Below are 57,671 nucleotides of genomic sequence, written 5' to 3' on the forward strand. Positions count from 1 at the left end.
TGGTGGCTTCATATTAACGGTTGCAGTATTACATATTGGTAACAGTATGGTCATCCCTGTTTCTATGATGAAGTCTTATTCAATATATTCAGGTGCTATCGATGCCATGATGCAATGGTGGTATGGCCATAATGCCGTTGGATTCTTATTAACAGCTGGTTTCTTGGGGATGATGTACTACTTTGTTCCTAAACAAGCCGAGCGCCCTGTTTATTCGTATCGTTTATCTATTGTGCATTTTTGGGCATTAGTTTCATTATATATATGGGCTGGACCTCATCACCTTCATTACACAGCGTTACCAGATTGGGCTCAATCAGTTGGTATGGTAATGTCTATTGTATTATTCCTTCCATCTTGGGGTGGTATGATCAACGGTATTATGACGTTGTCAGGTGCATGGCATAAGCTTCGTCACGACCCTATTCTTCGCTTTTTAATCGTTTCATTATCCTTCTATGGCATGTCTACTTTTGAAGGGCCAATGATGGCAATAAAATCTGTAAATGCCCTGTCACACTACACTGACTGGACTATCGGCCATGTACATTCGGGTGCTTTAGGTTGGGTTGCTATGGTTTCAATTGGTGCGATGTACCATTTAATTCCAGTTCTCTTTAACCAAGGTCGTATGTACAGTATTCGTTTGATCAATACTCATTTCTGGTTACATACTACCGGTGTTGTACTTTATATCGTCGCTATGTGGATTTCAGGCGTTATGCAAGGGTTAATGTGGCGCGCGGTCAATACCGATGGCACATTGACTTATTCTTTTGTTGAAAGTTTAACGGCTTCATATCCATTCTACTTTATCCGCTTCGTAGGTGGTGTATTTGTTGTTGCTGGCTTTGTTTTAATGGCCTACAACATGTTTAAAACAATTCAAGCGAAAGACAATAGTCTTAAGCCTTTAGAAGTAGCCTAAGGAGACGAAACATGACCAATAAACATGAAAAAGTCGAAAAAAATGTAGGCTTATTTTTTATATTCACTATTTTAGCGATCAGTGTTGGTGGTTTAGTAGAAATTACCCCATTATTTTTCCAAAAAGCGACAACCACACCGGTTGATAATTTGCGCCCATATACCGCGTTAGAAATGGAAGGACGTGACATATATATTCGTGAAGGTTGTAATGTTTGTCATAGCCAAATGATCCGTCCATTTCGTGCAGAAACAGAGCGCTATGGTCACTATTCTGTTGCGGGTGAAACGGTATGGGAACATCCATTTTTATGGGGTTCTAAAAGAACAGGGCCTGATTTAGCTCGTGTAGGCGGTCGTTACAGTGATGACTGGCATAGAGCACATCTTATCGACCCTCGTTCTGTTGTGCCTGAATCAAATATGCCTTCATTTAAGTGGTTAGACGAAAATAAACTTGATGGGAAATTAACGGCTAAGAAATTAGAAACGTTTAATTTTTTAACGCGGAATAAAACCCATAAAGACGAACAAGGTAAAGCTATTCCATTATATTCGGCAAAAGATATTGCCAAGGCGCAGTCTGATGTCAATGGAAAAACTGAGATGGAAGCGTTGATTGCTTATTTACAGTCACTTGGTCACGCGTTGAAATAATATGGATTACGGCACGCTTAGAGGCGTAATTACAGTAATCATTTTGGCACTTTTTATCATCATTGTGGTCTGGTCGTACAGCAAAAAACGTAAATCTTCGTTTGATAAAGCGGCCAACTCGATTTTTGAAGAAGATCACAAAGAAGAAACTAACAAGCAGGAAAATAACAATGTCTAGCTTCTGGAGTATTTGGATAACCGTTCTTTCACTCGGTACTTTAATAGGTTGTTACTTATTATTGCGGATGTGTTTAAAGAATTTTGCTGATGTGGAAGAAGGTGAGTCAACAGGACATAACTTCGACGGTATAGAAGAATTAAACAATCCATTACCAAAATGGTGGAGCACATTCTTTTTAGTCACCATCATTTGGGGGTTCGGTTACTTACTTGTATACCCTGGTTTAGGTAACTGGCAAGGACTATTTGGTTGGACAAGTTCAAACCAAGGGATATTAAACCTTGAAGAGTCGAGAGCTAAAGCTGAATACGCCAAAGAAAATAACTTAATCGTTCAGTATGATATGGAAGTTAAAGCTGCAGATGCTAAATTCGGGCCTATTTTCGAAGCGTTTGCTGCTCGCGATATTCAAGAGTTAGCAACCGATGAAGAAGCATTGAAAGTGGGACAACGTTTGTTTTTACAAAACTGTTCACAATGTCATGGTTCTGATGCACATGGAACAACCGGCTTTCCTAACCTTGCCGATAATGATTGGCTATATGGTGGCTCACCTGATGCTATTAAAGCAAGTATTATGCATGGCCGCAAAGCTCAAGGGATGATCGGTTGGGAAACTATGCTCGGTGGTGCCCAAGGCGTTAAAGATGTTGCAGCTTACGTAATGAGTTTGAGTGGTCGAGAAGTTGATCCGGACTCTGCTAAGGCTGGACAAGAAAAGTTCGCGATGTGTGCGGGTTGTCATGGCGTCGACGGTACAGGCAGTACAGCGATGGGCTTACCGCTTGGTGCACCAAATTTAACAGATAATATTTGGTTATATGGCGGTTCACCGCGCGTTATTGAACAATCAATTCGTCATGGTCGTTCAGGTGTTATGCCAGCATGGAAAGATATTTTAGGAGAGCAAAAAGTGCATGTGATCAGTGCTTATATTTATAGCCTCTCACAGAATTAACTCTTTCTTTTAAGAACAGAGAGCCTTAGTGAATTCACTAAGGCTTTTTTATTGGTCACGCTAGAACAAAGTTAGTATAATATCCTCTCTTTAATTGGTAATAAGTAAATACATGAAAACGTCGTGGTACAAAGAGCCTTGGGCTTGGTTAGTTTTTTTTCTTCCTTTATCAGCTGTTGTTGCCGGTATTGCGACATTAATTATTGCAAACACAGATCCTGATACCTTAGTCGTCGGTGATTACTACAAAAAAGGTAAAGCAATCAATTTAGAGTTAACGAAAATTAAACATGCCCAAAAGTTAGGAATGGCATTTGCGTTGAAATTTGATAATCAAGAATTAGTGATCAAACCTACCGGTATCGATAAAGAATTCCCCTTACTTAATGTCAATTTTTATCACCCCACTCAACAAGAAAAAGATTTCTATTTTGCTATGACAGCTGACGCTTCTGGTGTTTTTAGGCAAATTATTGAAAAAGACATCTCAGGTAAGTGGCGGATCACCATCAGTCCATTTGAGAACCACTGGAAAATTCAAAATACTATTTCACTTCCTCAAGCAAATTTTATTGATATTTTACCTAAGCCATTCGAAGCTAATTAACGAAAAACATGTCCATAAATTGTTTTCACTGTGATGAAACTATCCCGAAAGGTATTTCACTGTTTGTAAATATCGACGGTATTGAACAACCTATGTGTTGTATTGGCTGTCAAGCCGTTGCCCGTACTATTGTTGATAATGCCCTGACGGATTATTATCGCTTTCGTACAGAGCCAGCAACGAAGAGTGATAACTTAGTACCCGAGCAATTAAAACGAACGGCTTTATTAGACGATAAAAGCTTGCAGGATGAGTTTGCCTATAATGATGGAGAATATCGAGAAACAATTTTAACCATTGAAGGAATAAGCTGTGCAGCATGTGCTTGGTTAATTGAAATGCAGTTGAGCAAACTGAACGGATTGATCAGCATAAATGTGAATGCTACGACACAACGCGCCACCATTAAATGGCAAGACAGCCAAGTCAAACTCAGTGAAATATTGAACGCCATTGATAACATCGGCTATAAAGCTCAACCTTTCAAAGCAAGTAATGTTGAGAAAACGAATCAAAAAACCAGTAAAGCATTTATCAAACGGTTAGGAATTTCGGGTATCTTGATGATGCAAGTAATGATGATAGCGGTTGGTTTATATTTTGGTGCATTCTCAGATATGGCTAAACATAACTTGGTGTATTTACGATATATTAGCCTGTTTCTCACCTTACCTATTATCAGTTATGGTGCTTTTCCTTTTTATAAAGGCGCGGTTAATGCATTAAAAGTTAAACGCTTATCCATGGATGTTCCCGTTTCTATTGCTATTATCTTAGCTTTCACAGCAAGTGCTTGGGCAACCATTAATCAAAGTGGCGAAGTGTATTTTGAGTCCGTTTCCATGTTCACTTTTTTACTATTAATCGGCAAGTTCTTAGAGTTTAGAGCACGAAATAGAGCAGCAGAAGTATCTTCTAACCTACTGAAATTAATGCCTATGACAGCATTACGTATTCACGATGGAAAAGAAGAGTTTATTATTGCGCGTAAATTAGTACCCGGCGATACCGTTATCATCAAACCAGGCGAAACAATTCCAGCTGATGGCATTATTACCTCAGGTTTAAGTCAAATTAACGAAGCGATGTTATCTGGGGAGCAAAAGCCGATCACCAAAAAACGTGGCGAGAAAGTTTTTGCTGGTACCATTAACGGCGATGGTAACTTGCTTATTGAAGTTATCCAAGCAGGTCAGCATTCATTTCTCAGTCAACTAATACGCATTAGTGAGGCCTCTCAAGCACATAAACCTAAATTAGCTAAACTTTCAGATAAAATCGCGCAATACTTTGTCGCCGTAATTTTACTAACAGCGATAGCAACCGCATGGTATTGGCAGCAACATTTACCGGAAGAAGCTTTCTGGATCACACTTTCGGTACTAGTCGCAACTTGTCCCTGCGCACTTTCATTAGCAACACCTACGGCTCTTACCTGTGCAACGACTCGCTTGAACCGTTCTGGGATCATGATCAAATCGTCTCACGTTATGGAAACTATTCCGGCGATTGACCTGATAGCTTTTGATAAAACAGGCACTCTTACCTCAGGTGATTTTGTCATTAATAAGCATATTATTATTGATGAAACTTATTCAAAAGACTCGCTTTTAGCGTATGCTGCCGTTCTCGAAGCACAATCAGAGCATCCTATAGCCAAAGCTTTTAGTCCTTATAGAGATTATTCTTATATCGCTAACAATATCGAAATATTAGCCGGTATAGGAGTCGTTGGTACCGTTAATGGCTTGAATATCTCAATAGGAAAACCAACATGGTTCCTGCATTCAACTGAGCACATCCAAGAAAGTGAAAAACAAATTTGTCAGCAATATAACGATGCACAATGCTTACTTGCTATTAATGGTAAATTAGCCGCGGCATTTTACTTAAAAGACAAGGTTAGAAAACAAGCTCCACCATTGATAAAGCAATTACGCCAAGCGAACATCAACACATGTATGTTATCGGGTGATCATCAAGCTGGTTGTGAAAAGACACAATCTATCGTTCAACTCGATAGCATTTATAGTCAATTAACGGCCACTGAGAAAATGGATAAAATTAAGCAATTACAACAAAGTCATACTGTTGCTATGGTGGGAGATGGTATTAACGATACACCTGTGTTTGGGGCTGCTCATGTTTCAATTGCAATGGGAAGTGGCACAGATATAGCTAAAAGTGGCGCCGATGTCATTTTACTTAACAATAATTTATCATCCGTTTATACGCTAAAAACAATTGCTAATAAAACCAAGCGGATAATTTGGCAAAACTATGGTTGGGCGTTTGGTTATAATGCGATTGTATTACCACTTGCCGTTTCAGGACATATCACACCCTATATGGCTGTTATTGGTATGTCATTAAGCTCGATTCTAGTGATAAGCAACTCATTACGCTTATTAACAATAAAGGATTAACAATTCATGAGTATTATTTATGTCTTGATCCCTATTGCTATTTTATTAACGGCAATCGGCATATATTTGTTTTTTTGGGCGGTGAAAACGGATCAATTTGAAGATCTAGAAAAACAAGGGTTCAGTATTTTATTTGATGATGAAAAAGTTGACCCACAGAAAAAAAGTCAACATTTAGAGAAGAATAAGCAAGCTAACAAAGAGGAGTTGCCTTAACTTGCTTATTAATAAACATCTCGATAATGATTTAGCTTTGGCTTGCTTTTAATTTCTCTTTCGCCTGCTCCACTTTTGAAAAATCTAAGCCTAGCTCATCAACCGCTTCTTTGATCAAATCAGGGTTTGTCATGAGCATCATCATTAACCCTTGTAATTTATCGGTTGGAATACCTAACGATTGTATCGTTCCCATCGCTGTAATGGGGTTTTCGGTTAACGCTTGAAAGACTTCGGCAATTTTTTCATCGCTGATATTCAATTCTTTCAATGTTTCAATAATCGGGTTCATACAACTTATTCCTTACTTTTTAATAATATAGCCAAAATCTTTCGTTTTGACTGATTAATTCGTTATTTGACAGAGAAATTATAATGCTCTCACGATATCTTTAATAAGTTCAGGGCCTTGATATATAAATCCAGTATATATTTGAACTAACGCGGCACCTGCAGCTACTTTTTCTTGTGCATCTTGCCCACTAGCAATACCACCAACACCGATAATGGGTAATTTATTATCAAGTGCTTGCGCTAAAAACTTAATCACTTGCGTGCTTTTATCTTTAACCGGTTGTCCACTTAAACCGCCCTGTTCGTTGCCATGTTCTAATTCCTCAACGCCTTCACGGGATAAAGTCGTATTAGTTGCAATCACGCCATCAATATCATTTTCTATCAAACATTCGGCAATTGATAAAATTTCAGGCTCAGTTAAATCAGGAGCAATCTTAACAGCAATGGGCACATACTTGTCATACTGTTTCGCTAATGCCGTTTGTTCTTCTTTCAACGCGGACAATAATTCATTCAATGCTTCACCATATTGTAAAGAACGAAGTCCTGGCGTGTTTGGCGAAGAGATATTGACGGTAATATAACTCGCAAAGTTATATACCTTGCGCATACAGTAAATGTAATCATCTTTAGCATTCTCATCGGGAGTGTCTTTATTTTTGCCAATATTAATGCCTAGTATGCCTTTAAATTTAGCTTTACGAACTTGGTTAACAAGATAATCGACACCTTTATTATTAAAGCCCATACGATTAATGACAGCATCAGCTTCAGGTAATCGAAATATTCTTGGTTTGTCGTTTCCCGGTTGTGGCCGTGGCGTAACTGTGCCTACTTCAACAAAACCAAAGCCCATATCATCAAATGCGCGAATACATTCACCATTTTTATCTAAGCCAGCCGCTAAGCCGCAAGGGTTAGGAAAATGAATACCCATCACTTGTTTTGGCTTATCTACAACCGTTTGTTTATAAGGAAAGTTTAAAGGTGTACCACCGGTTGACTTCAGACTTTTAATGGTTAATTCATGAATGGTTTCTGGGTCAAACTTGAAAAAAACTTTACGAATAGCAGAATACAACATATCACCTCTAAATTATAAATTAAAAAAATCCCCGCAAGTGCGGGGATTCTATCATTTATTTGCTCGGATCACAGTTTAAACTTAATAACATCAATTCTCTAAGTGCCACTGAAAACTTAGCAAACTCATGTGTTTGCCCTACTCTGAAATCATCCAATATATGATTCCAACGTTCTAACGGTTGTTGGTTAGACTCAATCCAATCATCTAACATGGCTTCCACATTTTTGCCTTTTAAATCTGTACGAAGAATAACTGCGGTGATTGAACGTTGCTGCCAATCTAACTCTTCTCTAAAGGATGCTCTAGCAAGTGCTTGCCAATGATTAGAAACAGGTTGTTTGGTAATTTGATCTAAGAACCAGTGTAAGTTCAATCGAGCTCCAAGCTTAAAGTAAACATCAGCCACTAACTCAACAGAGCGGCCATCGTGCTCAGTTAATTCGGCGATATCCATGACTGAGAATAAGGTGCTCAGTTGAGAGATACGTTTAGCCACTTTCTTAGGCGCGCCGGCATTGGTTAAATCAGTTTCAACACGTTTTAATTGTTCAACTTCTTTTTCAATCATAAATTTATGAAGGTTATCTGCGAGCACTTTAAATGTTGAACTGTAGTACTTTATAGATTGTTCAATATCTAATGATTTATCTCTATGACGCAAGAACCAGCGAGTGGCACGTCGTACCGTCCTTCTTAACTGAAATAACATTTCAGTTTGTACCATAGTGGAAATCTTGTTATCTAAGTCACTGATAGATTTCCAGACTTGAGACATTTCAAAAATCGCACTAGCCATTGCATAGCAATTAGCAATTTCCGCAACGGGTGCCCCCGTTTCTTCATTCATTCGATTAACAAAATTAAAGCCCATATCATTACCGATATTATTGGCAAGTTGCGTAGCAATAATTTCAGCACGAAGTGGATGGTCTTGCATTTCTGCACTGTATTTATTTTGTAATTGCTTAGGAAATGCTTCAATTAATAATCTATCGTGATAAGGGTTATCCGTAATTTCAGGACAGACTAAATCTTCTTTAAGTACCATTTTGCTATAAGCAAGTAACACGGATAACTCAGGACGAGTTAGCCCTTTACCTTGTGCTAATCGATCCGCTAACTCTTCGTCATTAGGAATAAACTCTAATGCTCTGTCTAGCTTGCCACTGCGTTCTAAATCGTGAATAAAGCGAGTTTGCTCTTTTAACTGATTAACACCGCGTTGGTTAGTAATAGAAAGTGAATGCGTTTGACGGTAACAATCATCTAACACGATTTCTGACACTTCGTCAGTCATATCGTAGAGTATTTTATTTCGTTGTTTGACCGTTAAGTCGCCACTTTGTACTAAGCCATTTAATAAAATTTTAATATTAACTTCGTTATCTGAGCAATCTACACCACCAGCATTATCTACCGCGTCAGTATTGATCCGACCGCCTTTAATCGCGTATTCAATTCTCCCAAGCTGGGTTAAACCAAGGTTGCCACCTTCACCCACAATTTTAGCTTGCAGTTGTGAGCCATTAATACGTAATGAATCATTGGCTCGATCACCCACTTCAAGATGACTTTCTTTACTTGATTTAACGTAAGTTCCGATACCACCATTCCATAGCAAATCAACTTTCATCATCAAAATGGCTTGGATCAGCTCATTAGGTGACATAGATTGCTTTTGCGTACCTAACATTTTCTTGATTTGAGGCGTTAATTTCAGTGATTTAGCCGAGCGTTTAAATAAAGCTCCACCTTCAGAAATCAAGCTTTGATCATAATCTTCCCAGCTACAACCAGGTAAATTAAATAACCTTTCACGCTCAACATATGAGCTTGCTGCATCAGGAGTTGGATCAATAAAAATATGTAAATGGTTAAAAGCAGCCTGTAAACGGATATGTTTAGATAACAGCATGCCATTACCAAAAACATCGCCAGCCATATCTCCTATACCAATACAGGTAAAATCAGTTGTTTGACAGTCAATATCCATCTCACGGAAATGACGTTTCACCGATTCCCACGCACCTTTTGCAGTAATACCCATGCCTTTATGGTCATAACCTACACTACCACCAGAAGCAAAGGCATCTCCCATCCAAAAGTTATATTCGTCTGAGATACCATTCGCGATATCTGAAAAGGTTGCTGTACCTTTATCTGCTGCAACAACTAAATACGGATCATCTTCATCTAAACGAACAACATTTTCAGGAGGCACGATTTCACCCGCGACGATATTATCTGTGATATCTAACAAACCTCGAATAAAGGTTCGATAACACTCTTTACCGGCCTCAAATATCTCGTTTCTATCACCTTCAGGCAATTGTTTACAAACAAAACCACCTTTGGCACCTACAGGCACGATCACCGTATTTTTAACTTGTTGTGCCTTCACTAAACCAAGGACTTCTGTACGGAAATCTTCTCGTCTATCAGACCAACGTAAACCACCACGTGCAACTTTTCCGCCACGTAAATGAACCCCTTCAACTTGTGGAGAATAGACAAAAATCTCAAATGCGGGGATTGGTTGAGGAACATCAGTTATTAACGAAGGTGTAATTTTAAATGAAATATAAGATTTTTCGCCCGTTTGTGGATGCGGTTGGAAATAGTTGGTTCGAATAGTCGCATTGATCATTTCGACAAATCGACGAATAATTCTATCATCATCTAAATTGGCAACATTATCTAATGAGCTTTCAATTTCAGCTAAAACTTTATTGATCGCTTTTTCACTGGTTTTTGCATGAGGATCAAAACGTAAATTAAATAAATTAATTAACAGCTCTGCAATATTAGGATAGCGGGCAAAAGTATCTTCGATATAGTTTTGACTAAAAGTACCACCAATTTGACGCTCGTATTTTGCAAATGCACGTAATATTGATACTTCTCGACCGGCTAACTCAGCACCCAGTATTAAACGGTTAAATCCGTCATCTTCAAGTTTACCCGCCCACACTTTAGCGAATGCATCTTGAAATAAATTTTGCACTTTTTCTAAGTTAAATTTCCCGTTACCGGTAAGCAACATAGAAAAATCTAAAATCCAACACATTTCACCATCTAAGGTACGGACTAAATGTGGACTTTCACCAATGACACGTAAACCAAAATTTTCTAACATAGGTAATACGTCAGATAAGTGTAATGGCTCACCTTTATGAAATAATTTTAACTTAACAAAACGACTATCTGCTTTTTCTTCTTGTGGTTGATAAAAAAGCATTTCGAGTTCGTTGTTATTTGAAATTGATTCTAATTTTTCAATATCTACGATCGCTGAGCCTGGCAATACTTCATCTTTATACGCTTGTGGGAAACTCACGTATTTACGGCTTAACTCTTTACCTTGGGCTTCACCTTTATGCGAATTTAATGATTCGGCTAATTTATCATCCCAGCTTCGCGCGGCTTCGTTTAAATTCTTTTCAATTTCTTTCACGTTAATATCTGCTTTAGTTGTTTTAACACGAACAATATAATGTGTTCTTGCTTGCGCTGATTCTGAAAAATAGGTCGTAAACTCAACTTCTTGATCACTCCCAAACGCTTCTTTCAATAATGCTTGAGTTTTTATGCGTAAGGCGGTGTTGTATCGCTCTCTTGGTACATAAACCATACAAGAATAAAATCGATTGAACGCATCTCGTCGAATAAACAATCCAGAGTAATCGCGTTCTTGCATTTGATAAATGCCTAACACGTTATTTAATAATTCTTCTGTATCAGATTGTAAAATTTCATCGCGCGGATACGTTTCAAGAATATTGATTAACGTCTTATAAGCATGTGTACCTGCAGCAAAACCGGAAGCTTGGCATACACTTACAACTTTAGATTTTATTAACGGTAAATCTAACGCGCTATTGGTATAATAGGCTGAGCCAAATAGACCAACAAACCTTTCTTCACCAGTAACATTACCTTTGTTATCGAAACGCTTAATACCGATATAATCGAGATGCGCTGGACGATGTACACGTGAACGTGAATTGGTTTTGGTTAAAATCAGTAAATTATTGCCCAAGGCTAATTCACGGGCAGATTCACTTAACTTAGACAGTAAACGCTCTTTTGTACCGCTTGAACGCTTCATCAAGCCAAGACTTGAATCCACATTGGCCGATAATGCCATATCACCACTTAAGGTTTGAACATCATAAGAACGGTAACCTAATAAGGTAAAGTTATTATCAAGTAACCATTCTAAAAACTCTAAGCTATCTGTTTGTTCTTTTTTGCTACAAGGCACTTTCGCTTTTTTGGTTTCGCTTATCACTTCACTTAAGCGATTTTGCATGCTTTGCCAGTCATTCACCGTAATATCAATATCACTGACAACAGAATGAAGTTCACTGGCAATATTATCTAATACTTCTTGTTCAGACTGTCTATCTATCTCAATAAAGAAAACCGTTTCTATTGAAGTAGATTTCATTTTTTTATCAGAAGCAGCAGATAACTGAGTAATATTATGATCTTTGTCTCTGATTAACTTAATCGGACTATTGAGCATCAAATGAGGAGTGACACCTAATCGACTCAAGGCAATACGAATTGAGTCAACTAAAAATGGCATATCACGAATGATAACTTCAATGATGGTATGGCTTGATTTCCAGCCATGCTTTGACACTTGAGGGTTGAACACTTTAATGATCGGAGTGCTGTCTTGATGATCATTAAGAGAGTTCCATAAACTTAAAGTCGCACCGTACATATCGCTGTCGTTACGATGGGCTAAGTCTAACGTGGAAATATTTTTGTAAAGTAAATTTGAAAATTGCTCAACTAATGGAGCCGTTTCAGAAGGTACTTTCTTTTGAATTAACTGTACTACATTAGATAGTATCACTGAGGGTAAACCGTCTACTAACGCCATGCCGTTTTCCTTTTTGGATAACACGCTTCAATAATTTGTGTATTAAGTTCTTTAATAATTTTTATGGTTATATCTATCAAATTAAACCTATGTTTAACAGGATAGACTATATATTGAATTTTATTAGTAATTTTAGGGTATTGCGAGCATTATTTTTCTGCTCAGACCATTCATAAAGCGAGTTTAGCGGGGTGTTTTAAAGCAACAATAATTGTTTATTCACTAGTTATAAATAGAAAATGACCTTTCGGCCATTTTCTTGTTTATTTATGCAAAAATTAAAAAAAAGATTAATTGAAATTATTTTTCAGTTTTCCATAGAAAACTTGCTATTGCCGGTAAAACCGTAACCGCGGCAAGCATATTCACTAAAAACATAAAGGTAAGCAAAATGCCCATATCTACTTGAAATTTCAAATCAGAGAAAAACCAGGTCGACACGCCTATTGCTAACGTGATCCCGGTAATTAATACCGCGCTCCCTCTTTCGTATAAAGCTTCTAAGTAGGCGTCATTTAATGATAAACCATCTCTTAGTTTTACACTCATCGTCGACAAAATATAAATACCATAGTCAACACCTATCCCCACCCCTAAGGCAATAACAGGCAGTGTAGAAACCGTTAAACCTATATCAAGTGCAGTCATAAGCCATTGTGCTAACGTAGAAACCACAAATAATGGCACGACGACAGAAATAGTTGCTCTGACACTTCTAAAGCTAATTAAACATAAAATAATCACCGCAGCGTATACATAAATCATCATAGGTAACTGAGCTTCAGCAACGGCTTCATTGGTAGCTCCCATGACACCAATGGGGCCAGAAGCCAATTTAAAGGTAAGCAAATCATTATTTAATTGACTGATATTCAATTTTGCCTGTTCAACGACACGATCTATAGTTTCAGCCTTATGATCTTTTAAAAATAAAATGATCGGCATAACGCTACATTCATTATTTAACAAACCTGTTGAACTTGGAACATTCGATAAAGCTTGAGCAAGAGCAAATTGATTGGGTGAAATAATGCGCCATTTTAAGTTGCCTTCATAATAGCCAGCATTTATGACTTTCATTACCGATGGCAAACTGACCGCTGATTGAACCCCTTGAACATTCTCCATACGCCATTGGAAATCATCCATGGTTTTTAATACGTTAGTGTCAGTACAAGCATTTGCCGTTGTTTCGACAATTACAGACATATAATCCACACTAATGGCATAACGATTGGTGATCAAAAACGTATCTTGGTTATATCGAGACTCTTCGTGTAACGCTGGTGCACCAGCATGTAACTCACCTATTTTTAATTGCTGAGAATAATGATAACCAAGTAAAAATAACAGCGTGGTAATTGCCAGAATAATTGTTGCAACCCCTCTTTGGGTAAAACTAGCCATAAATCGCCATAAACTGGAATTTTTATCCGATTGAGTCGCGGTTTTCTCTTGTGCAGTTTGACCATTTTTATGTAAATTCAAATAGGAGATTAATACCGGTAACAAGAGTAAATTGGTAAAGATAATGACCGCGACACCTAAAGACGCGGTGATAGCAAGTTCACGAATAATTCCAATATCTATAGATAATAAAGTGATAAAACCAACCGTATCTGATAGTAATGCCGCGCCACCTGGAATGATTAAAGAACGGAAACTAAACTGAGCAGCATCTTTGGTAGGCAAGCCTTGAGCCACTTTTTTACCTATGGCGTTTATCATCTGCACACCATGACTGACACCAATGGCAAAAACCAAAAATGGCACAAGAATCGACATTGGATCTAAGCCAAAACCTAAACTAGATAATAGGCCCATTTGCCAGATCACAGCAATTAATGAACAAGCAATAGGTAGAATGGTTAATGAAATAGAACGCGAGAATAAAAATACCATGATTGAGGTAATTGCGATGGCGACAGCAAAGAAAGTAACGACCCCTTTTGCTCCTTCAGCCACGTCACCCACCATTTTGGTAAAGCCAATGATATGTACGGTGATATTACCTTTTTCAAAAGGTTTTCTAACATCGTTCTCTAAAACAGACGCTAACGCAATAGAGTCAAGCTTTTCACCAGTGTTTGGGTTTTTCTCCATCAATATAGCTTTTACCATGGCGCAGCTATAATCATCGGCAACGATACGTCCAACGATCCCTGCTTTTTCAATATTATTTTTTACAATGTTTAAGCCATGTTCATCGGCTTTAAAGTCAGCGGGAACTACGGGGCCACCAGCAAAACCATCTTCTACAACCTCAACAAAACGCGTACTTGGAGAAAATAACGATTTAACTTGTGTTCTATTCACCCCTGGAATAAAAAATAATTGATCATGCACACCTTTTAAAGCCGTAAAGAACTCAGGGTTAAAAATGTCACCTTTTTGATGACAAACAGAAATAAGGACATTATTAGCCCCACCAAAGTTTTCTCGATGCTTTAAATAAGTTTTCATATACTCATGATTTAACGGTATATTTTTTGTAAATGACGCATCTAATTTAATTTGAGATGCTTGAAAACCTAAAAATAGACTTAATAAAATAAACGAGACTAAAACGAAAAGTCGATGTCTGAAAATGGTTATTTCTAACCGATTAATAAAAGCATTGATTGTCATTTAATTTATTACCTGTAAAACTTTAATACCGACTTCTGAAGCGACGACTAACTGTTGATTAAAAACGGTGCCCGCTAACAAGGCTTTGCCATCATTTTGTATATCTTTGGTGTAAGTACTACCATCGTCATTACTCTCTAACAACACACCATTATTACCAAGTAAAAACAATTGAGAATCACTGGCTAAAACAATGCTATTTAATAATGTGGTTACAGACGTTTCACTTTTTTGCCAAGGACTACCATTTGTCAGACTTCTAAAGCTATTACCCCGTAGACCTACGGTTAATAAATTCCCCTGTTGTGTTCGAGCGACATCAAAAAAAGACCCATGATAAATATCATCAAAACGCTGCCAATTTTTGCCAAAGTCGTTACTTTTCGCGATCAAGCCTACTTCACCGACTAAGTAAGTTGTACGTCCATCCAAGAAGATTCGATTAAAATGAGGAAGAATACTAGCACGCTCATCTAAATACGTTTGCTCATCTTCTTGTTTCAACTCTTCAAGGTAATCTAAGTCATCTTGTGACAGTAATGATGTGTGATATTCTTGTTGCCAAGTCAGGCCGCCATCAAGGGTACGAAAGAATAAACCGTAGGCACCTATCGCCACCCCTTCTTGCTCATTAATAAAGGCGACATCGAGTAATGGTTTTTGCTGGTGGGGAATAAATTGTTGTATTTGCCATGTAAATCCGCCATCAGAGGTATGTAAAATAAGCCCATCATGACCAACAGCCCAGCCTAAAAGGCTATTTACAAAAGTCACCGCTGTTAAGGTAGTTTGAGTAGGAACAGGCATTTGCTGCCAATCTTCAAGATTTTCAGCCCGCAGAATATGGCCGCGTTCACCGACAGCAATCATAAACTTATCTTCAACATTGGTTACATCAAATAACATCGATTTGACAGCTAATGGAGACATCATTGCAGGCGTTACTTGTTGTTCAGCTTTACTTACCAAGCTAAGAAACAAACAAAAAATCAAGCCAGTCATTACTCTCATTGAACGATTCACCTCAAATATAAAAATTAACAATATAAAAAAGGCTGACACTTAGCCAGCCCTTATTCATCGACTAATCAAAGGTGATTAGCGATTATCACGCTGTAAAGCTCTTGATGTAAACTGTATATCTTTTAGTTTAGCTGAAAAATCATACATTTTGTTTTCATTATCTAAACCAATCGCAATATAACGTTTTGATTGGAAATCATGAAACACATCAAGTGTTGACCACTGAGTAGGAACTTCATAGTAATTTAAACCATGAGCAACCCCTACGCGGTATAATTCATCGCGATCATCATAAATATCGGTAACCGCAATTTGCCAGCTATCTTCATCAATATAGAACACACGTTTTTTATACGTATGACGTGTATCTGATTTCAAATTAGCTTCAACCACCCAAACACGATGTTTCTCATAACGAACAAGGTCAGGATTAATATGACCTGCTTGAATAATTTCGTCATAAGTCACTTTATCACTGTGTAAACGGTAATCATTATAAGGAATATATAATTCTTGTTTACCTTTTAGGGTCCAATTATAACGATTTGGCGCACCATTAAACATATCAAAATCATCGGTTGTTCTTAAACCATCAGCTGCGGTACCCGGGGCATCATAAGCAACAGTCGGTGCTTTTTGCGCTCTTCGAATACCTTTATTGTAGATCCAAGCTTGGCGAGGTGTTTTAATTTGGTCCATCGTTTCATGTACCAATAATGCCGTACCAACTAATTTTGAAGGCTCTGTAACTTTTTGCTTAAATTTAAACAAAATATTAGTTTCTTCTAGGGTTTCTGGCGAAGCACCTTTAACTCCATAAGGCAGCATAAGCTCTTCATCAAAACCTATGTATGTAAAGTCACCAGAAGCCGTAGGTGTTGCTTGTCCTGCTTGACGTGTTAACGCTTCACCACGATAACGTAAAATATGATTCCAAATGGCTTCTAAACCATTTTGAGGAATAGGAAATGGCACACCAACCGCTGATTGAGTAATACCATTTCCATCTTGAATCAATTCAGCGCGACCAGCGTTATCAATAGATGCTTGATAAACATGCTCAGGAAATGATGCTGAGCGTCTTGTTTGATAAACATTCATTTTGTAAGTATCAGGATAGGTTTCAAATAACTTCACTTGTCCTGGCGTAAGTACACTCTTATATTGTTCAACATTGGCTGATGTGATGGTAAATTCAATTTTATCGTTCGGAAACGGATCTATATGATGCGTACCAGCGACATAACCAGCCGGTAATTCTGTGATACCACCTGTCCAGGCAGGTATTGAGCCATCTGCATTTGCACTGCGAGTCGCCCCCATTGCCGTTAGTTCGCCTGATAATCTTTTTACTTGTTGTTCATCAACTTTAGCGTTGGTAACTCCTGAAAGAGTAAAGCCAATCGCTAATGATAATAAGGTAATTTTTTTCATTTTTACAGCCTTATAAAGAATATTTTACATTGAAAGATACATAGTCACGATCTGACATTTGGTTCGTGGTACCAACACCACCCCAAAAGCCGTTATAGCTGATATCTGCTGACCAGCGACTTTGATAATCAAATGCGATACCTGCAGATATAGATTTTCTATCTTCTACAAATAAAAATAATGGATCCGGTGTAATACCACTCACATCGTGAGATAAAACAATACGAGGTGACATATTCACACCAGCAAATACATTGGTGTAATCCAGTTTAGTTACAAAGCGATAGCCCCAGGCAAAATCATCAGGGAATGGGTTTGTTTCAACACCATTTTGCAACGCTAAGGCTAAACCTTCTTTATTACCTGAAATGCCACCACTTCTTGCCGTTCCTGGGCCGTTAAGTCTTAAAACATCTTCATCAGGCATATCTTTTATACTGATACCACCAACTTCAAGTAACGTCGTTAATTGACTAGCTCCTAAAGAAGGCCCCCAAAAACGCGTCATTGTCATTTGTGCTTGCACCGTATCAGATAATATAAATCCATCGGCTTTTTGGCCTAAACCAAACACTGGCATTTGCGAAATACCATCTAAATCGGGACGTAACCCGGCATTTGCAAGCTGTTGAGGCATTGCAGCGAATAACAACTCCACATCATCAATTTGTAATGGCTCATCTTGTCTAAACGTTACTTCACCCGCAAATGCGGTACCTGCCATGGTCGTATTAAAACTTAACGCATAAAGTTTAATATCTTCAACGTAGTCTAATTCTACACGTGAGAAAGACGCTAAATCTGTGTAATTTTCTTCTGTTATTGGTGCAGCAAGGATAGTCCCTAAATCTTGACTCACTTTACTGTAATCAGCTGTAACACCTGAGAAAACAGGACGACGACTATGATAATTTATATGATATAAACTAATTTCAGTTTCATTTAACTCAGGTAAATACCAAGATAAACGTAAACCATATTGACCGCCATCTTCTGGATCATTTTCCGCATCTTGACGTCTAAGCGTTAGTTTGGTTGGAAATGCGCCAACATAATCAGCTCCTGCTTGCGCTAATACAGCACCAGACAGAGCAGGATCACCACCAGCAGCACCTAGTTTACCTAAAGTATCATTTCTAAAATCGTTTAAACTATCAATTAAAAAGTCTAAGTCCATATCTGGGTTACCAGTAAACCCTAACTGAACATTATTATAATGGCCGCCATCACCGGCAAAATCATTGGTAGAAAAATAACTTCCTGGTGCAGGTAGAATGGTTTTTTCCCATTCGTACTGATAGAACAATTCAACGTTAAAGTTTTCCGTCACTCCCAAAGAAGCCCAAACAGCACCAAATGGAATAAAAGCTTCGGTAAGTTCAGAGCCTGGTGCCTTTAAACGAGAAATATCAACAGGATTGATTTCACTAATACCATGTGAAATTAAGGTACTTTCCCCCCAACCAATCACTTGTTGCCCTACTCGGACTGAAAACGGCATTTCACCGATATCAAAGTCACCATAAAAATAAGCATCTAATAAGCGAACATCACTACATAATTGCTCAGATGCTGTATCATCACGGCAAGGGTCATTTACTTTACCAGTAAGCGGACTAGACCAAGCACGATCAGAGTCTGACATTTCCATATCATAGAAATACATTCCTCGAAGAAAGAGGCCCATATTATCGTTACGGATATCTAGTTCATGAGTCCCTTTAAATAAACGAGAAAAAGTTTCTCCCGCATCATAATTTAGATTACCTGAATCACCGTTATTAGAGTAAGAGCCTTCACCTTGCCATATCACAGCATTATTTGGATTAGGATTTAACGAAGGATGGTAATTAGAAAAATCAAAACCATTATTGGGGTTATTTGATTTACCAACGGTGTCACCCCAGTTTCTATCTTCAACTCGCCAACTTGCACCTACAGAAAACGTTGAATCAAAACGAATATCAAAATCCCCTAATTCAAAATTTGAAGCAAACACTTGCGAAGTTGTTGAGCACATTAATGCCGCAGCAACACCAATAACCAATGGTTTTTTTGAAAACCTTTTGATTGAGCTTTGTTTCATTACTCTCTCCCCAGACCCGAAACAGTTATTATTGTTATATTTATAATCTTTCTATATTACGTTAATCAGAAAGGATAAATCCTACTCATCAACCTGACATTAGATTTAATATAGTAGTATAAAACAATAATTGCATCATTTTTGAGGCTAATCAAGCGATAAAAACGAATGTTAAGAGACTGTATTTTAATGACTTGCGCACAATTTTAGCACAAATAAAAAAAGCCGTTTAAAACAAGCGTTTTAAACGACTGTATTTTTGGAATAGTTTTATTAAAACCTTTATACACACTAATGATTCAGAGCAGTTTTCTACAAGCTTATCAAAATGCCCAAGATGGTCTGACCACTGTTTAAAGCATTAACTCTAATCATGCAAGTTTTTCCAAAGAAAGAAACTTATTATTTTCAGTTTTCAAGCAAAAATAACCTTTAATCCCTGTCGGTAATAAAAACTTTCTTAAATGCATCGCTGGAAATTGTACGGTTTTTCCTTCATTGGTCGTCACAACGATGTCTTGTATTTTACCTTGGTAATAAGGGTAAAAATCAAGGGTAGAGATATTAATGGAAAAAAAATAACGCTTCATACTAATGGTTCAAAGTGGCATCTAATTTTTCTTGTAAATCTTTCGATAAATTCGGTAACGCAGCTAACTCAAGCAACTGCTCTTTTATTATTTTTTGTCTTTGACTATCAAAGCGCTCAAACTGAATTAATGGTGTGATTAACCGAGAAGCCACTTGAGGATTGATATCATTTAACTGTTTTATTTGTTGGGCTAAAAACTGATAGCCCTTACCACTTTCACAATGGAAATAACGTGGGTTCTGTTGAGCAAAGGCACCAATTAAAGAACGAGCACGATTGGGGTTTTTCAAAGTAAATAAAGGATGCGTGAGCAAGCTTTCTAAATGACTAAATACTTTTTCACTATCCAGGCCTGCTTGAATAGAAAACCACTTATCCATCACTAATGGTGTTTCATACCATTGTTGTTCAAAATCTGCCATTAACTGGTCCGTGACATTATTTGCAATTTTAGCCGCGCCAACAAGTGCAGCCAGAGTATCAGTCATATTATCGGAACTTTCATATTGCTTAGAAATCAGTTCATGATATTCAGGTAATGAGGTTAAATAAGAAAGACAGACATTTTTTAATGCCCTTTCAGCAATGGATTGACCATCATTTTTATAATCTTTACCTTGAAATTTTTGATAACTCAGTGATAATTCTTTTGTTAATCCTTTCGCTAAGAATAATCTCACTTTTTGAATCGCATCAAGCAAAGCAATAGGATCGGCTTGATCTAGCTTATCAATCAACTCATCAAAACTAGGTAGAGTCAATTGCTCGGCTTTTAGCGCTGGATCAATATCTGATGCTAAAATTTTGGCGAACGCGGCGATCAACGTCTCTGGTAAGTCGAATTCACTTTCTTTCACTAATGTTAAAATATAACCCGTAAGTAAGCTCTGCCCCGCATCCCAGCGATTAAACGCATCGCTCGCGTCGACCATTAATGTCGCTAACTCGTGGTTGCTTTGCTGAAAATTCACTTTTACTGGGGCACTAAATCCAGATAAAAATGCCACGATAGGTTTTGCATTGTAGCCCTTAAATTGCCAGGTTTGCTCACTTTCAGTTAATGCTAAACAATGCTGTGCTTTGCCATTGTCTGTGATTAATTCAATCTTAATCGGAAGATGTAAATTCCCTTTGACCGGCTGTACTTTACTTGGCGCATTCACTTGTTTGACCGTCAAACTAAAGACTTGCTTGATTTCATCATAAGCTTCAATGACTGTTAATTCCGGCGTACCTGATTGACTATACCAACGTTTAAATTGTTGCAAGTTAATACCTGAAGCATCTGCCATGGCATCAACAAAGTCATCACAAGTCACGGCCATACCATCAAAACGTTCAAAATATAAATCCATGCCTTTTCGAAAGTTATCTTTGCCTAAAAGCGTATGGATCATCCGAATAACTTCCGCACCCTTTTCATAAACAGTTAAGGTATAAAAGTTATTCATTTCGACAACTTTTTCAGGACGAATAGGATGTGCCATTGGCCCCGCATCTTCTGCAAATTGATGAGCACGTAATACCCGAACATTTTGAATGCGAGTCACCGCCGCTGAATGCATATCGGCACTAAATTGTTGATCCCTGAAAACGGTTAATCCTTCTTTTAGGCTTAACTGAAACCAGTCTCGACACGTGACACGGTTACCCGTCCAATTATGGAAATATTCATGGGCAATAACGGCTTCAACATTAAAATAATCGGTATCTGTCGCGGTTTTCTGATCGGCCAAAACAAATTTACTATTAAAAACATTGAGACCTTTATTTTCCATCGCCCCCATATTAAAAAAGTCGACAGCCACGATCATATAAATATCTAAGTCATATTCTAAGCCAAAAGTTTCTTCATCCCATTGCATCGATTTTTTTAATGATGCCATTGCATGGTGAGCTTTAAATAAATTGCCTCTATCAACAAATATTTCTAAGGCAACGTCTCTTCCCGAAACGGTTTTGTATGAATCACTTAATACGTCAAAATCACCAGCCACTAAGGCAAATAAATAGCAAGGTTTTAAAAACGGATCTTGCCAAGTTACAAAATGCATACCATTAGGTAAGTCACCTTGAGCAATTTTATTGCCATTTGAGAGTAAATAAGGGTATTTAACTTTGTCAGCGATAATCTTAGTTGTAAATTTAGCCATGACATCAGGACGGTCTAAATAATAACTGATACGTCTAAACCCTTCAGCTTCACATTGTGTACAAAAAGCACCACCCGATTTAAATAACCCTTCAAGCGCTGTATTTTCTACAGGGTTTATTTCAGTAACGATTGTTAAACTAAAGTCAGATTTTGACACAGGAATTGTCAATAACGTTTCAGTTAATTCGTAATGCTCTTTGTTAAGCGCTACACCATCAATCGAAACAGATACTAACGTCAAATGTTCACCATTTAATACTAAATCGGCATGGTTATTATTCGTGCTTGAAACCGACATCTCATTGGTAACAATAGTGGCAGTATCAGAAAGTTCAAACGTGAGATTGATGGTGGAAATGGAAAAGTCGCTAGCTTGATAATCCGCTAAAATTCTTGCTGCGTTATCGGTCATAAAAGAGGTCCTACAATAAATATTCGATATATTTTGCCATGGTTTACCAGATAAGCAAAATCATGAAAAAGAAAAAGCCTGTAATGAACAGGCTTAAAAGTGAATGTTTATTTAATAAATATTTTAAAAAAAACAGTTTTGGTTATTAACGTTTCATTTCGAATCAAACGTGAACGTTAAATTATACTAATCTACATCAGTAATTTTTTTAATGTTATAGCCTAAATAGCCATAAATTATCGCCATAATAGGGTTTATAAGATTGAAAAAACAATAAAGAATATAGTCATATGAGGTTAACGCTAATGCCGCAAACATAAATGCACCACAAGTATTCCATGGTATTAACGGTGAAGTAATCGTACCAGAGTCTTCTAACGTTCTACTGAGAACGGTGGGATGTAAACCTCTTCGTTCATATTCTTCTTTGTACATTCTTCCTGGCATGACAATCGACATATATTGATCGGCTGTGATCAAGTTAGTACCTATACATGTTGCCACGGTGCTGGCAATTAAGCTACCCGTTGATTTTGCTGCTGATAAAATTGATTCCACAAACTTTTTCAGCATGCCTAAGTGCTCTAAAACAGCGCCAAAACTTAAAGCACACATCACTAGCCAAATCGTGTTAAGCATACTAGACATACCACCACGACTCAGTAATTCATCTATTTCATCATTACCAGTATTAACAACAACACCATCAAAAAATGCCGTCCAAATAACAGTAATAAAAGCTTTTGTTTGGCTCAGCCCTGCCGTTGCCATAGTTAAAATTAATTCTTGCTGAAAAACAGCAGCCCAAATGCCACCAATAATGGCGCCAATAGCAACCGCTGGAAACGCAGGGACTTTTTTATACGCTAAGAAAAGCAAGATAGCCAACGGAATTAGATTCAATACAGAAATATTAAAAGTTGAAATTAAAGTATTACTTAACGTTTCAATAGCCTCGGTATTTGCAGAGTCACCAGCAGAATGATTGAAACCAATAATTAGAAATAAAACAAGGGCAATACTTATCGAAGGTATCGTTGTCCAAAGCATATAACGAATGTGGGCAAATAATTCACTACCGGCCACTGCAGGTGCTAAGTTAGTAGTTTCAGACAGGGGTGACAATTTATCGCCAAAATAGGCACCTGAAATCACCGCGCCAGCAGTTATTGACGTCGACATTTCAAAGCCATTGGCAATACCAATAAAAGCGACACCTACAGTTGCAGCGGTTGTCCATGAACTGCCAATACTCATGGCAACAATACCACAGACCACACAAGCCGCTGCATAAAACCAACTGGGATCTATAATTTGTAAACCGAAATAAATCATCGTCGGAACGGTACCAGATAATAACCAAGTACCTATTAAAGCACCTACCGTTAATAAAATTAATATCGCGCCTAATGAAATAGAAATACCATGAATAATGGCTTTCTCAATTGATAACCAAGTATAACCATTTTTTAGCCCTATGATTATGGCGATACCCATAGCAAATAACAGAGCAATTTGATTCGGCCCATAGGATGAGTTGTCAGCAAAATAAGTAACGGAGGCTGATAACATGATCACTAGAGAAACAAGAGGAATTAAAGCATCAAAAAAACTAGGTGCTTTGCTTTGATTTTCAACTGACATAAATGCGTTTGACCTTAATACAAGTAGTTTTATTATAATAGTTTTTAGTGTAACGGGCCATAACATGCCCTGACTTGTCTAGTGTTGCAAGAACTTTATTGTAAACGAGCATTTATTGCACAATAAATTTATTCTAGAAAATAATAACTATTCACCAATAGTGATTAAAAATATTTATTTAAAAAAAAACCGCCTTTACAGGCGGTTTCAAAATTGGTTTATTAGTTATTTTTTCGCAACTTTACCCAATGAAACTAAATCAAAGGTAATTTTAGCCGTTTCTGCTAAAAAAGGATCCAACTCGTCGAGTTCATCCGGTAAGTCATCTAACGAATTAACCGGCTCTTTGCCCAAAGCTTTTAAACGTTCATTTGCTCGAACTAGCTGTTTTGCTTTTCTAGCATCAGCTTTAGCTTTTCGTTTTGCTAAATTAAGCGATATCGTTTTATTATCTTTTTCAGCTTTATATTCTTTAATATCATCCAATAAATAATTAAATTCAGTATTAGATTTTATTCTTTCTTGGTGTAATGAGGCTAAATATTCAACATCAGTAGCAATATTATTCACTTGAGAATAACGAGCTTTCGGAACTTGATCCCAAGGTAAAGCATTTTCTTCCTTGCTTTCCCCCCACTCTTCTGGGTCTATCGCTGATGGAAAAGCAATATCAGGTAGCACGCCTCGATGCTGAGTACTGCCACCATTAATACGATAAAATTTTGCAATCGTGTACTGTATACTTCCTAACGGTTTTTCGTATAAATCGTAAACACGACCTAGTGGACGATGTTGCTGGACAGTACCTTTACCAAAGGTATGTTCACCAACGATTACGCCACGACCATAGTCTTGAATCGCTGCTGAAAAGATTTCCGAAGCAGAAGCACTATATCGATCAACCATCACGGTTAAGGGACCATCGTAATAGCTTACACCATCTTTATCATGATTGACTGATATACGATTAGCACCGTCTCGTACTTGTGAAACAGGACCTTTATCAATAAATAACCCAGTCAACAAGGTTGACTCAGTTAGAGAACCGCCACCGTTTCCACGAAGGTCGATAATAATTCCTTCAATATCTTGTGCCTTTAGTTTATCTATTTCTTTTTTAACATCTTGAGACAAATTATTGTAAAAACTTGGAATATTAATAACACCTAACTTTTTACTATTTTCATCGCCTTGTTTTTCATGAAAAACTTCAGATTTTGCGGCTCTATCCTCTAAAATAATTTTATCGCGAATAATCGATACCACTTTGATACTTGATTCATCAATTTCTTCACCTGAAAGGACTTGTAAACGAACTTTACTTCCTTTCGGCCCTTTGATTAAATCAACCACATCATCCAAGCGCCAACCGATAACATCTTCAAACTTTTCTTCACCTTGAGAGACGCCAACAATACGGTCTTTTGGTTTTAAGGCGTTAGATTTATCCGCAGGCCCACCGGTGACAATACTTTGGATAACGGTATAATCTTCTTCGGCTCGAAGAACAGCACCAATGCCTTCAAGAGATAAGTTCATATCCATTTGAAAGCGTTCGGCATTTCTGGGTGATAAATAAGACGTGTGAGGTTCAACAACTCGAGCAAAACTATTCATCACGATTTGAAAAACATCTTCACTTTCACTTTGTTTTAAACGACGAATAGCATATCGATAACGCTTTCCTAACACCTCTTGCACTTTGTCCCATTCTTTACCAGCAAGGGTCAAATTTAGCGCATCATATTTAACTTTTAATCGCCATAATTCATTTAATTCAGTTTCAGAGACAGGCCATTCAGCATTTTCGCGATCATAGTGATAAGTTTCGTCTATGGTAAAATCAAATGGTTTTTCTAATAACGTTAAGGCATATTCATAACGTTGTAATCGACGTTGTAAATTTAAATTATAAATATCGTAAGCAATATCGAGTTTGCCCCGAGCGATAACACTATCAAAATCTAAACGATATTTTTCAAAACCTTTAATATCATCGGCTAAAAAAACATTTCGATTGTAATCAAGTTGTTTAATATAACGATCAAATATCTGTTCAGATAATACATCATTCATCTGAACAGTTTTATAATGAGCACGAGTAAATTGTGCTGTGATACGTTTACTAGAAGCAGCATGCTGACCTTCAGGTGCTAAAATAGGTAAAGGCGTTGATTTGTCAGCAGTTGATAAAGCAAATAGGCTAACAGAGGTTAGCGATAACGATACGGCAAGTGCGATACGACAAATTTTTTGCATGCTTGCTACTCCATAAATTATTCAGTGAAAATATTTTTGACTTGAGTTTTGACAACCATTCCAGAATTAAGTTGCACACTCACTTCATTGCCAGAAACTTCGGTGATCACAGCGTCAATTGGCGAGTTACCTAATTGAACTTTTACCGCTTTACCGACTGTAACGGCATTTGACTCAACAGGTTTAAGTTTAACGGCTACTTTAGATTGTGCACGATTATTTGACTTAACGGCTTTAAATTTAGCTTTATCTTTAACTTTGTTTTTATCGTTAGACTTTTGCTGAGCACCAGTAATTTCGGGCTTTTTACCTTTATAAGGTTTTTTCCCACCATTGTCTTTATAATTTTTGTTACCAAATTTTTCTTGGCTTTCTTTTAGGGTTTTAGCAGCATAATCGGCTTGTTCTTGATCAATTTCTGCAGCTTGCTCACCGTTAATATCTACACGAAATGCACCTAACCTAATCGCTTTTAGATAGCGCCAGCTACTCGTATAATGACGGAGTGCTTGACGCAAACGTGTTTTACTTACAGTCTCATCATCGGTTAACTGTTCAGCAAGATCTTGGAAGATACCTATCTTTAATGGTTTAGCAGCACCCTCGATTGAAAAACATGCTGGAAATTTTTCCGCCAAATAAGCGATAATTTCTTTAGTGCTGGTGCGTTTAGTATTTGCCTCAACCTGAGTTCCTGTTTCTTTTGCAGTTTCTACAGGTGTTTCGCTTTCTGTTTTAGTTTCCATAATACAACTTTCTATTTATTTACTCTGTTAAATACTGATCACGATTAGCAAGCAGGTTTTGACACCAATCACTAATATCTGAACTTTCAATTTCGGCTAGCGCATCTTGCCCTATCCAATTTTCCCAAACCAAAGCTAATAATTGATTTAATACCTCTGGTTCAATGTCTTCTTCTGCATAATCATACAAAGTATGATAAATCTCATTGAGATTTTCTGCGACTAACTCTTCTTGACCGTCCCAATCACCAACTACGGCTTCTGAAACAAGAAAATCATGAATAACGACAAACTCTTTCATAATTTTTAACCTTGTGCTTTATCAATAGCTTGGCTAAAAATTTCAACAATAGTTTCGAGACCTTTTTGATCATCTTCATCAAAACGATCAAACACTACGCTATCTATGTCTAACACCGCTATAATTTGATTTTTCACTACCACTGGAATTACGATTTCAGAATTACTTGCCGCATCACACGCTATATGTCCAGAAAATTGATGAACATCGGCAATCCGTTGAGTTTTGTTTTCTGAAACGGCAGTCCCACAAACCCCTTTACCAACGGGGATCCTAATACAGGCAATTTTACCTTGAAATGGGCCTAAAACAAGCTCTTGATCAACAACTCGATAAAAGCCTACCCAATTCACTTTATCTAAAGCGTCAAACAGTAATGCACTAATATTAGCCATATTAGCGATGATATCTTTTTCATCACCAATTATAGCGCTAGTTTGCTGTGCTAACTGAGCATAGAAATCAGTTTTAAGCATAGAAATATTTCACTATTTTCAAAATGGCCATAACATACCGCGATAATACGCTAAATTAAAGCTTTATAGCAGATATATTCCTAAATAAGCAGATTATCTAATCTTCTATGGCATAAATGGCGATAACTTGAGCAGAAACTGCCTTTTGGCTGACGTTCGAACTAAATCCTGCTTTTGCCTCATTGGCCATCGCAAATCGCATCGGAGAATAATATCCTGACTCTTTTAATGATAAAAGACTACCTAATTTCACGCCTGCTTGTTGAGCGATACTGTTTGCCTTTTGCTTCGCTTTGTCAATGGCTTGAGATAAAGCTTCTTGATACAATTTTTCAGCATTTTCTATCGACATTTCAACGGGTGAAATATGGCTAACACCTAACTTAACAAGATCATCGAGTATTTGGTCGTACAGAGATAATTGTTTGAATGAAATAGTCATAGTTCTACTAACTTCAAAACGTGTTAGGCGACTGGTGTTTTCTTGCTCCGAATGTTTACCGGATAATAGTATTTTTTCTTGAGCGTTGAGCCGTTTTTGAAGCTCTTGTTGTTCAAATGTTATTGCTGGTTTTTCATAAATAGGAAAGAGTCTTACTTGTGATGAATCGATATTGTCTTCATTGACGCCACGCTTTAAAAACATTTTTACGATTCTAGTACTTTTATCGTCCACAATCATTTTCGTTTTGTTAGCACTTTTTCCTCGCTCTTTAATACTGATGGTTAAAGAAAACACATCAGGAACCGCCATCACTGAGGCTTTACCAGTAACTTCAATCCCTGTAAAAGCATGGACGTTAGGTATGACACTTAACAAACATATAACGACTAATCGTTTAAACATTTTAACTCCTAGACAAAAATCTAATTAAATGAATGAATATTTAATTCACGTTGGAACATCGGACAATGATTATTATTAATAAGTTCAGCTTAACAACTTACCTATTTCATGCAAATAAAAGCCCCATATTTATAGAAATATGGGGCTTTTATAAAGTTTAGTACTTTTAGGCTTGGCTAATTGATTTGTTATTTATGTTTTTCTTTTAAGTTAAGAATAAGTATTTAAAACGAATCTTCGGGAATGCGCACCCAGCCTTCCATTAAAATACGGGCACTACGACTCATCATAGCCTTATCAACAAGCCAGCATCCATCCTTTTTACTTGCTTTGGCTCCAACTTTTAACACGCCTGAAGGGTGACCGAAAGTGACAGACTCAGCTGCCTTTTGCTTTTCGTCCTTACTTGCAGCAAGCGCAACTATTGTGCCAGGGATTGCGGCTGCAGCGCCAATAGCAACGGCTGCCGTGCCCATCATCGCATGATGAAGTTTCCCCATCGACAGTGCTCGTACATTTAAATCTATTTCATCTATTTGAATATTTTTACCACTCGAGGTGGTATATTCCTTTGCCGATGAAACAAACGCGATTTTCGGGGTGTGTTGGCGATCAGCCGCTTCTGAAATATCCGATATTAACCCCATTTTCATTGCACCATGTGACCGGATCACTTCAAATCGTTCTAATGCAGCTTCATCATTGTTGATTGCATCTTGTAGTTCTGTACCTTGATAACCAATATCTTTGGCGTTGATAAAAATAGTAGGAATGCCAGCACTTATCATCGTCACTTCAAGCTCAATGCTGTCGAATGTACCTGAGGCTGGTACTTGTAGCACATCTTTAACATTCCCTGTTGGAAACATAGCTTCGGATGGATCAACTGGCGAGACAAATTCAACGGGGACTTCTGCAGCAGGAAATGTAACACCATCTAGCTCAAAGTCACCCGTTTCTTGTACTTCGCCATTAACTATGGGTACATTCGCAATAATGGTTTTTGCAATATTTTTTTGCCAAATACGCACTGTACACACGCCATTTTCAGGAATACGTGCACTTTCAACCAACCCAGCATTTATAGCAAAAGAGCCTACGGCAGCGGTAAGATTGCCACAATTTCCTGACCAATCGACAAACGCTTTATCAATGGCCACTTGGCCAAATAAATAATCCACGTCGTGTTCAGGCATTTCACTTTTCGATAAAATTACCGTTTTAGAAGTGCTTGATGTTGCGCCCCCCATCCCGTCAGTTTGTTTTCCGTAAGGATCGGGGGATCCTATAACGCGAAGAAGCATATTATCGCGTGCACTTCCAGCAACCTGACAACGCTTTGGTAAATCCGTTAAATTAAAAAACACCCCTTTGGATGTACCGCCACGCATATAAGTTGCCGGTATTTTTATTTGAGGAACATGAGCCATTGCTCTCACCTTTGTAAATTTATAACAATGGCACCTTGAGATCATTCAAGGTGCCGCATAAAAAACATTAGTATATAAAACGCTAATCTTTGCTCTTAGCGTCACGAAAATGATGCGCTTGATTTGTCAAGAAAACACCATTGACATAACGATTAAATCAAAAAGGCGTTATACGTTTGATTGAAGAAAATCACTGGCAAACTTTTGTAAAACCCCACCAGCGGCATGAACAATGACTTCCTCAGCTGTATCTAATCGACATTTAGTGGTTATTTCTATCACTTCACCTGCATGTTCACCTTTTTGACGTGTCATTACCACTGTCATGTTACCGCCTGGCGACGTGTTACCTTTAACGTCAAATGTTTCACTGCCATCAATATTGTAGGTATGACGCGTTTCACCGTGAATAAATTCAAGCGGTAAAACCCCCATCCCAATGAGATTAGTTCTGTGAATACGTTCAAAACCTTCTGCAACAATAACTTCTACGCCGGCTAAACGAACACCTTTAGCCGCCCAATCACGTGAAGAGCCTTGACCATAATCAGCACCAGCGATAATGATCAACGGCTGTTTACGTGCCATATAGGTTTCTATTGCTTCCCACATGCGGCTTTGTGTACCTTCTGGTTCAATACGCGCTAACGAACCTTGAATAATATTGCCTTGTTCATCCTGACACATTTCATTAAATAACTTAGGGTTAGCAAAAGTTGCGCGTTGCGCCGTTAAGTGATCACCTCGATGCGTTGCGTACGAATTAAAATCAGCTTCTGGTAAGCCCATTTTATCTAAATATGCCCCTGCCGCACTATTAAGCTGAATCGCATTCGAAGGAGATAAATGGTCCGTCGTAATGTTGTCGCCTAACACAGCTAAAGGCCGCATACCTGTCATGGTTCTTTCACCAGCAAGCGCACCTTCCCAATATGGAGGTCTACGAATATATGTGCTTTTCTCATCCCAATGATAAAGCGGACTTTTCGCTGGCTCAAATGCGCCTAAATCAAACATCGGTGTATAAACTTTCTTAAATTGTTCAGGTTTCACACAGGATGTAACAATCGCATCAATGTCTTCATCAGATGGCCAAATATCTTTTAAGGTGACATCATTACCTTGATTATCTTGCCCTAAAACATCTTTTTCAATATCAAAACGCATCGTACCGGCAATTGCATATGCGACAACTAGTGGCGGAGATGCTAAAAATGCTTGTTTTGCGTAGGGATGAATACGACCGTCAAAATTGCGGTTGCCCGATAATACAGCCGTGGCGTATAAATCACGTTCAATAACTTCTTGTTGGATCTTCGGATCTAATGCGCCAGACATACCATTACAAGTAGTACAGGCATAACCAACAATACCAAAACCTAATTTTTCCATTTCCTCTAACAGGCCTGCTTCTTCCAAATATAGTTTGGCCACTTTAGAGCCAGGAGCAAAGGATGTTTTAACCCAGGGTTTTCTCAGTAAGCCCAACTCGTTTGCTTTTTTAGCAATAAGTCCAGCCGCAACGACATTACGTGGATTAGACGTATTAGTACATGAAGTGATAGCCGCGATGATCACTGCGCCGTCAGGCATTTCACCTGCGGCTTCTTGTTGTTTACAACCTGCTAAATTTTTAGCAATTTCCTTTGAGGCTAAATCACTGGTAGCTAAACGTCGGTGAGGGTTTGACGGCCCGGCCATATTACGACCTACCGTTGATAAATCAAATGTTAACACCCGTTTATATTGAGCATCTTTTAAATCATCCGCCCATAGCCCTGTATGTTTAGCGTATGTTTCTACTAAGGCTACTTGCTCTGGCTCTCGTCCAGTCAAAGTTAAGTAATCGATAGTTTGCTGATCAATATAAAACATTCCAGCTGACGCACCGTATTCTGGCGTCATATTTGAAATGGTGGCACGATCACCAATCGTTAAATCAATGGTGCCTTCACCGAAGAATTCTAAATAACTAGAAACCACTTTTTCATTTCGTAAAAACTCGGTGATCGCTAAAACGATATCGGTCGCTGTGATACCCGCTTGTCGTTTACCGATTAATTTTACACCAACAATATCAGGTAAACGCATCATTGATGGCCGACCTAACATAACGGTTTCAGCCTCAAGACCGCCCACACCAATAGCGATAACGCCTAAAGCGTCAACATGTGGCGTATGAGAATCCGTACCAACACAAGTATCAGGGAAAGCCACACCATCTCTGACTTGAATGACAGGTGACATTTTCTCTAAATTTATTTGATGCATGATACCGTTACCCGCGGGGATAACATCAACATTTTTAAACGCGGTTTTTGTCCATTCAATAAAATGGAAGCGATCAGTATTTCGTCGATCTTCAATGGCGCGGTTTTTCGCAAACGCATCGCTGTCAAAACCGCCATGCTCGACAGCTAATGAATGATCAACAATCAATTGGGTTGGCACAACGGGATTCACCTTTGCAGGATCACCACCTTGATCAGCAATAGCATCACGTAATCCGGCTAAATCAACCAATGCTGTTTGACCAAGAATATCATGACATACTACTCGCGCTGGGTACCAAGGAAAATCTAAATCTTGTTTATTATCAATGATTTGTAGTAATGCAGCTTTTAAATCGTTAGGCGCGCATTTGCGAACTAACTGTTCCGCTAATACTCTTGATGTATAAGGCAATCTTTTATAGGAACCCGGCTTAATGTTTTCGATGGCTTCTCGGGTATCAAAAAAATCTATCGTTGCACCATTTGGCTTATAACCGGGTAAAGGTTTTCGATAATCGTAATTCATAATGTATCCAATTTTATCTATGGAAAAAGGAGCAATTAATACTCCTTTGAAATTGACTGCTAACAATTAAGAGGCCGTTATTTAAGTAACAACCTTTTTAAATAGCGGTTAGTTTACCGTTGAAAATAACGACAAATTCACCTTAAATTATCTTTCAGTAATAGGGATGACTTTACGTGGCTCTGAGCCAGTATAGTCAGCTGACGGTCGAATGATGCGATTATTTGCTCGTTGCTCCATCACATGTGCCGCCCAACCGGTTAATCGTGACATCACAAAAATAGGAGTAAATAACTTGGTTGGAATGCCCATATAGTTATAGGTTGAGGCATGGAAGAAATCAGCATTACAAAATAACTTTTTGGTATCCCACATAAATTCTTCACAGGCCACTGAAATGTCATATAAAGACGTGTCGCCATTTTCAGCAGCTAACTTTTCAGACCATTGTTTGATAATAACGTTACGTGGATCTGACGTACGATAGATAGCATGACCAAACCCCATAATTTTTTCTTTACGTGCCAACATACCAGCCATTTGCTCTTTTGCGTCAGCTGGAGATTTAAATTTTTGAATCATATCCATGGCCGCTTCATTCGCGCCGCCATGAAGTGGACCACGTAGTGAACCAATAGCGCCAGTGACACAAGAAAACATATCAGATAAAGTTGATGCACAAACACGTGCGGTAAACGTAGACGCATTAAATTCATGTTCAGCATATAAAATTAAAGACACGTCCATAACACGACGATGTTGCTCAGAAGGCTCTGTTTGATTTAACAAACGTAAAAAGTGCCCTCCTAATGAGTCTTCATCCGTAACACAATCAATTTCAACATTGTCATGACTAAATTTATACCAGTAACACATAATGGCAGGGAAAGCGGCTAGCAATCGATTAGCGGCTTTATTTTGCTCTGAAAAATCTTTTTCTGGTTCGATATTCCCTAAGAATGAACAACCCGTTCGCATGACATCCATTGGGTGAGCATTTGCTGGTATACGCTGTAACACTTCTTTTAGTGCTTGTGGTAAATCACGCATTGCAGCAAGCTCAGCTTTATAAGTTGCCAATTCTTGAGCATTAGGCAATTCACCATTAAAAAGTAAAAAGGCCACTTCTTCAAAGGTGGCATTGTCAGCCAAATCGGCGACATCATATCCACAATAAGTTAATCCTGAACCAGACTTACCTACCGTGCAAAGTTTAGTTTCGCCTGCACTTTGACCACGTAAGCCTGCACCGGTTAATTTTTTAGCATTCGAATTTTCTTTAGACATTGTAACTTCCTCATATTTCTAATTTTTTATGCGTTATCGCAAGCATTTTATTTGGTTACATGTAACCGAGCATTGCTTTTATTTATTTTTCTCTTCGGAAAATAACGCATCTAATTTTTGTTCATAATCGTGATAACCAAGGTAGTCATACAAATCCATACGGGTTTGCATATTGGTAATTTCTGCCTTTTGGTCACCATCAGTTAATAAGGTTTTATAAACAGACTCGGCTGCTTTGTTCATTGCACGAAATGCCGATAATGGATAAAGCACCATAGCGCAGCCCCACTCACCTAATTGAGTTTTATTCCATAATTCTGTTTGGCCAAATTCTGTAATATTTGCTAAAACAGGAACATTTAAGTTTTCAGTAAACGCGCGATAATGCTCTTCCGTTTTAACGGCTTCAGCAAAAATACCATCAGCACCAGCTTCAACATAAGCTTTAGCACGCTCAAGAGCAGCTTCTAGACCTTCTTGGGCAAAAGCGTCTGTGCGCGCCATAATAAAAAAGTCAGCATCAGTTCGTGCATCAACTGCCGCTTTGATGCGATCAACCATTTCTTCCGTTGAAACAATCGCTTTATTAGGACGATGACCACAACGTTTTTGCGCGACTTGATCTTCAATATGTACTGCTGCGGCACCAGCTTTTTCCATATCACGAATAGTTTTTGCAATATTGAATGCTCCACCCCAACCCGTATCGATATCAACTAATAAAGGTAAACTTGAAGCGGAAGTAATACGTTGTACATCAGCAATCACATCATTTAACGAAGTCATGCCTAAATCTGGTAAACCGTATGACGCATTTGCGACCCCCCCACCAGATAGATAAATAGCCTGATGGCCTAATTGTTCCGCCATCATTGCGCAATAAGCATTGATAGTGCCGACCACTTGTAAAGGCTTATTATTAAGAAGTGCTTGTCTAAATTTAGCACCTGGAGATAATTTTACAGACATAAAAACGTCCTCTTGGTTAATGAGTGTTGCTGTTTTTTTCAGCAATTTTATTTTCGATATTTTTCCGTGAAGCTGCGATATGACGCCTCATTAATATCTCAGCAAGTTCGCCATCCCTATCAGCAATCGCCTCAATAATGCGCGAATGTTCCTCAAAAGCTTTACTGGCTCTTGGACTATTCATGCCAAATTGGCAACGATACATTCGAACTAAGTGATAAAGTTGACCGCATAAAATATTGATCAGCTGTTGATTATGACTACCTAGAATAACTTTATAATGAAAATCAAGATCACCCTCTTCTTGATAATAGGCTGTTCCTTCTTTAAGCGCTTGCATACTGGCATGCTGCGTTAATATGTCTTTCATCTCGCTTATTTCACGATCTGTCATATACATAGCAGCTTGTCGACACGCCATGCCTTCCAGTGATTCACGCACCACATAAATTTCAAGTAACCCTTCAATAGAACACTCAACGACTTTTGAGCCTATGTTTGGTTTACGTTCAATTAAATGGCACTTCTCTAATCGATTAAGCGCTTCCCTTAGCGTAGAACGACTGATTTGATATTGCTTCGCCAGCTCTGGCTCGCTTATTTTACTGCCAGCAGGAATATGTCCTTCGACGATCGCATGTAACATGCGTTGAAAAACTTTATCGGCAGTGGTCACTGGAGTTTGTAATGTAGGGTTTTCTAACGCCATTATTGTCGACACTTATAAATATTTACAACGATAATAGTTGAAATATTGCTTTAGTCAAGTACAAACCCACTATATTGTCGACAATTTAAAAAATAAAATCATCTGTCACGTGGTTGAAAGTAAGCAGAGATAGGTTGATTAACCAAAGAACCAATAACAAACAAAAACTGCGGCAGAAATTCCGGCAAGATCAGCAAATAACCCGCAAGTGATAGCATGTCGGCTATAACGAATACCTACAGAGCCGAAATACACAGCAAGTACATAAAACGTCGTTTCAGTAGAGCCTTGAACGATAGACGCTAATCGCCCCGCGAAGGAGTCTGCACCATGAGTATTCATGGTTTCTATCATCATAGCTCTTGCGCCAGAGCCACTTAACGGTTTGATAATTGCAGTCGGTAATGCGTCGACAAACCTACTATCAAAACCTAAAAAGATAATAACTTGCCTAAAAGTGTCGACAATTAACTCAAGCGCGCCACTAGCTCTAAAAACACCGATGGCACATAACATTGCTAATAAGTATGGAATCAGTTTAATACTGGTTTCAAAACCCTCTTTAGCGCCTTCAATGAAGCTATTATAAACATCAACTTTTTTTCGCATAGCGCTAAGGATGAAAATAACCAGCGTGAGAAATATCAATAAATTACCAAATAACGAAGACTGTTGTGCTAAGGCTTGGGCTGTTAAGGTTGAAAAATATACGGCTATTCCGCCAATAACGGCGATACCTGCAGAAAGATAAAGTAACACGACTTTATCATACAGTTTTATTTTTTGAATGGTCGCAACTGCCAGCAAACCGGCAATGGTCGAAGCAAAGGTGGCTAACAAAATTGGGATAAAAACATCGGTAGGGTTTACCGCACCTTGTTGAGCACGATAGACAAACACAGCAACGGGAAATAAAGTCACAGAAGATGTATTAAGCACGAGAAATAAAATTTGTGCATTACTAGCGGTATCTTTTTTTGGATTTAGTTGTTGTAAGTCTTGCATCGCTTTTAAACCTAAGGGCGTTGCAGCATTATCTAATCCTAAGAAATTAGCCGAAAGGTTCATGGTCATAGAACCCATTGCTGGGTGTCCTTTAGGCACCTCGGGCATGAGTTTATTAAATAAGGGGGAAATTGCTCGAGATAATTTTTCGATTAATCCGGCATGCTCTGCTACTTTCATCATCCCAAGCCAAAAACTTAAAATACCAATCAAGCCAATGGCGATATCAACCGTCACTTTTGACATATCAAAAATTGCAGTTACTAATTGCTCAAAAATCAGAATTTGATCTAAGACTAACCATTGATAAAGTGCACTTATAAAGGCAATAAGGAAAAAGCTGATCCAAAGACGGTTTAACACGGTATATTTCAATTATTTAAGGTGAAAACATTATCATTGCATAGTTAATTAGAGACTTAAATACATAGTTAGGAATTCCTTCCCTGAAAAGCTGTGAGTAACTTGTGAACTAACCGTACAAAAGCGGTGAACATCATGTGACAGCAATATCGTAAAACTTAATAATCACCTTTATTTACAATAAGTTAAATTTAATTAAAAATAAAATTAGCAATTAGTAAACTTTGCACTACAATTAACTTTACAGATGAATTATTAACCAATAATGCTCGCAAGCTTTCTATTGTTTTAGTAACAAAACCTGTTAATTAGCGCACGGCTCATCTCCTTTTTGAGCCATCCCCTAAGCCCGGAACTAGGTGTAGTTTCGGGCTGTTTTTATCGGCACAATTAAACCGTCTTTTGCCAAAAATAAATAATATTAGAATGACGAAGTGGCTTATTTCAATTTAAATAGTCGATTGAAATTTTCTGTGGATACTTTAGCAATATGCTCAACTGATTGTCCTCGAATGCTCGCTAAATGTTTCGCGACTTCAACAACATAGGCTGGTTGATTCTGCGTACCTCGATGAGGAACGGGTGCTAAATAAGGTGAATCAGTTTCTATTAAAATTTTATCATCCGGCACTTGCTTGGCCACTTCCCGTAATGCACTGGCATTTTTAAACGTAACTATACCGGAAAATGAGATATAAAAGCCCATTGCAATGGCCTGCTCTGCCATTTCCCAGGTTTCAGTAAAACAATGAAGGATCCCACCAACATTTTCCGCGTTTTCTTCGCGTAAAATATCTAGAGTGTCTTGCTGTGCATCACGAGTGTGAATAATTAATGGTTTATTCAACTGATTAGCAACTCGAACGTGTTTACGAAATGAATCCAGTTGCACCGCTTTTGTTTCAGGGGCATAAAAATAATCTAACCCCGTTTCACCAATGGCCACTACTCTTGGAGATTGTGATAATTCAGCCAAAAGGTTTTGATCCACTTCGTCACCTTGATTTAAAGGATGAGTACCACAAGTTAACAATACATTTTCGTATTTTGCAGTTTGCTCTGCCATTGACGGAAAATCTTCTAAGGTAACACTGACACATAATAGTTGATTTACCTGTGCCAATTGTGCAGCAGAAATAACATTATCTAAGTTGTTATCAAATGAAGTCAGATCTAGACGATCTAAGTGGCAATGTGAATCTATGTACAACGAAGTACTCCCATAAAATTTAAATTGAGTAAGAAAAATAATTAGCCAGTAGGGCAATTTTACATGGTTAAAGTCGCATCTGATGAATTGAGAAGTCTGCCAATGGCCTTTTCAATTTGACTGCGCATATTATCGGGATCTTTGACAAATGTAATGCCTATACCTGCTGGAGTACCATTTTGTACCCCAATAGGGGTTAGCCAACAAACTTTCCCGATAATTTGTGACGGCTCTAATGAATCGGGTAACAACACTTGTAATTCAATATCGACATCTAATTCAAAGTGTTCGGTTGTTCTAACGAATAAACCACCATTTTTTACAAATGGCATATAAGATTGATATAAATCTCGATCGTTGACAAACTCTAAGTACAAATGTTCCATATTATTCCTCTACTGCATTCATAGTTATCCAAATATCAACTAACAACTTCTCTAAGCGATATTCTATATTTAATTGGACTAAAGTAAGCCGTTGTTTATTAAATTGCTTGATCAATAAATAAACTTGCCATAATTTTTCTTTGTTGTCTGTTAAGTATTCTAATAATTTCTCATCAGAAAGACCATCAACAGTTAAACGGTTTATCCAGCTAGTTTCAGACCTCATCAAATTCGTGATAACTCTCTCTAACCAATTGACACTGTTTTCATTGGCGTTCATTTGATTTAATAAAGTCATTCTCTGATTTTTATCAATTAAAAATCGAATGAAACTCTGACTAAATTGCAGATATTGTTGAGCACATTCTTCATCTTTAAGTTCTGATAAATGTGTTAAGTTAATAAAAGGATCTTGCTCAGCCTGATGGTTATCTAAATATTTTAATAACTCATTCCCTGTCGGAGGCTTGAGTTGTATATGGCGACAGCGACTAATAATAGTTGGTAATAAACGTTGCTCATCATGTACTAATAAAATAATAAAACTATTGTTCGTTGGCTCTTCCAACGTTTTTAACAATGCATTAGCTGCTGATTCTGTCATCGCTTCTGCATTTTCTATTATGACTACCTGATTGCTGGCTAATTGCGCGGTTTTTTCAAAAAAACGGCTGACATTTCTGATCTGATCGACACCAATACTAGTGCTTGTTAACTCGATATTAATATGATCAGGGTGTGTCTGTTGTTGATATAAATTACAAGACTTACATTGACGACATGGAATGTTTTGTAAATTTTCCAGACTCCCCAAGTGCTCGGTTTGTATCGTTTGGCATAATAATGTATTGGTTAACCAGCGAGCTAATTCTGTTTTACCTGCACCTTGCACACCTGACAAAATCATCGCATGAGGCAAACTTTGTTGTTTTAACAGCTCAATAAAATGAGTTTTATTGTCAGCTAACCAAGGTTTCATTTATCACTTTCCAAAGTGCTTTTAATAAAACTGGCAACTTGTTGTTGGATATTTTGATGAACCGTTACCATATCCTCTCCAGCATTAATCGTGATGATAGTATTGTCATTTTTTGCCAGTTGACAATATTTATCACGAACCCGATGAAAAAAATCAATCTTTTCTTGCTCTATTCTATCAAGCTCACCTCTAGCCTCTGCGCGAGATAAACCTTGCTCAGGTGAAATATCAAGATATAAGGTTAAGTCTGGTTTGAAACCTTTGAGTGTAACGTTTGCGATCATATCCATGACATTATCATCAAACTGACGCCCGCCCCCTTGATAGGCTCTTGAAGAAAGATCGTGACGATCTCCTATGACCCATTTGCCTTCATTTAAAGCTGGCAATATACGATTTGCTAATAATTGACTTCGCGCCGCATACATTAATAACAATTCAGTTTCTTGCGTCACCGTTTCATTATGATCAGCAGACTTAACGATTTCACGTAACGACTCGGCTAATAAAGTTCCACCTGGCTCACGAGTGGTAATATACTCTTGCTGATACTCTTCTAAGGTTTTTTTCACCACTTCAATGGCTGAAGACTTTCCTGCGCCTTCAATCCCTTCAATGACGATAAATTTTCCAATACTCATAAAATCTCTTAATTACTCAGTTTGTTTATTTACCCAACTGATACTTGGCTACGGCCTTATTATGTTCAGCTAAAGTCGTTGAAAATATATGTTTTCCTTGACCGTTACTGACAAAATAAAAATAATCAGTTTCTTCGGGATGCATTGCTGCTTCAAGTGCTGATAAGCCAGGCATTGCTATAGGTGTTGGAGGCAATCCATTTATACGATAAGTATTATAGGGAGTCTTTTCTCGTAAATGTTTTCGTTTAATATCTCCCTGATATCGCTCACCTAAGCCATAAATCACGGTTGGGTCTGTTTGTAAGCGCATGTTTTCATTTAATCGGTTAATAAATACAGACGATATCCTTCTATGTTCAGAGAATTGACCACTTTCTTTTTCGATAATAGAAGCCATAATTAATGCTTGATACGCATTTTCATACGGAAGTCCTATCGCTCTAGTATTCCAAGCAATATCTAATTGCTGCTTCATTTTTAAGTAAGCTTTTTTAAGTACTTCTATATCCGTTGTTTTATACGTAAAGGCATAAGTATCAGGAAAAAATAACCCTTCTGGGTTTGCTTGTTTAATGCCAAAAGACTCTAGCATTTGACTAATTGATTCCGGACTTTGTAAGCGCTGTGTTATCTCGCTACGCTCTTTTAATTGAGCTAACCATTGCTTAAATGTAGAACCTTCGACAAACGTAATAAAATATTGATGTTCATCGCCTTGCGCGATCATCGATAAAATTGACCGATAGCTTTGGCCTGGCTTTATTAAATAAGTTCCAGCTTTTATTTGCGCATACTGGTTATTTAATCGAATATAATTTCTTAGCCAAAACCTTGTTGCCACTACGCCATTATTTTGCAATTTTTTAGTGAAGCGATTAAACGTTGTACCAGGTTCTATGGTAATGAAGGTTTCTTTAACCAGTAAATTAGTATCATTAATTTTTAGATAAGTAACTGCCACTAAAGCAATGAAAAACATGCAAACGATAAAAAATCCAGCAATGGTAATTTTTGTTAATCGAGTCAAATTAACGATCCTTTTCACATTCTTTATCAAGAAAATAATTGAAGTATTGGTGACGATAGTGAATAACTGAGTCAGTATCTAATTGGTTATTATTGAATTTCTTTACTGGAACAATCCCCATCACACTATTACATATAAACATCGCTGAAATATCGGCTAAGTCAGACATTTTTTCTTTTACTTGTTTGATGCTAGTATCAAACGACAGTATATTTTGACGATAAAGCCCACGAACTCCAGCATCGTCTAAAACGGGAGTGAAAACTTGCTCATCGCGCAGCCAGAATATATTAGCGCAACTGGTTTCAACGACAAAGCCATTTAAATCACACACTAATAAATCATCAGCCGGCGTATTATCTAATTCATCTCGAATTAAAACTTGTTCAAGGCGGTTGAGATGCTTTAACCCTTTTAATAAAGGATTTAACCCTAACTGAATATGACTATTAACAAGACTTATCCCTTGTTCCGACCAAGCTTGATAATGTGTAGGCATATCATGAATTGAGACAATAACTTGAGCTCCACTAACACCTTGACGAGAATAACCTCTGCCACCGGATCCTGCGGTGACAATAATTTTTAAAACTGCCGTAGTAAAACCTTTGGCCACATTTACAATTTCATCAACGAATGCTTGGCTTTGAATGAAGTTTATTTTCAAATAATGACAGCCCTCAGCAAGGCGATTAAGGTGTGCTGATAAAAATTGAACTTGGCCATCAACAATTTTTGCTGTTGTGAAAATGCCATCACCGTAAGCAATAGATCTATCACTGATATCAATTGAAGATTTTGGTTGACCATTTACTGAATAATAAAGCATGCATCACTCATGGTTTGATAATTAATTAGCACAATTGTGAATCTTTAAATTTGAAACTTTGTCATTGTATTTACAAATAAGCCTGAATACCACTACAGTATTCAGGCTTATATACTTTTTCATTTCAATTGCTTCGTTTCAAGCGATTTACTGCTAAATCAATCGCTAACATTAATACACAGGCAAATTAATTGACTTTTTTCAGTACTAAAGTACCGTTTGTGCCACCAAAACCAAATGAATTACATAACGCATATTCTAATTCAACATCTCGGGCACTACCGCGAATATAATCAAGATCACAGCCTTCATCAGGATTATCGAGGTTAATTGTCGGTGGCACTTGATTATTAAATAACGCTTGCGCGGTAAAGATTGCTTCAACAGAGCCCGCGGCCCCTAATAAATGACCAGTCATCGATTTAGTCGACCCCATCATTGTCGAATAAGCAGCATCTCCAAAGACTGATTTAACGGCATTTGTTTCAGCTTTATCACCCGCCATCGTCGAAGTGCCGTGCGCATTAATATAACCAACCTGCTCTGCATTAATCTTGGCATCACGTAGAGCATTTTTCATGGCTAACGCACCTCCAGCGCCATCACTTGGCGGTGAAGTCATGTGGTAAGCGTCACCACTCATACCAAAACCAACAATTTCTGCATATATCGTTGCGCCTCGCGACTTAGCATGTTCATATTCTTCAACAACAACAATGCCAGCACCATCACTAAGCACAAAACCATCACGGTCTTTGTCCCACGGTCGACTTGCTGCTTGAGGGTCATCATTGCGTGTAGAAAGAGCTCTTGCAGCACAAAAGCCACCAATACCTAATTCCGTTGATGCCTTCTCAGCACCACCAGCAAGCATTGCATCTGCATCACCATGCATGATCATTCGAGCTGCGTGACCAATATTGTGCACACCTGAAGTACAAGCCGTGACAATCGCAATATTAGGACCGCGAAGCCCTAGTTTTATCGATAAATGACCTGCCGCCATATTTAAAATAGTCGATGGGCAAAAAAATGGTGAAAGCTTTCTTACGCCACCTTTGAGGTATTTGGTATGATTTTCTTCAATTAAAGACAAGCCACCGATACCCGAACCTACCGCAACACCGATACGTTCAGCATTATCTTCTGTGACTTCTAAGCCAGAATGTTCAAAAGCTTGAATACCTGCAGCAAGGCCGTACTGAATGAATAAATCCATTTTTTTAGTATCTTTTCTGGCGATACCAAATTGTTCAGGATCAAAACCTTTTACTAAACCCGCAAATTTTGTTGGAAAATTACTAACGTCAAAATGCTCAATCGCACCAATACCGCTATTTCCCGCTAATAAATTTTGCCATGTAGATTCAGCATTGTTTCCCAATGGGGAAAGCATACCATAACCGGTAATTACAACACGTCGCATAGGAAGAGTTGCCTCCGATAGAATTGAATATTTGAAAGAGTTGGATTTGTCTTTATATACTCAGCTTTTATTGAGATATAAAAACAAAATAGGCGGTAATTATACCGCCTGATTCATCACTATAAACGAGCTAATCTTACTGGTTAGCAGTAACGTAATCGATAGCTGCTTGAACAGTTGTGATCTTTTCAGCTTCTTCGTCAGGAATTTCTGTATCAAATTCTTCTTCTAACGCCATTACTAATTCAACTGTGTCTAAAGAATCTGCACCTAAGTCATCAACGAATGAAGCTTCTGTTTTCACTTCGTCTTCGCTTACACCTAACTGCTCAATAGTAATTTTTTTTACGCGTTCTTCGATAGTACTCATTTTTTTTCCTTTACTAGAAAATACAATTTTTCAAAATTGCGTGTAGTGTATTCGTCTAAAGCGTCCCTTGCAAGCTTCTAATTTTGCTTTTTGCACTGGTCTAACCTTTAGACATAAATTTAATTATAATTTTTTATCGTGATTAATCAATATCTCAATGTTCAATATTGATTAAACCATGTACATGCCACCGTTTACATGTAATGTTTCACCGGTAATATAAGCGGCGTTATCTGAAGCTAAAAAAGCGACAGCATTAGCAATTTCTTCAGGCTTACCTAAACGATTTGCAGGCACTTGAGAGAATATACCCTCTTTTTGCTCATCTGTTAACGTTTGTGTCATGTCAGTGTCGATAAAGCCTGGAGAAACAGTGTTAACGGTAATGCCACGTGAGGCAACTTCTCGTGCTAATGACTTGGTAAAGCCAATAAGCCCTGCTTTTGCCGTAGCGTAGTTAACTTGACCTGCATTTCCCATAGTTCCAACAACCGAACCAATATTAATGATACGACCATTGCGTTTTTTCATCATAGTACGAATAACCGCTTTACTGATTTTAAAGACAGAAGACAAGTTTGTATCAATAATATCGTGCCATTCATCGTCTTTCATGCGCATAAATAAATTATCACGAGTGATGCCGGCATTATTAATTAAGATATCAACACCGCCAAAGCTATCTTTTATCGATTCAAATAATGACGCTATTGATTCATCACTAGTCACATTTAATACCATGCCTTGACCAGCACCTAAATAATCACTGATTTTTTCAGCACCATGTTCTGAAGTCGCGGTACCGATAACAGTAGCACCTAATGTTTGTAGTTGAGTAGCAATGGCTTTACCGATACCTCGGCTTGCGCCTGTTACCAAAGCAACCTTTCCTTCTAATGAAAACATAATTTTTCCTATTTTATTAATTCTTTTGCTTTTGATAATGAAGCATTATCATTCACTGAAACACATGTAATGGTTTTATTAATTCTTTTAACTAATCCTTGTAATACTTTTCCTGGCCCTGCTTCTACAGCAGTATCAACACCCTTTTCAGCTAATAACTCAATGGTTTCTGTCCATCTAACTGGGCTATAGAGCTGTTTGATCAAAGCTTGTTTTATTGCTTCTATATCATTTTCAACAGCGACATCAACATTATTTATCACGGGAATATTGGGTTGGTGAAACGTAACGGTATTAAATTCTTGAGCTAATTTATCAGCGGCATCTTTCATTAATGCACAGTGAGACGGAACACTGACGGGAAGTGGAAGCACACGCTTAGCGCCCGCTTCTTTACATAATAAGCCAGCACGCTCTACCGCTTCTTTATTGCCCGCAATAACTACTTGACCAGGTGAATTAAAATTCACCGCAGAAACCACTTGTTGTTCTGCTGCCAGTGCACATGCTTCAATGATTTTATCATCACTTAAGCCAATAACAGCGGCCATGGCCCCGACACCTTCAGGTACAGAAGCTTGCATAAACTCACCACGTTTTTCAACCAGCTTGACACCATCGGCTAACGACAAAACTCCTGCACAAACCAATGCCGAGTATTCGCCTAAACTATGACCAGCAATAACTGACGGTGTAGACTCATTTTCTGAGTGCCATAATCGCCATATTGCAACACTCGCCGTTAATAACGCTGGTTGGGTAAAATTAGTTTGGTTGAGTTTTTCTGCCGGACCTTCACTAATTAACTGCCAAAGGTCATACCCTAAAGATTGCGATGCTTCAGAAAATGTTGATTGCACAACAGAATGTTCAGCAAAGTCACTCAACATTGATACACTTTGAGAACCTTGTCCTGGAAAGATAAAGGCTAGATTATTTTTCATTGTAATACCTAAACGATTTAAACATATAATGTTACTGTCTGCGCATTTATAAAGATGCAATAGCAAATAAACAGTAACAACGAAATTTTTAATGACTGTGAATTAAGACGATCGACTTTTAGTCAATTTATTTATTAACTTCTTATCAATACGCACCGACTTATTTGTCCGTTAACCCCAAAGCGAGTTTATTTTTAATTTTCATTGGCACTTGGCGTTCTACTTCTTTCATGGCTTCAGAAATAGCTGATTCGAATGCTAAAACACTCGCATTACCATGACTCTTGATCACAATACCGCGCAATCCTATCAGACTTGCACCATTATACTGGTCGGGGTTCAAGGGTTTAAACAATTTTTTTAAGGAAGTAGCCAGTAATTTGCCGATAAAACGCGCAAATAAATGCTTTGAAAGCACATGCTTTAGTTTTTCATAAACAAGTTTTGCAACACCTTCACAAGTTTTCAAGGCAACATTGCCGACAAAACCATCACAAACAATGACATCCGCTTTATTAGTGAAAATATCATTACCTTCGATGAAACCAACATAGTTGATCGAGCTGTTTTGTTGAAGCTGGCTTGCTGCCATTTTAATGTGATCACTACCTTTTATGTCTTCTTCCCCCATATTCAATAAGGCGATTCGAGGTTTCTCAACTCCATCAACTTCTTCTGCCATGGCAGATCCCATGACACCGAATTGATATAAAATAGTTGAGTCACAAAAAACATTTGCTCCTAAATCAAGCATAAATACATGTTTATTATCTTCGTGAGTGGGTAATGAAGAGATAAGTGCGGGCCTTTCAACTCCTGGCAGTGTTTTTAACACATAATGGGCTGTCGCAAATAATGCCCCTGTGTTACCGGCACTTACACATGCTTGAGCTTTGCCTTCTTTTACGAGATCTAATGCTTTACGCATCGAAGAGTTTTTTTTGTTGCGAAGGGCCGAACTAGGCTTTTCATCCATAGTAACAACTTCTGAAGTTGATAATATAGATAACTGAGGGTGGGTTAACACTTTATGCGCAGATAACAACTCTTGAATAATGTTTTCATCACCACAAAGAATAAGATGTAATCTTTGTGATTTTTGAATTGCAAGAATTGCTGCAGGGATCGTTACAAGGGGGCCTTTATCGCCCCCCATAACATCTAACGCTATGGTTAGATCATTCAAAATATTTTCTACCAAGTAAAAGCTTATTTAGCGATTACTTTAACACCTTTGTAGAAGCCATCAGCTGTTACGTGATGACGACGGTGTGTTTCACCAGATACTGGATCAACTGATAAATTCTCTGCTGTTAAAGCATCGTGTGAACGGCGCATGCCACGTCTTGAACGAGACTTCTTGCTCTTTTGAACTGCCATTTCCTAACTCCTAAAATCAATTGTGAACTCAAACGAGTTACTTAAGTTTTTTTAATACGTCAAATGGATTCGGCTTCTCATGCTCAACAGGCAATTGTCCCCAAACACTATCAGATGGTGACTGACAGTCCTTAAGTTCATGCCTAGGAATTAACGGAATAACGAGTAACAACTCTTCTTCCACTAAATCTCGCAAGTTAACTTCACCATTTTCATCTAATTCAATTGCGTCATAATATGACGGCAAATTTTCAGCGGCTTCTTCATCTTTTACTGGACTAAAAACAAAGTCTATTAAAAGTTTATGCTCAAATGCTTCAGTACACCGCTGACATGTTAAAACAACCGTTGCCGACCCCTTTGCTGATATAAATACCAAACCAAGTTCATCCACACCAAACTCTACTTTAACATGCACATGCTCACTACTGCTCTCACAAGCAGCAAGCAATCTGTTCATTCCCGAAGTTTCAAATATCCCTTCACACTCCAGACTTCGCTGTGCGCTTCTATAAGGGTCAATTGTGATCGGAAGCTTAAGATTCTGCATAAGGCGCGCATAATAAAGCCGTTAAGGCCTGCTGTCAAAAGAAAAATAACTAAATTTGTTTAAATTTTCAATATAGCCCTCATATTAGCAGAAACTGATTAATTTTTGTGTGATATTTACGAAATGAATACTAAATCTATTATTTTGGCGTCAACCTCGCCTTTTAGAAAAAGTTTATTAGAAAAACTCAATATTAGCTTTACATGTGCCAAACCTGAGACAGATGAAACCCCCAAGCTAAATGAAACTCCACAAGCGCATGTTGAACGTTTAGCCATTGACAAAGCTGCGGCTGTAGCAAAACAATCCCCCGAAAGCATAGTAATTGGCTCTGATCAAGTCGCTGTTTGTGATAATGAAATTCTAGGTAAACCTCACACCTTTGAGAATGCCGTAAAACAATTAACTCAATTTAGTGGTAAAAAAGTCACCTTTTATACGGGGCTTTGTGTATTGAACGGTCAAAATAATCAGGTGAAATCATTAGTTGAACCGTTTCATGTACATTTTAATACGCTTAGTCAGCAAGAAATAATTGATTATATTAATTCCGAACAACCACTCAATTGTGCCGGAAGTTTCAAAAGTGAAGGATTAGGGATCTGCTTATTTAAAAAACTTGAAGGCGACGACCCAAATACGTTAATAGGATTACCACTAATTAAGCTTGTTCACTTACTAAAAGAGTTTGATTTTAATGTCTTGGCTAACCAATTAACAAAGTAAACGTGATAATTGGTTTATCACGATAATCTAATGCTTTGATTTTTACTAACGGCCAAATAGTTTGCTATTTAGCCGTTAATTTATATACGAAGAACATTTCAACGAAATGAAATATTATTTGATTGATAAATTGATGTCTTGTAATACTTTTTGAGGCTCTGCGGCCTGAGTAATAGGCCGACCTATAACTAAGTAATCAACACCCACATCGATAGCTTGTTCTGGCGTCATAATACGTTTTTGGTCATCGACACTCGCGCCTAAAGGACGAATTCCTGGCGTGATCAGTTTAAAATCTTTACCCAGGTTATTTTTAAGTGTTTCAGCTTCTTGTGCCGAACATACTACACCGTCAAGCCCGGCAAGTTTAGTTAGGTTTGCCAAGTGCTGCACTTGTTCTCCAGGTGATTTGGTAATACCTAAACCAATTAAATCATCTTCACTCATACTGGTTAATACAGTAACGGCTATTAATAACGGGGCTTTGTCGCCATATGGCGCTAACGCTTCTTTGGCTTTCTGCATCATGGCAAGCCCACCTGAAGCATGAACATTCACCATCCAAACGCCTAATTCAGCTGCTGCCGTAACCGCTTTAGCAACGGTATTCGGAATATCATGAAATTTTAGATCAAGAAAAACATCAAAACCTCGATCGACTAATGCTTTTACAAAGTCAGGACCAAAATAAGTGAACATTTCTTTGCCGACTTTTAATCGACAGTCACTGGGTTGGATTTTATCAACAAAAGCAAATGCATCAGCTTGATTATCAAAATCTAATGCGACTACTACTTTTGGATCATTCATACTTTTTCCTTAATTTTTAACACTAATTATTTATTTTAGTAGGTATTAAGTTTTAAATCAGAGAAAATTAGTTCGAGGAAAAAGCACGGAGCTGACGGTAGTCAGTGAGTACTTTTGACAAAGAAATAGTTTTTCTGATGGCAAAGTTAATTTCTACTCGCCTTCTAGGCCACGCACAGGTTTCAATTGTTCCCAATCATGACATGATGGGCACGACCAATAGTGGGTGCTGCTACTAAAACCACAATTACAACAACTGTATCGTTGTTTAACACTTAAATATGACGATATTAATTCTTTGATCATATCTAAATTTTCATTTTCTTGTGGTGAACTTTGCTCGTTCATCTGCATTTTTATAAAATGTTTAAAGCCCCTGATAGTAGGACGCCTTTTTAAAGCTGATAACATATAGTCTTGTGCTTTTTTTAAACCATGCTTGTTTTCAACAAACGACAAATATTTGATCAGGGCACTACTGCCACCGGTTTCATCGTATACTTTTTTTATAAATTGATAGAATTCATCTTCGTCATTAAGTTGTTGATAACAACTGTGCATTTGCTCAATAACATCAGGAAAAAAGTCTTTATCTTGCGTATAAATATCTTTGTAACACTGACAAGCTTCATCAAATTGTTGATGGTTTTCATAAATTTTTGCCATGAGCCAATTGGCTCGACAAGAGTTAGGGTCATATTTAAGTGCATTTTCTAATAATTCTAATACTTCAATAAATTCATCTTTTTCTAAAGCTAAAGTCGCAAGTTCGCAATAAAAGTTAGCTAAAGTATGAAGTAGTTTTTTATCGTTTGACTTGGCAATGGCTTTATTTAACTCTAAACCATGTTGCCAATCTTTGGTCGATTGATAAATTTGTAATAAATAACTTAATGATTTCAAATTAAAATCTTTCGATTTTAATAATTTATGAAACATTGTTTCAGCGCGGTCATACAAACCGGCACTAAGAAAGTCTTTGCCGAGCTCAAATGCCGCCTGTTGTTTAGCTTTAGACGGTAAATGCTTTTGCCTGACTAAGTGTTCATGAACTTTCAGTGCTCTGTCTAATTCGCCTCGTTTACGAAACAAATTAGCCATCGCGAAATGCGCTTCAACCGTATCATCTTCAACTTTTAATGTTTCTAACAAAAATTCAATGGCTTTATCTTGTTGATTAGATAAAAGATAATTTAAACCAGTGGAATACTTAATCGATAAATCTTGTTTGGCTGAATGATCATTTTGTTTAACACTGTTTCTTCCCATAAACCAGCCATAGCCCATGGCTACTGGTAATAAAAGGAAAAGTAGTTCTAACATTGGCGTGTTTTAACCTTTATTGCTAATTGGCTTAGGTTTTACCATTCGTACAAATTTCCACAAGAGTGAAAAAAATATACCAAGGAAAAAACCAATAATAGTAAACAAGCTTACTGCTGCTGCGACAGATAATTCTGCTCGAGCAATAATATAATTTAAGGTGATCATTTGGTTATTTTGACTACCAAAGACAAAGGCAATAACAAGTAAGGTAATCACTAAGATTAAGGTTATATATATTTTCAAAGTATTCACCGTTCATTTTGATAATATAAACAAAAAAAAGGCATGCTAAAGCATGCCGTTTTCATATAATTTTTCGATTACGTTAAGGACAGATTTACCCTTTCACGTAATTCTTTGCCGGGTTTAAAGTGTGGAACATATTTTCCAGCAAGTTCAACTGACTCACCAGTTTTAGGGTTCCTACCAACGCGTGGTGCACGATAATGCAAAGAGAAACTACCAAAGCCTCTGATTTCTATGCGCTCACCTTTGGATAAGGTTTGTGCCATCATTTCAAGAATTTCTTTAATTGCTTGTTCTACATCTTTTGCAGATAAATGATTAAGTTTATCCGCTAATCTTTCAATGAGTTCTGATTTGGTCATTCGACCCCCCAGTGTCATATAGCATCACGCCAATGGAAATTAAAATAGAGAAAAGTTTTATTTAAAACTTTTCTCTGTCCCAGCTAAAAATTAATTTTTAGCGTTTTTGAACGCTGCAGCCATAGCACTTAAACCAGTATCTTCTTCTTGGTTTAAGTTATCCATTGCTTCACGCTCATCTGCTTGATCTTTCGCTTTGATTGATAAGCTAATAGTGCGGTTCTTACGATCAACACCCATAAACTTAGTTTCAACACTATCACCAACAGATAATTCAGTGCTTGCATCTTCGATACGATCACGAGAGATGTCTGAAACACGTAAGTAACCTTCAACGCCTTCTACTAATTCAATCTTAGCACCTTTAGCGTCTACTTCAACTACCTTACCTGTAACAATAGCACCTTTTTTGTTATCTGCAAGGTATTGATTAAATGGATCATCTTCAGTTTGCTTAACACCTAACGAGATACGCTCACGTTCTGGGTCAACTTGAAGTACCACAGCAGAAATTTCATCACCTTTCTTGTATTCACGAACAGCTTCTTCACCGCCAGCCCATGAAATGTCAGATAAGTGAACCAAACCATCAATGCCACCGTCAAGACCAATGAAGATACCAAAGTCAGTAATTGACTTGATCTTACCTGATACTTTATCACCTTTGTTGAAGTTTTTAGCAAACTCTTCCCAAGGGTTCGGGATACATTGTTTAAGACCAAGAGAAATACGACGACGTTCTTCGTCAATTTCTAATACCATTACTTCAACAGTATCGCCTAAGTTAACAACTTTAGATGGGTGGATGTTTTTGTTTGTCCAATCCATTTCAGAAACGTGAACTAAACCTTCAACGCCTTCTTGGATTTCAACAAAACAACCGTAGTCAGTTAAGTTAGTCACGCGACCAGAAAGTTTAGCACCTTCAGGGTAACGCTTAGCAATTGCTACCCATGGATCTTCACCTAACTGCTTCATACCTAGAGAAACACGAGTGCGCTCACGGTCAAATTTCAATACTTTAACTTGTATTTCATCGCCAACATTTACGATTTCACTTGGGTGCTTAACGCGCTTCCAAGCCATATCTGTAATGTGTAATAGGCCGTCAATGCCGCCTAAATCAACAAACGCACCGTAATCAGTTAAGTTCTTAACGATACCTTTAACTTCGATACCTTCAGCTAACGATTCTAATAATGCGTCACGTTCTACGCTGCTTTCTGATTCGATAACTGCGCGACGAGAAACAACAACGTTATTACGCTTTTGATCAAGCTTAATAACTTTGAATTCTAAATCTTTACCTTCAAGGTGAGCTGTGTCACGTACTGGACGTACATCAACTAATGAACCCGGTAAGAAAGCACGAATATTGCTAACTTCAACCGTGAAACCACCTTTAACTTTACCGTTGATAACACCGATAACAGTTTCTTTTTCTTCGTATGCTTTTTCAAGCACTTGCCAAGCTTCGTGACGTTTTGCTTTTTCACGAGAAAGAATTGTCTCACCGAAACCATCATCAGTTGCATCTAATGCAACATCAATTTCGTCACCAACATTAATTTCTACTTCACCAGCAGTGTTTTTAAACTGATCGATAGAGATTACAGATTCAGATTTTAAGCCTGCGTCAACTAAAACGTTGTCTTTGTTGATGGCTACCACAGTTCCTTTAATAATTGAACCGGGACGTGTTTCGATTTCTTTTAAACTTTCTTCAAAAAGTTGTGCAAAATTTTCAGTCATAATGTCTCTAGAGCATTAATTGCTCAATATTTTTTAAATCCAATCAACTTACATGTTTCATGGGGTTGTTAATAAGACCTAATGCATCCTTACGTTAGGTAATTTCACTAATATTTTTATTTAATATTAGTCGTTTGTGTTAATTTTTCATTCGCAAATGAAAGGATTTTCCTGACTACTTCTACTATAGAAAGTTCAGTAGAATCAACTATTAACGCACCTTCTGCTGGGACCAGCGGAGCAACCTTACGGTTTTCATCTCGCTCATCTCGCTGACGTATGTCATCCAAAAGGCGCCCGATTTTAACATCAAAGCCTTTTGCTTTCAACTGATTAAAACGACGCTCAGCTCGTTCTTCTGCGCTTGCCGTTAAAAATACTTTCACCGGAGCATCGATAAACACCACCGTTCCCATATCTCTTCCATCAGCGACAAGCCCTGGAGAAACTTTGAACGCTCTTTGACGACGTAATAATGCTTCTCTCACTCTTGGGAAGGCTGCCACTTTTGAGGCAATAGCACCTATTTCTTCGGTACGAATACTGTTAGTAACGTCTTCACCTTCGAGGATAACTTTACTTTCACCCTCGTGAGATATTTCAAATTGCACATCTAAATGAGCGGCAATAGGAATTAATGGTTCTTCCTCATCAATAGTTAGATGATGATGTTGTGTTGCTACAGCTAAAACACGGTAAATAGCACCACTATCTAGTAAATGCCAACCTAACTGCTCTGCAACTAGTCGAGCAGCGGTTCCTTTGCCAGCACCACTTGGTCCATCAATAGTGATTACAGGTACATTTTCCTGCATGCATTTTTCTCCTAAAGTCGAAAATCGGCGGCATTATACGGGATTTGAATAGCAAAATCGCGTATAAAATTATTCTGTAACAAAATTAGCAAGAAACTTGCGCCAATTTTTCAAAATAATCAGGAAAAGTTTTTGCTGTACATTTAGGGTCATTAATCGTGACAGGTGTATCACTTAACGCGACTAATGAGAAACACATGGCCACTCGATGATCATTGTAGGTATCAATTTCTGCATGTTGAAGTTTAGTTGGCGGCGTGATCGTAATAAAATCATCACCTTCAATCACTTCAGCACCGACTTTCCGTAATTCTGTCGCCATTGCAGCTAAGCGATCGGTTTCTTTGACCCGCCAATTATAAATATTACTAATAGTGGTGGTACCTTTCGCAAACAGTGCAGTCGTTGCAATAGTCATCGCTGCATCAGGGATATGATTCATATCCATATCAACGCTGACAAGTGGTTTACCTTTTACCGTGATTGACTCATCTTGCCAAGTAACTTCAGCGCCCATTTTTTCAAGAACATCAGCAAAATGTTTATCACCTTGAACACTTAATTTACCGACACCATGTACCGTGACTTCGCCGCCTTTAATCGCTCCAGCAGCTAAAAAATAAGACGCAGAAGATGCATCACCTTCTACCATATATTTTTCAACGGCTTGATAACTTTGATTACCTTTCACACTAAATGATTGATAATTGTTATTGTGCACTTCTACACCAAAGCGACTCATTATATTGAGTGTGATATCAATATAAGGTTTTGACACTAACTCACCTTCTATATTAATTTGTGTATCTGTAGTCAACAAAGGGGTGATCATTAAAATTGCGGTTAGAAATTGACTAGAGATAGAGCCATCAATACTTACTTGACTCCCCGTTAATGCCTTCCCTTTGATTTTTACCGGCGGATAGTCAGGGTTTTCTAGATATTCTATATCAGCTTCAAGTTGTGTTAATGCATTAACTAAGTGACCAATTGGTCTTTCTTTCATTCTTGGCTCGCCTGTTAGAATGAATTCCCCTTGACTGGCGGCTAATGCGGCACACAAAGGACGCATTGCAGTTCCTGCATTGCCTAAATACAATTCAACGGCTGAATCAACATTGAAAAAACCGCCATTACCAACAACCGTACATTCAGTACCGCAATCGCTAAGCGTATAATTGATATTTAATATTTTTAAAGCATCTAACATATGATTAATGTCGTCACTAACCAAAAGGTTGGTGATTTTAGTTTCACCTTTAGCAAGTGCAGCAATTAATAAAGCGCGATTAGATAAACTTTTTGAACCAGGCAGAAAAACTTCACCTTGAATTTTATCGATTGGATTTAGTGTTAACTGTTCCATATTATTTAATCCCCTGTTCAAAGTTTTTCATAAAGGCAACTAGTTTTTCGACACCCGCTAAAGGCATAGCATTATAAATACTAGCGCGCATGCCACCGACAATACGGTGCCCTTTTAATGCCAATAAGCCTTGCGACTCTGCTTGGCGTAAAAATTCATCGTTTAATGATTCATCTTCCAGCCAAAAAGGCACATTCATGCGACTGCGAAACTCGTTGGCGATACTATTTTTATAGAAAGAACTTTGATCGACATAATCATAGATAAGTTGAGCTTTACGTTGATTAATGCTTTCAATAGCGCTAACACCACCTACACTTTTTAACCATTCAAATACTAAACCTGCTAAGTACCACGCGTAAGTTGGTGGAGTGTTATACATTGAGTCATTATCGGCACTGGTTTTATAATTCATAATACAAGGAGTCTCTTGACGAGCCTTACCTAATAAATCTTCCCGCACGATAACGATGGTTAACCCTGAAGGTCCGATATTTTTTTGCGCGCCTGCGTAAATTACCCCAAACTTACTGACATCGATTTGATGAGATAAAATTGTCGATGACATATCTGCTACAAGAGGAATATCACCAAAATCAGGAATATCGAACATTTCAATGCCGTCAACGGTTTCATTCGGGCAATAATGAACATAAGCAGAATCTTTGGATATGTCCCATTGAGCGGAAGGTTTTACAACTGTTTTACCGTCAATTTCTTCTACAACATTCAGTACATTTATTTCACCAAAATTTTCAGCTTCTTTTGCCGCGGCTTTCGACCAAGAGCCAGAAACAACATAATCAGCTTTACCACCTGCAGGTAATAAATTTAAGGGAACGGCTGAAAACTGTCCTCGACCACCGCCGTGACAAAAGAGCACCTTGTAGTTTTGTGGGATGGCCATTAATTCACGTAAATTTTTCTCCGCTTCATCAGCCAGTGCCATAAAATCTTTACTTCGATGACTTAACTCCATGACTGAACAGCCCGTATCTTGCCAATTAATAAACTCTTGTTGAGCTTTCTTCATCACTTGGGTGGGTAACATTGCGGGACCAGCACAAAAATTATAGACAACAGACATGAGAAACTAAAACCTTAATAATAAAATATAAAATGAATATGTGTTTTTTACACAAAAAAATAGGCGGTTAACACCGCCTATTTTTCTGGTTTGCAGTGTTAACTATTCGTTTTCACCATCACTGAGATTTTCATCATTCTCAGGATCAGGTGTTTGTTCCGATGACGGTTCTTCAGTTGAAGTTTCAGATGTTTCACCCTCTGTTACTTCACCTTCAATAATTGAGTCATCTTCTTCAATTTCATCAATGCGTTGTAACGCGACAACATGTTCTTCTTCCGTTGTGCGGATTATACGAACACCTTGCGTATTACGACCAATGATACTTACTTCATTAACGCGCGTACGAACTAAAGTACCGTTATCAGTGATTAACATGATTTCATCAAGATCTTCCACTTGTACAGCACCAACAACAGGACCGTTTCGATCACTGACTTTAATTGATACGACACCTTTGGTTGCACGACTTTTCGCTGGATATTCAGCTAAATCAGTACGTTTGCCGTAACCATTTTGCGTGATAGTCAAAATGGCGCCATCGTTCTTAGGAACAATCAGTGAAACAACTTTCTGTTCGCCTTCAAGCTTGATACCACGAACACCCGTTGCTGTACGTCCCATCGCTCTTAACGCATGAATTTCTTCACCGGTTTCAGGGTCAATTTTCACTTCACCTGTTTCGCTATCTCGAGCTTTTTCATTGAAACGAACCACTTTACCCGCATCTGAGAACAACATAATGTCATTTTCACCATTGGTGATATCAACACCAATTAAAGTGTCATCATCGCGTAAATTCAAGGCAATAATACCGTTAGCACGTTGATTAGAATACGCTGTTAAAGGCGTTTTCTTAACTGTACCAGAAGCAGTTGCCATGATAATAAACTTATCATCTTCGTATTCACGTACCGGTAAAATAGCCGTGATACGTTCGTTTTCTTCAAGAGGTAATAAATTAACAATTGGACGACCACGTGCCGTTCTACTTGCTAATGGTAATTGGTAAACTTTCAACCAATATAACTTACCGCGATTTGAAAAACATAAAATAGTGTCATGCGTATTGGCAACTAATAAACGTTCGATGAAATCTTCTTCTTTCATCTTCG

Annotated in this window: 51 protein-coding genes (2 of these 51 cut by a window edge); 8 read left to right on the forward strand and 43 right to left on the reverse strand. The window is 37.9% G+C overall.

Annotated elements, in window-relative coordinates:
* The 7 genes from ccoN to ccoS all read left to right on the forward strand — a co-directional run.
* On the forward strand, positions 1 to 928 hold the 3' portion of the coding sequence (ccoN, locus tag ABXH06_RS05780; RefSeq protein WP_311575707.1) for a cytochrome-c oxidase, cbb3-type subunit I. It extends 494 nt beyond the left edge of the window; only the last 928 of its 1,422 coding nucleotides appear in the window; its start codon lies beyond the left edge, outside the window; its stop codon occupies positions 926 to 928.
* An 11-nt stretch (positions 929 to 939) separates the two neighbouring features.
* Positions 940 to 1,584 carry a cytochrome-c oxidase, cbb3-type subunit II gene (gene ccoO / locus ABXH06_RS05785; RefSeq protein WP_311575711.1) on the forward strand — a complete coding sequence of 215 codons (645 nt, stop codon included), beginning with the start codon at positions 940 to 942 and terminating at the stop codon, positions 1,582 to 1,584.
* A 1-nt stretch (position 1,585) separates the two neighbouring features.
* Complete coding sequence (locus tag ABXH06_RS05790) at positions 1,586 to 1,762, forward strand: cbb3-type cytochrome oxidase subunit 3 (RefSeq protein WP_311575713.1); 177 nt, start codon at positions 1,586 to 1,588, stop codon at positions 1,760 to 1,762.
* Complete coding sequence (gene ccoP, locus ABXH06_RS05795) at positions 1,755 to 2,723, forward strand: cytochrome-c oxidase, cbb3-type subunit III (RefSeq protein ID WP_353517582.1); 969 nt, start codon at positions 1,755 to 1,757, stop codon at positions 2,721 to 2,723. The genes ABXH06_RS05790 and ccoP overlap by 8 nt, the downstream gene beginning before the upstream one ends.
* Positions 2,724 to 2,835: 112 nt before the next feature.
* Positions 2,836 to 3,330: a FixH family protein gene (locus tag ABXH06_RS05800; RefSeq protein WP_311575723.1), complete on the forward strand. Its 495-nt coding sequence runs from the start codon at positions 2,836 to 2,838 to the stop codon at positions 3,328 to 3,330.
* Positions 3,331 to 3,338: 8 nt separating this feature from the next.
* Positions 3,339 to 5,756 carry a heavy metal translocating P-type ATPase gene (locus ABXH06_RS05805; RefSeq protein ID WP_353517583.1) on the forward strand — a complete coding sequence of 806 codons (2,418 nt, stop codon included), beginning with the start codon at positions 3,339 to 3,341 and terminating at the stop codon, positions 5,754 to 5,756.
* Positions 5,757 to 5,762: 6 nt separating this feature from the next.
* Positions 5,763 to 5,972 (forward strand): cbb3-type cytochrome oxidase assembly protein CcoS, encoded by a 210-nt coding sequence (ccoS, locus tag ABXH06_RS05810; protein WP_311575735.1) that lies wholly within the window; start codon positions 5,763 to 5,765, stop codon positions 5,970 to 5,972.
* Between the two features lie 31 nt (positions 5,973 to 6,003).
* Here ccoS and ABXH06_RS05815 read toward each other — a convergent pair whose 3' ends face one another.
* The 34 genes from ABXH06_RS05815 to yceD form a co-directional block, all read right to left on the reverse strand.
* A complete protein-coding gene (locus ABXH06_RS05815; RefSeq protein ID WP_311575739.1) occupies positions 6,004 to 6,264 on the reverse strand; it encodes a DUF2999 family protein in 261 nt (86 codons plus the stop codon).
* 78 nt (positions 6,265 to 6,342) lie between these two features.
* Entirely contained in the window at positions 6,343 to 7,353 is a 1,011-nt protein-coding gene (pyrD, locus tag ABXH06_RS05820) for a quinone-dependent dihydroorotate dehydrogenase (protein ID WP_353517584.1), read from the reverse strand.
* A 55-nt stretch (positions 7,354 to 7,408) separates the two neighbouring features.
* Complete coding sequence (locus ABXH06_RS05825) at positions 7,409 to 12,250, reverse strand: NAD-glutamate dehydrogenase (protein ID WP_353517585.1); 4,842 nt, start codon at positions 12,248 to 12,250, stop codon at positions 7,409 to 7,411.
* A 300-nt stretch (positions 12,251 to 12,550) separates the two neighbouring features.
* Complete coding sequence (locus ABXH06_RS05830; RefSeq protein ID WP_353517586.1) at positions 12,551 to 14,878, reverse strand: efflux RND transporter permease subunit; 2,328 nt, start codon at positions 14,876 to 14,878, stop codon at positions 12,551 to 12,553.
* On the reverse strand, positions 14,879 to 15,880 hold the full coding sequence (locus tag ABXH06_RS05835) for a WD40/YVTN/BNR-like repeat-containing protein (protein WP_353517587.1): 1,002 nt from the start codon (positions 15,878 to 15,880) through the stop codon (positions 14,879 to 14,881).
* Between the two features lie 96 nt (positions 15,881 to 15,976).
* On the reverse strand, positions 15,977 to 17,335 hold the full coding sequence (locus tag ABXH06_RS05840) for a DUF1329 domain-containing protein (protein ID WP_311575755.1): 1,359 nt from the start codon (positions 17,333 to 17,335) through the stop codon (positions 15,977 to 15,979).
* Positions 17,336 to 17,345: 10 nt separating this feature from the next.
* Entirely contained in the window at positions 17,346 to 19,421 is a 2,076-nt protein-coding gene (locus ABXH06_RS05845; RefSeq protein WP_311575758.1) for a DUF1302 domain-containing protein, read from the reverse strand.
* Between the two features lie 371 nt (positions 19,422 to 19,792).
* A complete protein-coding gene (locus ABXH06_RS05850) occupies positions 19,793 to 20,011 on the reverse strand; it encodes a DUF2835 domain-containing protein (RefSeq protein WP_311575761.1) in 219 nt (72 codons plus the stop codon).
* A 1-nt stretch (position 20,012) separates the two neighbouring features.
* Positions 20,013 to 22,580: an aminopeptidase N gene (gene pepN, locus ABXH06_RS05855; RefSeq protein WP_353517588.1), complete on the reverse strand. Its 2,568-nt coding sequence runs from the start codon at positions 22,578 to 22,580 to the stop codon at positions 20,013 to 20,015.
* 186 nt (positions 22,581 to 22,766) lie between these two features.
* Positions 22,767 to 24,224, reverse strand: coding sequence for a Na+/H+ antiporter NhaC (nhaC, locus tag ABXH06_RS05860; protein WP_353517589.1), 1,458 nt, complete (start codon positions 24,222 to 24,224; stop codon positions 22,767 to 22,769).
* 225 nt (positions 24,225 to 24,449) lie between these two features.
* Positions 24,450 to 26,483, reverse strand: coding sequence for a carboxy terminal-processing peptidase (gene prc, locus ABXH06_RS05865; protein ID WP_353517590.1), 2,034 nt, complete (start codon positions 26,481 to 26,483; stop codon positions 24,450 to 24,452).
* A 17-nt stretch (positions 26,484 to 26,500) separates the two neighbouring features.
* Positions 26,501 to 27,229, reverse strand: coding sequence for an RNA chaperone ProQ (proQ, locus tag ABXH06_RS05870; RefSeq protein WP_311575771.1), 729 nt, complete (start codon positions 27,227 to 27,229; stop codon positions 26,501 to 26,503).
* 19 nt (positions 27,230 to 27,248) lie between these two features.
* Positions 27,249 to 27,530: a hypothetical protein gene (locus ABXH06_RS05875; protein ID WP_311575773.1), complete on the reverse strand. Its 282-nt coding sequence runs from the start codon at positions 27,528 to 27,530 to the stop codon at positions 27,249 to 27,251.
* Positions 27,531 to 27,535: 5 nt separating this feature from the next.
* Positions 27,536 to 28,006: a free L-methionine (R)-S-oxide reductase MsrC gene (msrC, locus tag ABXH06_RS05880; RefSeq protein ID WP_353517591.1), complete on the reverse strand. Its 471-nt coding sequence runs from the start codon at positions 28,004 to 28,006 to the stop codon at positions 27,536 to 27,538.
* A gap of 97 nt (positions 28,007 to 28,103) precedes the next feature.
* On the reverse strand, positions 28,104 to 28,853 hold the full coding sequence (locus tag ABXH06_RS05885) for an SIMPL domain-containing protein (protein WP_353517592.1): 750 nt from the start codon (positions 28,851 to 28,853) through the stop codon (positions 28,104 to 28,106).
* A 224-nt stretch (positions 28,854 to 29,077) separates the two neighbouring features.
* Entirely contained in the window at positions 29,078 to 30,283 is a 1,206-nt protein-coding gene (prpF, locus tag ABXH06_RS05890) for a 2-methylaconitate cis-trans isomerase PrpF (protein WP_353517593.1), read from the reverse strand.
* A gap of 168 nt (positions 30,284 to 30,451) precedes the next feature.
* Positions 30,452 to 33,082, reverse strand: a complete 2,631-nt coding sequence (gene acnD / locus ABXH06_RS05895) for a Fe/S-dependent 2-methylisocitrate dehydratase AcnD (RefSeq protein ID WP_353517594.1) — start codon at positions 33,080 to 33,082, stop codon at positions 30,452 to 30,454.
* A gap of 147 nt (positions 33,083 to 33,229) precedes the next feature.
* The gene (prpC, locus tag ABXH06_RS05900; protein WP_353517595.1) at positions 33,230 to 34,369 is read right to left on the reverse strand and encodes a bifunctional 2-methylcitrate synthase/citrate synthase; all 1,140 of its coding nucleotides are present in this window, start codon (positions 34,367 to 34,369) and stop codon (positions 33,230 to 33,232) included.
* Positions 34,370 to 34,447: 78 nt separating this feature from the next.
* Positions 34,448 to 35,338 (reverse strand): methylisocitrate lyase, encoded by an 891-nt coding sequence (prpB, locus tag ABXH06_RS05905; RefSeq protein ID WP_353517596.1) that lies wholly within the window; start codon positions 35,336 to 35,338, stop codon positions 34,448 to 34,450.
* Between the two features lie 16 nt (positions 35,339 to 35,354).
* Complete coding sequence (locus ABXH06_RS05910) at positions 35,355 to 36,047, reverse strand: GntR family transcriptional regulator (RefSeq protein WP_311575787.1); 693 nt, start codon at positions 36,045 to 36,047, stop codon at positions 35,355 to 35,357.
* A 138-nt stretch (positions 36,048 to 36,185) separates the two neighbouring features.
* On the reverse strand, positions 36,186 to 37,415 hold the full coding sequence (locus ABXH06_RS05915; protein WP_311575789.1) for a spore maturation protein: 1,230 nt from the start codon (positions 37,413 to 37,415) through the stop codon (positions 36,186 to 36,188).
* Positions 37,416 to 37,854: 439 nt separating this feature from the next.
* A complete protein-coding gene (locus ABXH06_RS05920; RefSeq protein WP_353517597.1) occupies positions 37,855 to 38,625 on the reverse strand; it encodes a TatD family hydrolase in 771 nt (256 codons plus the stop codon).
* 59 nt (positions 38,626 to 38,684) lie between these two features.
* Positions 38,685 to 39,011, reverse strand: coding sequence for a PilZ domain-containing protein (locus tag ABXH06_RS05925; protein WP_311575793.1), 327 nt, complete (start codon positions 39,009 to 39,011; stop codon positions 38,685 to 38,687).
* 1 nt (position 39,012) lies between these two features.
* Complete coding sequence (gene holB / locus ABXH06_RS05930) at positions 39,013 to 39,990, reverse strand: DNA polymerase III subunit delta' (RefSeq protein WP_353517598.1); 978 nt, start codon at positions 39,988 to 39,990, stop codon at positions 39,013 to 39,015.
* Positions 39,987 to 40,631, reverse strand: coding sequence for a dTMP kinase (gene tmk / locus ABXH06_RS05935; RefSeq protein ID WP_353517599.1), 645 nt, complete (start codon positions 40,629 to 40,631; stop codon positions 39,987 to 39,989). The genes holB and tmk overlap by 4 nt, the downstream gene beginning before the upstream one ends.
* A gap of 25 nt (positions 40,632 to 40,656) precedes the next feature.
* Entirely contained in the window at positions 40,657 to 41,661 is a 1,005-nt protein-coding gene (gene mltG / locus ABXH06_RS05940) for an endolytic transglycosylase MltG (RefSeq protein WP_353517600.1), read from the reverse strand.
* Between the two features lies 1 nt (position 41,662).
* Positions 41,663 to 42,490 carry an aminodeoxychorismate lyase gene (gene pabC / locus ABXH06_RS05945; RefSeq protein ID WP_353517601.1) on the reverse strand — a complete coding sequence of 276 codons (828 nt, stop codon included), beginning with the start codon at positions 42,488 to 42,490 and terminating at the stop codon, positions 41,663 to 41,665.
* 187 nt (positions 42,491 to 42,677) lie between these two features.
* Complete coding sequence (gene fabF / locus ABXH06_RS05950) at positions 42,678 to 43,916, reverse strand: beta-ketoacyl-ACP synthase II (protein ID WP_353517602.1); 1,239 nt, start codon at positions 43,914 to 43,916, stop codon at positions 42,678 to 42,680.
* Positions 43,917 to 44,052: 136 nt separating this feature from the next.
* Positions 44,053 to 44,286: an acyl carrier protein gene (gene acpP / locus ABXH06_RS05955; RefSeq protein WP_303452042.1), complete on the reverse strand. Its 234-nt coding sequence runs from the start codon at positions 44,284 to 44,286 to the stop codon at positions 44,053 to 44,055.
* Between the two features lie 171 nt (positions 44,287 to 44,457).
* The gene (gene fabG / locus ABXH06_RS05960; protein WP_311575807.1) at positions 44,458 to 45,192 is read right to left on the reverse strand and encodes a 3-oxoacyl-ACP reductase FabG; all 735 of its coding nucleotides are present in this window, start codon (positions 45,190 to 45,192) and stop codon (positions 44,458 to 44,460) included.
* Between the two features lie 8 nt (positions 45,193 to 45,200).
* On the reverse strand, positions 45,201 to 46,136 hold the full coding sequence (gene fabD, locus ABXH06_RS05965; RefSeq protein ID WP_353517603.1) for an ACP S-malonyltransferase: 936 nt from the start codon (positions 46,134 to 46,136) through the stop codon (positions 45,201 to 45,203).
* Between the two features lie 160 nt (positions 46,137 to 46,296).
* Positions 46,297 to 47,325 (reverse strand): phosphate acyltransferase PlsX, encoded by a 1,029-nt coding sequence (plsX, locus tag ABXH06_RS05970; protein WP_353517762.1) that lies wholly within the window; start codon positions 47,323 to 47,325, stop codon positions 46,297 to 46,299.
* Positions 47,326 to 47,345: 20 nt separating this feature from the next.
* Entirely contained in the window at positions 47,346 to 47,516 is a 171-nt protein-coding gene (gene rpmF / locus ABXH06_RS05975; protein ID WP_116000475.1) for a 50S ribosomal protein L32, read from the reverse strand.
* Between the two features lie 37 nt (positions 47,517 to 47,553).
* Entirely contained in the window at positions 47,554 to 48,066 is a 513-nt protein-coding gene (gene yceD, locus ABXH06_RS05980) for a 23S rRNA accumulation protein YceD (RefSeq protein WP_311575815.1), read from the reverse strand.
* 123 nt (positions 48,067 to 48,189) lie between these two features.
* Between yceD and ABXH06_RS05985 the strand changes: the two genes are divergently transcribed.
* Complete coding sequence (locus tag ABXH06_RS05985; RefSeq protein ID WP_353517604.1) at positions 48,190 to 48,792, forward strand: Maf family protein; 603 nt, start codon at positions 48,190 to 48,192, stop codon at positions 48,790 to 48,792.
* Between the two features lie 114 nt (positions 48,793 to 48,906).
* Here the strand turns inward: ABXH06_RS05985 and pyrF are convergent, their stop codons facing one another.
* The 9 genes from pyrF to gyrA form a co-directional block, all read right to left on the reverse strand.
* On the reverse strand, positions 48,907 to 49,602 hold the full coding sequence (gene pyrF, locus ABXH06_RS05990) for an orotidine-5'-phosphate decarboxylase (RefSeq protein WP_353517605.1): 696 nt from the start codon (positions 49,600 to 49,602) through the stop codon (positions 48,907 to 48,909).
* Positions 49,603 to 49,755: 153 nt separating this feature from the next.
* On the reverse strand, positions 49,756 to 50,925 hold the full coding sequence (lapB, locus tag ABXH06_RS05995) for a lipopolysaccharide assembly protein LapB (RefSeq protein WP_311575822.1): 1,170 nt from the start codon (positions 50,923 to 50,925) through the stop codon (positions 49,756 to 49,758).
* A 9-nt stretch (positions 50,926 to 50,934) separates the two neighbouring features.
* Positions 50,935 to 51,171 carry a lipopolysaccharide assembly protein LapA domain-containing protein gene (locus tag ABXH06_RS06000; protein ID WP_353517606.1) on the reverse strand — a complete coding sequence of 79 codons (237 nt, stop codon included), beginning with the start codon at positions 51,169 to 51,171 and terminating at the stop codon, positions 50,935 to 50,937.
* A gap of 77 nt (positions 51,172 to 51,248) precedes the next feature.
* Complete coding sequence (gene ihfB / locus ABXH06_RS06005; RefSeq protein ID WP_311575826.1) at positions 51,249 to 51,536, reverse strand: integration host factor subunit beta; 288 nt, start codon at positions 51,534 to 51,536, stop codon at positions 51,249 to 51,251.
* 90 nt (positions 51,537 to 51,626) lie between these two features.
* Positions 51,627 to 53,288, reverse strand: coding sequence for a 30S ribosomal protein S1 (gene rpsA / locus ABXH06_RS06010; protein WP_311575828.1), 1,662 nt, complete (start codon positions 53,286 to 53,288; stop codon positions 51,627 to 51,629).
* A 116-nt stretch (positions 53,289 to 53,404) separates the two neighbouring features.
* On the reverse strand, positions 53,405 to 54,103 hold the full coding sequence (cmk, locus tag ABXH06_RS06015; RefSeq protein WP_353517607.1) for a (d)CMP kinase: 699 nt from the start codon (positions 54,101 to 54,103) through the stop codon (positions 53,405 to 53,407).
* A gap of 85 nt (positions 54,104 to 54,188) precedes the next feature.
* Entirely contained in the window at positions 54,189 to 55,469 is a 1,281-nt protein-coding gene (gene aroA / locus ABXH06_RS06020) for a 3-phosphoshikimate 1-carboxyvinyltransferase (RefSeq protein ID WP_353517608.1), read from the reverse strand.
* A gap of 1 nt (position 55,470) precedes the next feature.
* Positions 55,471 to 56,556, reverse strand: a complete 1,086-nt coding sequence (serC, locus tag ABXH06_RS06025; RefSeq protein ID WP_353517609.1) for a 3-phosphoserine/phosphohydroxythreonine transaminase — start codon at positions 56,554 to 56,556, stop codon at positions 55,471 to 55,473.
* A 102-nt stretch (positions 56,557 to 56,658) separates the two neighbouring features.
* Positions 56,659 to 57,671, reverse strand: partial view of a DNA topoisomerase (ATP-hydrolyzing) subunit A gene (gene gyrA / locus ABXH06_RS06030; RefSeq protein WP_353517610.1) — the end only. 1,708 nt of this gene lie beyond the right edge of the window; only the last 1,013 of its 2,721 coding nucleotides appear in the window; the start codon falls outside the window, past its right edge; it ends in the stop codon at positions 56,659 to 56,661.

It is taken from the genome of Thalassotalea sp. SU-HH00458 (assembly GCF_040362795.1).
Lineage (GTDB): Bacteria > Pseudomonadota > Gammaproteobacteria > Enterobacterales > Alteromonadaceae > Thalassotalea_H > Thalassotalea_H castellviae.

Bases quoted from the DNA above. Each gene is read 5' to 3' on its own strand.
- ccoO (WP_311575711.1), top strand. From the start codon at position 940: ATGACCAATAAACATGAAAAAGTCGAAAAAAATGTAGGCTTATTTTTT.
- ABXH06_RS05790 (WP_311575713.1), top strand. From the start codon at position 1,586: ATGGATTACGGCACGCTTAGAGGCGTAATTACAGTAATCATTTTGGCA.
- ccoP (WP_353517582.1), top strand. From the start codon at position 1,755: ATGTCTAGCTTCTGGAGTATTTGGATAACCGTTCTTTCACTCGGTACT.
- ABXH06_RS05800 (WP_311575723.1), top strand. From the start codon at position 2,836: ATGAAAACGTCGTGGTACAAAGAGCCTTGGGCTTGGTTAGTTTTTTTT.
- ABXH06_RS05805 (WP_353517583.1), top strand. From the start codon at position 3,339: ATGTCCATAAATTGTTTTCACTGTGATGAAACTATCCCGAAAGGTATT.
- ccoS (WP_311575735.1), top strand. From the start codon at position 5,763: ATGAGTATTATTTATGTCTTGATCCCTATTGCTATTTTATTAACGGCA.
- ABXH06_RS05815 (WP_311575739.1), bottom strand. From the start codon at position 6,264: ATGAACCCGATTATTGAAACATTGAAAGAATTGAATATCAGCGATGAA.
- pyrD (WP_353517584.1), bottom strand. From the start codon at position 7,353: ATGTTGTATTCTGCTATTCGTAAAGTTTTTTTCAAGTTTGACCCAGAA.
- ABXH06_RS05825 (WP_353517585.1), bottom strand. From the start codon at position 12,250: ATGGCGTTAGTAGACGGTTTACCCTCAGTGATACTATCTAATGTAGTA.
- ABXH06_RS05830 (WP_353517586.1), bottom strand. From the start codon at position 14,878: ATGACAATCAATGCTTTTATTAATCGGTTAGAAATAACCATTTTCAGA.
- ABXH06_RS05835 (WP_353517587.1), bottom strand. From the start codon at position 15,880: ATGACTGGCTTGATTTTTTGTTTGTTTCTTAGCTTGGTAAGTAAAGCT.
- ABXH06_RS05840 (WP_311575755.1), bottom strand. From the start codon at position 17,335: ATGAAAAAAATTACCTTATTATCATTAGCGATTGGCTTTACTCTTTCA.
- ABXH06_RS05845 (WP_311575758.1), bottom strand. From the start codon at position 19,421: ATGAAACAAAGCTCAATCAAAAGGTTTTCAAAAAAACCATTGGTTATT.
- ABXH06_RS05850 (WP_311575761.1), bottom strand. From the start codon at position 20,011: ATGAAGCGTTATTTTTTTTCCATTAATATCTCTACCCTTGATTTTTAC.
- pepN (WP_353517588.1), bottom strand. From the start codon at position 22,580: ATGACCGATAACGCAGCAAGAATTTTAGCGGATTATCAAGCTAGCGAC.
- nhaC (WP_353517589.1), bottom strand. From the start codon at position 24,224: ATGTCAGTTGAAAATCAAAGCAAAGCACCTAGTTTTTTTGATGCTTTA.
- prc (WP_353517590.1), bottom strand. From the start codon at position 26,483: ATGCAAAAAATTTGTCGTATCGCACTTGCCGTATCGTTATCGCTAACC.
- proQ (WP_311575771.1), bottom strand. From the start codon at position 27,229: ATGGAAACTAAAACAGAAAGCGAAACACCTGTAGAAACTGCAAAAGAA.
- ABXH06_RS05875 (WP_311575773.1), bottom strand. From the start codon at position 27,530: ATGAAAGAGTTTGTCGTTATTCATGATTTTCTTGTTTCAGAAGCCGTA.
- msrC (WP_353517591.1), bottom strand. From the start codon at position 28,006: ATGCTTAAAACTGATTTCTATGCTCAGTTAGCACAGCAAACTAGCGCT.
- ABXH06_RS05885 (WP_353517592.1), bottom strand. From the start codon at position 28,853: ATGTTTAAACGATTAGTCGTTATATGTTTGTTAAGTGTCATACCTAAC.
- prpF (WP_353517593.1), bottom strand. From the start codon at position 30,283: ATGGCTCATGTTCCTCAAATAAAAATACCGGCAACTTATATGCGTGGC.
- acnD (WP_353517594.1), bottom strand. From the start codon at position 33,082: ATGAATTACGATTATCGAAAACCTTTACCCGGTTATAAGCCAAATGGT.
- prpC (WP_353517595.1), bottom strand. From the start codon at position 34,369: ATGTCTAAAGAAAATTCGAATGCTAAAAAATTAACCGGTGCAGGCTTA.
- prpB (WP_353517596.1), bottom strand. From the start codon at position 35,338: ATGTCTGTAAAATTATCTCCAGGTGCTAAATTTAGACAAGCACTTCTT.
- ABXH06_RS05910 (WP_311575787.1), bottom strand. From the start codon at position 36,047: ATGGCGTTAGAAAACCCTACATTACAAACTCCAGTGACCACTGCCGAT.
- ABXH06_RS05925 (WP_311575793.1), bottom strand. From the start codon at position 39,011: ATGGAACATTTGTACTTAGAGTTTGTCAACGATCGAGATTTATATCAA.
- holB (WP_353517598.1), bottom strand. From the start codon at position 39,990: ATGAAACCTTGGTTAGCTGACAATAAAACTCATTTTATTGAGCTGTTA.
- tmk (WP_353517599.1), bottom strand. From the start codon at position 40,631: ATGAGTATTGGAAAATTTATCGTCATTGAAGGGATTGAAGGCGCAGGA.
- pabC (WP_353517601.1), bottom strand. From the start codon at position 42,490: ATGCTTTATTATTCAGTAAATGGTCAACCAAAATCTTCAATTGATATC.
- fabF (WP_353517602.1), bottom strand. From the start codon at position 43,916: ATGCGACGTGTTGTAATTACCGGTTATGGTATGCTTTCCCCATTGGGA.
- acpP (WP_303452042.1), bottom strand. From the start codon at position 44,286: ATGAGTACTATCGAAGAACGCGTAAAAAAAATTACTATTGAGCAGTTA.
- fabG (WP_311575807.1), bottom strand. From the start codon at position 45,192: ATGTTTTCATTAGAAGGAAAGGTTGCTTTGGTAACAGGCGCAAGCCGA.
- fabD (WP_353517603.1), bottom strand. From the start codon at position 46,136: ATGAAAAATAATCTAGCCTTTATCTTTCCAGGACAAGGTTCTCAAAGT.
- rpmF (WP_116000475.1), bottom strand. From the start codon at position 47,516: ATGGCAGTTCAAAAGAGCAAGAAGTCTCGTTCAAGACGTGGCATGCGC.
- yceD (WP_311575815.1), bottom strand. From the start codon at position 48,066: ATGCAGAATCTTAAGCTTCCGATCACAATTGACCCTTATAGAAGCGCA.
- ABXH06_RS05985 (WP_353517604.1), top strand. From the start codon at position 48,190: ATGAATACTAAATCTATTATTTTGGCGTCAACCTCGCCTTTTAGAAAA.
- pyrF (WP_353517605.1), bottom strand. From the start codon at position 49,602: ATGAATGATCCAAAAGTAGTAGTCGCATTAGATTTTGATAATCAAGCT.
- lapB (WP_311575822.1), bottom strand. From the start codon at position 50,925: ATGTTAGAACTACTTTTCCTTTTATTACCAGTAGCCATGGGCTATGGC.
- ihfB (WP_311575826.1), bottom strand. From the start codon at position 51,536: ATGACCAAATCAGAACTCATTGAAAGATTAGCGGATAAACTTAATCAT.
- rpsA (WP_311575828.1), bottom strand. From the start codon at position 53,288: ATGACTGAAAATTTTGCACAACTTTTTGAAGAAAGTTTAAAAGAAATC.
- cmk (WP_353517607.1), bottom strand. From the start codon at position 54,103: ATGCAGGAAAATGTACCTGTAATCACTATTGATGGACCAAGTGGTGCT.
- aroA (WP_353517608.1), bottom strand. From the start codon at position 55,469: ATGGAACAGTTAACACTAAATCCAATCGATAAAATTCAAGGTGAAGTT.
- serC (WP_353517609.1), bottom strand. From the start codon at position 56,556: ATGTCTGTTGTCTATAATTTTTGTGCTGGTCCCGCAATGTTACCCACC.